The sequence below is a fragment of the Enterobacter sp. MGH 4 genome (genome assembly GCF_000534735.1).
In the GTDB taxonomy this organism is placed as follows: domain Bacteria; phylum Pseudomonadota; class Gammaproteobacteria; order Enterobacterales; family Enterobacteriaceae; genus Enterobacter; species Enterobacter intestinihominis.
Genome location: NZ_KI973289.1, coordinates 2184023 through 2240781, shown reverse-complemented (window position 1 = coordinate 2240781; position 56759 = coordinate 2184023). Strand labels below are relative to the sequence as shown.

Below are 56759 nucleotides of genomic sequence, written 5' to 3'. Positions count from 1 at the left end.
GGAAGGGGCGCTTCGACCGACCCAGCAAACGCTGCTGAACATCCAGCAGACGCTGCTGAACGCGGAGATTGAACAGCAGCGTAAGAGTCTGGAAGGAAACACGGTGTTGCAGGATGCGCTGCAAAAACAGCGTGACTACGTGAACGCGAATATCAACCGGCTCGAGCATCAGCTTCAGCTGTTGCAGGAGGCGGTGAACAGCAAGCGCCTGACGCTGACCGAAAAAACGGCGCAGGAAGCGGTCTCGCCAGACGAAACGGCGCGTATCCAGGCCAATCCGCTGGTGAAGCAGGAGCTGGAAATTAACCATCAGCTGAGCGAGCGCCTGATTCAGGCGACTGAAAGCGGCAGCGCGCTGGTGCAGCAGAATATTAAAGTCAAAAACTGGCTGGATCGCGCTTTGCAGGCTGAGCGCAATGTCAAAGAGCAGATTGCCGTCCTGAAGGGAAGCCTGCTGCTGTCGCGCATTCTTTACCAGCAGCAGCAGACGCTGCCGTCCGCCGACGAGCTGGAAGACATGACAAACCGCATTGCGGATTTGCGTCTTGAACAGTTTGACGTTAACCAGCAGCGCGATGCCCTGTTCCAGAGCGATACGTTTGTTGCCAAAGTGGAAGAAGGCCATTCAAGTGAAGTAAACGGTGAAGTTCACGACGCGCTGTTGCAGGTTGTGGATATGCGCCGCGAGCTGCTCGATCAGCTTAATAAGCAGCTGGGCAACCAGCTGATGATGGCGATTAACCTGCAAATCAACCAGCAGCAGCTGGTGAGCGTATCTAAAAGCCTCCAGGAGATCCTGACCCAGCAGATTTTCTGGGTGAACAGCAACAAACCCATGGACTGGGACTGGTTTAAATCTTTCCCTGAAACGCTGAAATCCCAGATCAAAAGCATGAAAATTACCGTGAACTGGGAGAAAGCCTGGCCTGCGGTAATGATTGCCTTCCTTGCGGGTCTGCCTTTGCTGCTCATCGCCGGAGTAATACGCTGGCGTTTGAAATGGCTGAAGCAGTACCAGGCGAAGCTGGCCTCGGAAGTGGGGCAACTGCGTAACGACAGCCAGCTGCACACCCCGAAAGCGATCCTGATCGATCTGATCCGTGCTCTGCCGATCTGCCTGCTGATCCTCGCCGTCGGCCTGATCCTGTTGACCATGCAGCTCAATATCAGCGACCTGCTGTGGGCGTTCAGCAAAAAGCTGGCGCTGTTCTGGCTGGTGTTTGGTCTGTGCTGGAAAGTGCTGGAAAAAGACGGCGTCGCGGTCCGACACTTCAACATGCCGGAAAAACTCACCAGCCACTGGCGTCGCCAGATTGTACGTATCAGCCTCGCGCTGTTGCCGCTGCACTTCTGGTCCGTTGTGGCCGAGCTTTCGCCGCTGCATCTGATGGATGACGTGCTGGGACAGCTGGTAATTATGCTGAACCTGCTGCTGATAGCCGTCCTGATGTGGCCGATGTGCCGCGACAGCTGGCGTGATAAAGAGTCCCACAATCTTCGTCTGGTTACCGTAACGGTGCTGGCGATCATTCCGCTGGCGCTGATGGTGCTGACGGCAACGGGTTACTTCTATACCACGCTTCGTCTGTCAGGCCGATGGATTGAAACCGTGTATCTGGTGATCCTGTGGAACCTGTTGTTCCAGACCGTGCTGCGCGGTTTGAGCGTGGCGGCGCGCCGCATTGCGTATCGTCGCGCTGTTGCCCGTCGACAGCATCAGGTTAAAGAGGGGGCTGAAGGGGCTGAGCCCCAGGAAGAGCCGACCATTGCCCTGGAGCAGGTAAACCAGCAAACGATGCGTATTACCATGCTGGTGATGATTGCGCTGTTTGCGGTGATGTTCTGGGCCATCTGGTCTGATTTAATTACCGTCTTCGCCTACCTCGACAGTATCACCCTCTGGCAATACAACGGTACCGAAGCGGGCGCTGCGGTAATGAAAAGCGTCACCATGGGCAGCCTGCTCTTTGCGCTGGTGTCGTCGGTGGTGGCCTGGGCGTTGATCCGCAACCTGCCTGGTCTGCTGGAAGTGCTGGTGCTCTCAAGGCTGAACCTGCGTCAGGGGGCGTCGTATGCCATTACCACCATCCTGAACTACGTCATTATTATTGTCGGGGCGATGACGGTATTCGGCTCGCTGGGCGTCTCGTGGGATAAACTCCAGTGGCTGGCGGCGGCGCTGTCGGTAGGTCTGGGCTTCGGCTTGCAGGAGATCTTCGGTAACTTTGTTTCTGGCCTGATAATCCTGTTCGAACGTCCGGTGCGTATCGGCGATACCGTCACCATCGGCACCTTCTCCGGGACCGTCAGCAAGATCCGTATTCGTGCGACCACCATCACTGACTTCGATCGTAAAGAGGTGATCATCCCGAACAAAGCCTTCGTGACCGAGCGACTGATCAACTGGTCGCTTTCGGATACTACGACGCGCGTGGTGGTCCGACTCGGGGTGGCCTATGGTTCAGATCTGGATAAAGTGAAAGAGGTCCTGCTGGAAGCCGCGAAATCACATCCTAAAGTGATGCACGATCCTGCGCCTGACGTGTTCTTCACCACCTTCGGGCCAAGCACGCTGGATCATGAGCTGCGCCTGTACGTACGCGAACTACGCGATCGCAGCTACACCGTCGATGAGCTGAACCGCACCATTGACCGTCTGTGCCGTGAAAACAACATTAATATCGCCTTCAACCAGCTTGAAGTTCACCTGCGTAACGAGAAAGGTGACGAACATACGGAAGTGAAGCGTAAGATTAAGGGTGACGAAAACTCCGCCCCTCACCCTGCCCTCTCCCCAGAGGGGAGAGGGTAAAAAGCGAATCAGGGCAGATCTTTCGAACCGCACCTAACGGTCCCCTCTCCCTCCAGGGAGAGGGCTAGGGTGAGGGTGAGGGCAACCGGCCTTCACCTTTCCCTCAAAATCCCGCCGCACAATCTCCAGCGCTTTCAGCACCGTCTCCGCCGGGATCTCGTGATTCTCCAGCAGCATAATTAAATCGACGGCCAGCTTGACCTCGTCGGGGGCATTTTCCAGTGACATTAGTGGCTCCTGTTAACGGGTCAGGCGTTCAATGACGCGTTCAATCTCATCCAGCGCCTGACGGCAGCGGACGATGCGGCCTTCCAGCGCGCTGATTTCACGCATTAATAACTGCTGCTCTTGCAGCGTTTCGCTGGTGGTCAGGCGGGCTTCGCGCTCACACTTCATCTCAAACAGACGCCGCTCAAACTCCTGGTTCTCCAGCCGCTTGCGCTGCCATTTTCCGAGCCCAGGCGAGGCGCTGTCCCACGCCCGTAGCGGCCAGGCGGCGATTTCGCGGTGCAGGGCGGTGATCTGCTCGGTAAGATGCTCCGCAAGCCACACCACCTGTTCCTGCTGTTCACTCTCAACCGCGTGGCGAAGCTCGTCGAGGTTGGTCTGCATTTCAGCAAGGTAATCCTGAATGACGGTACTGCGGGTGCGGAAGAGCTGCCGATCAAAGCGCGGTTTCAGCGTAGCATGTCCCATCAGCGGTGTGGCCTGCGCCCGCAGCGCGATCAGCTGATTTTGCAGCCTCTCAAGAAGCAGTGCTGTTTTCAATGCGCTCTCCAGTGGTAAAGTAGCCGTTCAGTTTGATAACGATTCGCATTATGCAGCGTACTATTTTAATCATCATTGGCTGGCTCGCGGTAGTGCTGGGTACGCTGGGCATCGTATTGCCCTTGCTGCCGACCACCCCGTTCATCCTGTTGGCCGCCTGGTGCTTCGCCCGCTCGTCGCCGCGTTTTCACCACTGGCTCCTGTACCGTTCGTGGTTTGGCGGCTACCTGCGGCACTGGCAAAAACACCGGGCCATGCCGCCCGGGGCCAAGCCGCGCGCCATTGCCTTCATCCTGATCACCTTCGCCGTCTCGTTATGGCTGGTGAAAATGATGTGGGTGCGCATTCTGCTGCTGGCGATCCTGGTCTGCCTGCTGATCTTCATGTGGCGGATCCCCGTGGTTGATGAAAAGCAACAAAAGCACTGAAGCCTCATCATGGCGGTTGCAATTATGGCGCACAGCCAGTAAATTCGACCGTTTTCGAGCACAGGTGCGCCTGGTCAAAGGTTAAACAACTGTTACTTTGACCGACTCGTCGCGCGCCGTGAGTAACACTGTTTCATTTAGGCACAAACCGATGACCGCAACTGCACAGCAGCTTGAATATCTGAAAAATAGCATCAAAAGTATCCAGGATTATCCAAAGCCTGGCATTCTTTTCCGTGATGTCACCAGCTTGCTGGAAGACCCGAAAGCGTACGCCCTCAGCATTGAACTGCTGGTTGAGCGTTATAAAAACGCCGGGATCACCAAAGTAGTAGGTACCGAAGCCCGTGGCTTCCTGTTCGGCGCACCGGTTGCGCTGGCGATGGGCGTGGGTTTTGTGCCGGTGCGTAAGCCGCGCAAACTGCCGCGTGAAACCATTGCTGAGAGCTATGAGCTGGAATACGGCACCGATCAGCTGGAAATTCACGTTGATGCCATCAAGCCAGGCGACAAAGTGCTGGTGGTGGACGATCTGCTGGCAACCGGCGGCACCATCGAAGCGACCGTGAAGTTGATCCGTCGTCTGGGCGGGGAAGTGACCGACGCGGCATTCATCATCAACCTGTTCGATCTCGGCGGCGAGCAGCGCCTGGAAAAACAGGGTATTACCAGCTACAGCCTGGTGCCTTTCCCGGGACATTAATCCCGTATCTCACAACCTCGCTCAATGGGTGAGGTTGTGATAGCATTCCCCTCCATTAATTCACCTTCCAGCGTTGCAGAGCCTGCCCATGAGTTATCAGGTGTTAGCCCGTAAATGGCGACCACAAACCTTTGCTGACGTTGTCGGTCAGGAACATGTGCTGACGGCCCTGGCGAACGGCTTGTCGCTAGGTCGCATCCATCACGCCTATCTTTTCTCCGGCACCCGCGGCGTCGGTAAAACCTCTATTGCCCGCCTGCTGGCAAAAGGTCTGAACTGCGAAACCGGGATCACCGCCACCCCGTGCGGCGTATGTGACAACTGCCGCGAGATCGAGCAGGGGCGTTTTGTCGATCTGATCGAGATCGACGCCGCCTCGCGCACCAAGGTGGAAGACACCCGCGATCTGCTCGACAACGTGCAGTACGCCCCGGCGCGCGGCCGCTTCAAGGTCTATCTGATCGATGAAGTGCACATGCTGTCGCGCCACAGCTTCAACGCCCTGCTGAAAACGCTGGAAGAGCCGCCTGCGCATGTAAAATTCCTGCTGGCGACCACCGATCCGCAAAAGCTGCCGGTCACGATCCTGTCGCGCTGCCTGCAATTCCATCTGAAGGCGCTGGACGTTGAGCAGATCCGCGCTCAGCTTGAACACATTCTTGATGAAGAAAAGATCGTTCACGAGCCGCGCGCCCTGCAGCTGCTGGCCCGCGCGGCGGACGGCAGCCTGCGTGATGCGCTGAGCCTGACTGACCAGGCAATTGCCAGCGGTGACGGTAAGCTTTCCACTGACGCGGTCAGCACCATGCTCGGCACGCTGGATGACGATCAGGCGCTGTCGCTTATCGAAGCGATGATCGCCGCCAACGGTGAGCGGGTAATGACCCTCGTCAACGATGCCGCCGCCCGTGGCATTGAATGGGAAGCGCTGCTGGTCGAGATGCTCAGCCTGCTGCATCGCGTGGCGATGCTGCAATTGTCTCCGTCGGCCATTGGCGCGGACATGGCGACCATTGAACAGCGGATGCGTGAACTTGCGCGCACCGTGCCGCCGGCTGATGTTCAGCTTTATTATCAAACCCTGCTGATTGGCCGCAAAGAGCTGCCGTTTGCACCGGATCGCCGGATGGGCGTTGAAATGACGCTGCTGCGCGCGCTGGCCTTCCATCCGCGCAAGCCATTGCCGGAGCCGGAAACCCCCCGGCAGTCCTTTGCGCCGGTTGCGCCGACCGCGGTAATGTCACCGCAGCAGGTGCCACCGCAACCGGCATCGCCGCCGCCGCAGAACGTGCCGCTGTCGGATGCCACCAGTTCGGTGCTTGCCGCGCGAAGCCAGTTGCAACGTGCGCAGGGAGCAACCAAACCAAAAAAGAGTGAACCGGCAGCGCCTGCAAGAGCGCGGCCGGTGAACAACGCCGCGCTTGAACGACTGGCCTCGGTAACGGAGCGCGTGCAGTCGCGTCCGGCACCGTCCGCGCTCGAGCAAAAAGCCCCGGCGAAAGAAGAGGCATACCGCTGGAAGGCGACTACCGTTGTTGAAACGGTCAAGGAAGTGGTCGCCACGCCAAAAGCGCTGAAAAAGGCGCTTGAGCATGAAAAAACGCCGGAGCTGTCCGCGAAGCTCGCGGAAGAGTCCATCGAGCGCGACGCCTGGGCCGCTGAGGTCAGCAAACTTCAGCTGCCGAAGCTGGTGGAGCAGGTCGCGCTGAATGCCTGGAAAGAGCAGGAAGGCAATCAGGTGCGTCTGCACCTGCGCCCTGGCCAGCGGCACCTCAACTCCCCAGGCGCGCAAAAGGCGCTGGCCGAGGCGCTTACCGCCTTACAGGGTGTGCCGGTTGAATTGACTATCATTGAAGATGATAATCCGGCGGTGAAAACGCCGCTCGAGTGGCGACAGGCGATTTATGAAGAGAAGCTCGCGCAGGCGCGCGAGTCGATTATCGCGGATAACAACATCCAGACCCTGCGCCGGTTCTTCGACGCCGATCTGGATGAAGAGAGTATTCGCCCCCTTTGATCGTGAGTCTGACTTACGGTTGTAATCCTTAACGTGAAAGAAGAGAGAAGCCTATGTTTGGTGGAAAAGGCGGTCTGGGTGGCCTGATGAAGCAGGCTCAGCAGATGCAGGAAAAAATGCAGAAGATGCAGGAAGAGATCGCTCAGCTGGAAGTCACGGGTGAATCCGGTGCCGGTCTGGTCAAGGTGACCATCAACGGTGCGCATAACTGCCGTCGCGTTGAAATCGACCCGAGCCTGCTCGAAGACGATAAAGAGATGCTGGAAGATCTGGTTGCAGCCGCGTTTAACGATGCCGCTCGCCGTATCGACGAAACCCAGAAAGAGAAAATGGCCTCTGTTTCCAGCGGTATGCAACTGCCGCCGGGCTTTAAGATGCCATTCTGATGCAAACCAGTCCGCTGCTCACGCAGTTAATGGAAGCACTGCGCTGCCTGCCGGGCGTTGGCCCGAAGTCGGCGCAGCGTATGGCGTTTACGCTATTGCAGCGCGACCGCAGCGGCGGGATGCGCCTGGCGCAGGCTCTGACCCGCGCCATGTCAGAAATTGGTCACTGTGCGGATTGCCGGACCTTTACCGAGCAGGACGTCTGTAACATCTGCACGAACCCGCGTCGTCAGGAAAACGGTCAGATTTGCGTGGTGGAGAGTCCGGCGGACATCTACGCCATCGAACAAACCGGGCAGTTTTCCGGCCGCTATTTCGTGCTGATGGGGCATCTCTCCCCGCTGGACGGCATCGGCCCGGATGATATCGGTCTCGATCGTCTTGAACAGCGTCTTGAGTCCGAGACGATCAAAGAGGTGATCCTCGCCACCAACCCGACGGTGGAAGGGGAGGCAACCGCCAACTACATCGCCGAGCTGTGCGCGCAGTACGGCGTTGACGCCAGCCGCATCGCCCACGGCGTGCCGGTCGGCGGTGAGCTGGAGATGGTCGACGGCACCACGCTGTCGCACTCGCTGGCCGGACGACACAAGATTATTTTCTGACCAAACGGAGGCTGCGTGCGCGGCCTCCGCTTGAAAATTCCCCCCCTTATCCCCATCTCTCACTCAACGTTTTACAACCCCATTAAATGGCATTGTTGAGGTCGACTTAGATGAAAGGACAAGAAACCCGTGGTTTCCAGTCAGAAGTAAAACAGCTTCTGCACCTGATGATCCATTCCCTGTATTCCAACAAAGAAATCTTCCTGCGTGAGCTGATTTCCAACGCCTCCGATGCGGCGGACAAGCTGCGCTTCCGCGCGCTGTCCAACCCGGATCTGTACGAAGGCGATGGCGAACTGCGCGTGCGCGTCTCTTTTAATAAAGAGAACCGCACCCTGACGATTGCCGATAATGGCATCGGGATGAACCGCGACGAGGTGATCGACCATCTCGGCACCATCGCTAAATCCGGCACCAAAGCGTTCCTCGAGTCCATGGGCTCTGACCAGGCGAAAGACAGCCAGCTGATCGGTCAGTTCGGCGTAGGCTTCTACTCGGCATTCATCGTGGCGGATAAAGTCACCGTGCGCACCCGCGCCGCGGGCGACAGCGCCGAAAACGGCGTGCTGTGGGAATCCAAAGGGGAAGGCGAATACACCGTTGATGATATCACCAAAGCGGATCGCGGCACCGAAATCACTCTGCACCTGCGCGAAGGCGAAGACGATTTCCTGAACGACTGGCGCGTACGCTCCATCATCAGCAAATATTCTGACCACATCGCGCTGCCGGTTGAGATTGAAAAACAGGAAGAGAAAGACGGCGAAACCGTGGTTTCCTGGGAGAAAATCAACAAGGCGCAGGCGCTGTGGACGCGCAACAAAGCTGAAATTAAAGACGACGAGTACAACGAGTTTTACAAGCACATCGCCCACGACTTTACCGACCCGCTGACCTGGAGCCACAACCGTGTGGAAGGGAAGCAGGAGTACACCAGCCTGCTGTACATTCCGGCGCAGGCGCCGTGGGACATGTGGAACCGCGATCACAAGCACGGCCTGAAGCTGTACGTGCAGCGCGTCTTCATCATGGACGACGCCGAGCAGTTCATGCCGAACTACCTGCGCTTTGTGCGTGGCCTGATAGATTCCAACGATCTGCCGCTGAACGTCTCCCGTGAAATTCTCCAGGACAGCACCGTCACCCGTAACCTGCGTAACGCCCTGACCAAGCGAGCGTTGCAGATGCTGGAAAAACTGGCGAAAGACGATGCGGAAAAATACCAGACCTTCTGGAAACAGTTCGGCCTGGTGCTGAAAGAAGGCCCGGCGGAAGACACCGCGAACGTGGAAGCTATCGCTAAACTGCTGCGCTTCGCCTCTACGCACAACGACTCCTCCGCCCAGACCGTGTCGCTGGAAGAGTACGTCTCCCGCATGAAAGAAGGGCAGGAGAAGATCTACTACATCACCGCCGACAGCTATGCGGCAGCGAAGAGCAGTCCGCATCTGGAGCTGCTGCGTAAGAAAGGCATCGAAGTGCTGCTGCTGTCTGACCGCATCGACGAGTGGATGATGAACTACCTGACCGAGTTCGACGGTAAATCCTTCCAGTCCGTTGCTAAAGCCGACGAGTCTATCGATAAGCTGGCGGATGAAGTGGACGACAGCGCGAAGGAAGCCGAGAAGGCGCTGGAGCCGTTCGTTGAGCGCGTGAAAACCCTGCTGGGCGACCGCGTGAAAGAGGTGCGCTTCACGCACCGTCTGACCGATACGCCAGCCATTGTCACCACCGATGCGGACGAAATGAGCACCCAGATGGCGAAACTGTTCGCTGCGGCGGGCCAGGCCGTGCCGGAAGTGAAATATATCTTTGAGCTTAATCCGGATCATCCGCTGGTGAAACGCGCGGCGGATACCCAGGACGACGCCCGCTTTGCGGAGTGGGTTGAACTGCTGCTGGATCAGTCCCTGCTGGCCGAGCGCGGCACCCTGGAAGATCCTAACCTGTTCATTAAACGTGTGAATGCGCTGCTGCTGGCGTAATACAAAACCTACCCCTCACCCTGGCCCTCTCCCCAAAGGGGAGAGGGTTTAATCGTCCCCTCTCCCCTTTGGGGAGAGGGTTAGGGTGAGGGGGCATTCTCGCACTAACCCAAATAATCTCCCCCCGTTAACCGTTTCAGCCTCCCCGCCTTCCTTGAGCGATACCCGTTCTGGTGGTATTGTTTAGCGCTTTTGAAAAATTGAATCGACATTTGAGGGGATTTTCGCAATGCGTATTATTCTGCTTGGCGCTCCGGGCGCGGGTAAGGGAACTCAGGCTCAGTTCATCATGGAGAAATACGGTATTCCGCAAATCTCTACTGGTGACATGCTGCGTGCCGCTGTTAAATCTGGCTCCGAGCTGGGCAAACAAGCTAAAGACATCATGGACGCAGGCAAGCTGGTGACCGACGAACTGGTTATCGCGCTGGTAAAAGAGCGCATTGCTCAGGAAGACTGCCGCAATGGTTTCCTGCTGGACGGCTTCCCACGCACCATTCCTCAGGCTGACGCCATGAAAGAAGCTGGCATCAACGTGGATTACGTGCTGGAGTTCGATGTACCGGACGAACTGATCGTTGACCGTATCGTTGGCCGTCGCGTGCACGCTGCCTCTGGCCGCGTTTACCACATCAAATTCAACCCGCCTAAGGTTGAAGGCAAAGACGACGTGACCGGCGAAGAGCTGACCACCCGTAAAGACGATCAGGAAGAAACCGTGCGTAAACGCCTGGTGGAATACCATCAGATGACCGCACCGCTGATCGGCTACTACTCCAAAGAGGCGCAGGCGGGTAACACCAAATACGCGAAAGTTGACGGCACCAAAGCCGTGGCTGACGTACGTGCAGAGCTGGAAAAAATCCTCGGCTAAGCGCACCTCTCTCACCCGGAGCCCCGGGTGAGAAAAATTCTCATCTTACCTATTACAGCAATGGGTTTCGTTTAAACGCATTTCCGCTACAATTGACAGCCTATCAAATGGTTAAGAGGCGTGAATGAGTCAGGCGAAAACCGGCATCCTGCTTGCCAATCTGGGCACCCCAGAAGCACCTACTCCAGCGGCGGTAAAACGCTACCTGCGACAATTTTTAAGCGACACGCGCGTCGTGGATACCCCAAGACTGCTGTGGTGGCCACTGCTGCGTGGTGTCATTCTGCCGATTCGTTCTCCGCGTGTAGCAAAGCTCTATCAGTCCGTGTGGATGGAAGAAGGCTCGCCGCTGATGGTCTACAGCCGTCGTCAGGAGAAGGCGCTGGCCGCCCGTCTGCCGGACATGCCCGTTGCGCTCGGTATGAGCTACGGTAAGCCATCCCTGGAAAGCGCCGTCGACTCTCTGCTGGCGCAGGGCGTTGAACACATTGTGGTGCTGGCCCTTTATCCGCAGTATTCGTGCTCCACGGTGGCTGCCGTCTGGGACGAACTGGCACGCATTCTGGCGACCCGCCGCCGTATACCGGGCATCACCTTTATCCGCGACTACGCCGATAACGAGCTGTACATTCAGGCGCTTGCCAGCAGCGCGCGCGCGTCGTTTGAAAAACACGGCGAGCCGGATCTGCTGCTGCTCTCCTATCACGGTATTCCGCAGCGTTTCGCGAACGAAGGGGACGATTACCCCCAGCGTTGCCGCGATACCACCCGCGAGCTGGTCTCCGCCCTCGGCCTGCCGCCTGAGAAGGTGATGATGACCTTCCAGTCGCGCTTCGGTCGTGAACCGTGGTTGACCCCGTATACTGATGAAACGCTAAAAATGCTGGGCGAGAAGGGCGTGAAGCACATTCAGGTTATGTCGCCGGGCTTCTCGGCGGATTGTCTGGAAACGCTGGAAGAGATTGCCGTCCAGAACAAAGAGTTCTTCATGGAGGCCGGCGGAACGAAATACGAATACATTCCTGCGCTTAACGACTCCCCTGAACACATCGATATGATGGTGTCACTGGTCACCACCCGCCGCTGATCGCGTTACGGGCCGGGTTTGTGCTACCATTCCCGGCCCGTATTCTTTGCACAGTTCAGACCATGAAATTTCCCGGTAAACGTAAGTCCAAACACTATTTCCCCGTCGATGCCCGCGATCCGCTGTTACAGCAAATTCAGCAGGAAAGCGAAACCAGCGCTGCCTGGGTGGTCGGTATCGATCAGACGCTGGTGGACATTGAAGCCAAAGTGGATGATGCGTTTGTCGCACGTTACGGTCTGAGCGCCGGGCACTCGCTGGTGATTGAGGATGACGTTGCCGAAGCGCTGTATCAGGAACTGATGCGCGAAAATCTTATCACCCACCAGTTTGCTGGCGGCACCATCGGTAACACCATGCACAACTACTCTGTTCTGGCAGACGACCGCTCGGTACTGCTTGGCGTGATGTGCAGCAATATCGAAATCGGTGGCTACGCCTACCGCTACCTGTGCAATACCTCCAGCCGCACCGATCTGAACTATTTGCAGGGCGTTGACGGGCCGATTGGTCGTTGCTTTACGCTGATAAGCGATTCCGGCGAGCGTACCTTTGCCATCAGCCCCGGCCATATGAACAAGCTACGCGCTGAAAGTATTCCGGAAGAGGTGATCGCGGGCGCGTCTGCGCTGGTGTTGACGTCTTATCTGGTGCGCTGCAAGCCGGGCGAACCAATGCCGGACGCAACCATGAAGGCAATTGAGTATGCGAAGAAATACAACGTGCCTGTGGTTCTGACGCTGGGCACCAAATTCGTGATTGCCGACAACCCGGAGTGGTGGCAGGCCTTCCTGAAAGAACACGTCTCGATTCTGGCGATGAATGAAGAAGAAGCCGAAGCGCTGACCGGAGAAAGCGATCCGCTGCTGGCGTCTGATAAGGCGCTGGACTGGGTGGATCTGGTGCTCTGCACCGCCGGGCCGGTCGGGCTGTACATGGCGGGCTTCACGGAAGAAGAGAGCAAGCGGAAAACCCAGCACCCGCTGCTGCCGGGCGCTATCGCCGAATTTAACCAGTACGAGTTCAGCCGCGCCATGCGTCATAAAGACTGCATCAACCCGCTGCGTATCTTCTCCCACATTGCACCGTATATGGGTGGCCCCGAGAAGATCATGAACACCAACGGCGCGGGCGACGGCGCGCTGGCCGCGCTGCTGCACGACATCACCGCTAACGCCTACCACAAAACCAATGTGCCGAATTCCAGCAAACACACCTTCAACTGGCTGACCTATTCCTCGCTGGCGCAGGTGTGCAAGTACGCGAACCGCGTGAGTTATCAGGTGCTGAACCAGCATTCACCGCGCTTAACGCGTGGGCTGCCGGAACGGGAAGACAGCCTCGAAGAGGCGTATTGGGACAGGTAAAAGAAGACCCCTCACCCTGGCCCTCTCCCCAAAGGGGAGAGGGAACTTGAACACCCTCTCCCCTTTGGGGAGAGGGCTGGGGTGAGGGGACCAGGCCGCACAAAATTTACCCCGTCACCGCCTCTTCAACCGGCGGCTTCGTCAGCATTGTCAGCATCGTATTCGCAATCTCACGCTCACCCATCACCACCTGATTCGCGCCGCGCTCGGTAATGTACTCCACTTCGTCATCATAATGGGCGCGGGCTATGATTTCGATATGCGGGCATTTTTCACGGGCTGTGGCGACAATCTCGCCAGCCTCGTAACCGTTCGGGATAGTGAGCAGCAGCCAGCGAGCACAGTCCAGATGCGCCAGATTCATAATCTCTTCGTTAGCAGCGTTGCCCAGCACCGCGCGGATGCCGCGCTCGCGAAGCTCGTCGACGCGAGTGCGTGACGTTTCAATCACTACAAGTGGAATGCCCTGAGCCATCAGTTTTTCACCCAGCAGGCTGCCGACGCGGCCAAAACCGACCAGCAGCGCGTGGTTGCAGATATCCACCGGGATCTGTTTCTCTTCTTCTGTCGCCTCTTCCAGCGTCAGCTCTTCGAGGGTTTCGGTCTTCTCGAGATATTTCTCCAGCAGGGCAAACAATACCGGGTTCAACATGATGGAGAGGATCGCCCCCGCCAGCACCAGATTTTGCCCAGCCTGTGGCAGCAGATTCAGGGCCATTCCCAGACCAGCCAGAATAAAGGCGAACTCGCCAATCTGCGCCAGGCTGGCGGCGATGGTCAGCGCCGTGCGCGGCGAGTGACCGAACATCCGCACCAGGAAGAAGGCGGCAACGGACTTACCAAAGATGATGATTGCCAGCGTACCCAGCACGGCCAGCGGCTGCTGGATGAGGATCATCGGGTCGAACAGCATCCCGACGGAGACAAAGAACAGCACCGCGAACGCATCACGTAGTGGCAGAGTATCGTGCGCGGCACGGTGGCTCAGCTCGGACTCGTTCAGCACCATCCCGGCGAAGAACGCGCCCAGCGCAAAGGAGACGTCAAACAGCTCGACAGCGCCAAAGGCAATGCCCAGCGCCAGCGCAAGGACCGAAAGCGTGAACAGTTCACGCGAGCCGGTGGCGGCGCTGCGGGACATGATCCACGGCACCAGACGGCGGCCCACCAGCATCATGATGGCAATAAACGCCACAACCTTACCGATGGTAATGCTCATATCCAGCGCCAGCGAAGCGAAGCCGATATTCTCTTTTTCCATCATCCCGGCGACGGCGGGCAGCAGTACCAGCGTCAACACCATCACCAGATCTTCAACTATCAGCCAGCCAATCGCGATTTGCCCGCGCTGGCTGTCTATCAGCTGCCTCTCTTCAAGCGCGCGCAGCAGCACCACGGTACTGGCGGTTGAAAGACACAGCCCAAATACGATACCGGTCATGATTGACCAGCCCAGCACCGCCGAAAGCGCCATGCCCAGCAGCGTCGCCACCCCTATCTGGGCGATCGCTCCCGGTATGGCGATCGACTTTACCGCCATCAGATCCTTCAGGGAAAAATGCAGTCCGACGCCAAACATCAGCAGGATAACGCCCAGTTCCGCCAGCTCCGGTGCAAGTTTGGTATCTGCGACAAAACCCGGCGTAAAGGGTCCTGCCAGCACGCCCGCTAACAAATAGCCTACCAGGGGCGAAATACGCAGTTTGTTGGCAATCATGCCGAGGATAAAAGCGAGCACAAGTCCACCAACAATGGTGGTGATAAGCGGTGTGGCGTGGTGCATTCCGTCTCCTTTCGCGATGGGTGATCCATTTTTGGTGCAAATACCAAAAAGCCGATTAATAGTTTATGACAATTTTTACGCTTATGTTTATGAATAATTGTTGAAATCACAATAAAAAGGCAATAAGCACGAAAAAAGGCAGATTTTGATAAATTTGCTGAGGGGAGGGAGAGGGAAGCCTTATGGCATCAGGTTATCCGGCTGCCAAAGTTTAACTTTGGCAGCCATGTAGTTACGCTTTATGACGGTTGTCAGGCAGGAATATGGTCAACATCCCCAGAAGTGGCAGGAAAGCGCAGATTTTATAGACCAGGAAGATGCTGGTGTGGTCTGCAACCATCCCTAACACGGCGGCGCCAAGGCCGCCCATGCCAAAGGCAAAACCGAAAAAGAGACCGGAAACCATACCGATACGTCCCGGCAGCAGCTCTTGCGCATAGACCAGAATGGCTGAAAACGCCGACGCGAGAATAAAACCAATTATCACTGTCAATATTCCGGTCCATTCCAGTGTTGCGTACGGTAAAACAAGCGTAAACGGCGCAACGCCGAGGATAGAGCCCCAAATCACATATTTACGTCCGATTTTATCTCCCACAGGGCCGCCAATCACCGTGCCTGCCGCCACCGCAAACAGGAAGGCAAAGAGATGGAACTGGGCGTTTTGTACCGATAATCCGAATTTTTGCATCAGATAGAAGGTGTAATAGCTGCTAATGCTCGCCATATAGAAATATTTCGAGAAAATCAGCACCAGCAGCACGCTGACGGCAAGGATCACCTTATTACGCGGAAGGGGATTAGTTATCTTTGCGACAGGTTTTCCCTTATTTACGCGATGCTGCGCGGCATACCAGCGGCTGATTTGCGCCAGGACGACAATCGCCAGCAGCGCGGCCAGCACAAACCACGCCACGTTGCCTTTGCCGTAAGGCGCGATAATTACCGCCGCCAGCAGAGGACCGAGGGAGCTACCAAAGTTCCCCCCCACCTGGAACAGAGACTGCGCCAGCCCGTGGCGTCCGCCGGAGGCCATACGCGCCACGCGGGACGATTCCGGATGGAACACCGATGAACCGGTTCCTACCAGCGCCGCGGCAACCAGTACCGCCTCAAAGCTGCCCGCCATGGCCAGCAGCACCAGCCCGCTCAGGGTGAAGCACATCCCAATGGGCAGCGACCATGGCATCGGGTATTTGTCCGTCCAGTAGCCCACCACCGGCTGTAGCAGCGAAGAGGCCAGCTGGAAGGTCAGGGTAATCATCCCGATCTGCACGAAGGTTAATGAGAACTCAGACTGCAACAGCGGGTAGATCGCCAGAATCAGCGACTGGATCATGTCGTTGAGCAGATGAGAGAGACTGATTGCGCCTAATACTTTGAAGGAAGTGCGCGATTTCGGCGGAGACGCCGGAACGCCCTGAACAGGCTGGGTTGATTCACTGATTGCCATAAATACCACGTCAATTTGTAATTAGAGATGCAGGGAGTAATTATTATCCGACTAACATACTCGTCCGTGACATTTGAAGAAAGTCGCAATTCTGAAAACTTATTTGTCTATTCTTGTGAGTCACTGTAATTTTTGCGTTTGTCTATGGGTCAGGGAGAGAGAAGATGAAGTTAATAAAGCGTGGCGTCGCGCTGGCGCTCATCGCCGCATGGGGGCTGACAAGCCTGCCCGCGCAGGCGTATGAAAAAGATAAAACCTATAAAATTACCATTCTGCATACTAACGATCATCACGGCCATTTCTGGCGCAGCGAATACGGTGAATATGGCCTGGCGGCGCAAAAAACGCTGGTGGACGGCATTCGTAAAGAGGTCTCGGCTCAGGGCGGCAGCGTGCTGTTGCTGTCGGGCGGGGATATTAATACCGGCGTACCGGAATCTGATTTGCAGGATGCCGAGCCTGATTTCCGCGGCATGAATTTAATTGGTTACGACGCGATGGCGGTCGGAAACCACGAGTTTGATAACCCGCTGAGCGTATTGCGCCAGCAGGAAAAGTGGTCCAAATTTCCGTTCCTTTCCGCCAATATTTATCAGAAAAGCACCGGCGAGCGCCTGTTTAAACCGTGGGCGCTGTTTAAGCGTCAGGATCTGAAGATCGCGGTCATCGGCTTAACCACCGACGATACGGCCAAAATTGGCAACCCTGAATTTTTCACCGACATCGAATTCCGTAAACCGGCGGACGAAGCGAAGCTGGTGATCCAGGAGTTGCAGCAGAATGAAAAACCGGATGTGATTATCGCTACCACCCACATGGGGCATTACGACAACGGTCAGCACGGCTCTAACGCGCCGGGCGACGTGGAGATGGCGCGCAGCCTTCCTGCGGGCTCGCTGGCGATGATTGTGGGCGGTCACTCACAGGATCCGGTCTGCATGGCTTCTGAGAATAAAAAGCAGGTAGATTATGTGCCCGGCACGCCGTGCGCGCCGGATCGTCAGAACGGGATCTGGATTGTACAGGCCCACGAGTGGGGTAAATACGTAGGCCGTGCGGATTTCGAATTCCGTAACGGCGAGATGAAGCTGGTGCACTATCAGCTCATCCCGGTCAACCTGAAGAAGAAAGTAACCTACCCGGACGGCAAAAGCGAGCGGGTACTCTACACGCCAGAGATCGCTGAAAACCAGCAGATGCTCTCCCTGCTGACGCCGTTCCAGAGCAAAGGGAAAGCGCAGTTGGACGTGAAGATAGGCACGCTTAACGGACGACTGGAAGGGGACCGCAGCAAAGTCCGCTTCGTACAAACCAACATGGGGCGTCTGGTGCTGGCCGCGCAGATGGCGCGCACGAATGCGGATTTCGGCGTGATGAGCGGCGGCGGTATTCGTGATTCCATCGATGGCGGAAACATCACCTATAAAGACGTGCTCAAAGTGCAGCCGTTTGGCAACGTGGTGGTGTATGCGGACATGAGCGGGAAAGAGGTGATTGACTACCTGACCGCCGTGGCGCAGATGAAGCCGGACTCCGGAGCGTATCCGCAGTTTGCTAACGTCAGCTTCGTCGCGAAGGACGGTAAGCTCAACGATCTCAAAATCAAAGGCGAACCTGTTGATCCGGCGAAAACCTACCGCCTGGCAACGTTAAGCTTTAACGCCACCGGCGGCGACGGCTATCCGCATATCGATAACAAACCGGGCTATGTAAATACCGGGTTTATTGATGCGGAAGTGTTGAAGCAGTTTATCCAGCAAAATTCACCGATTGACGTGAACGCGTATGAGCCGAAGGGCGAGGTGAGCTGGCAGTAGTGCGGGTGTGTTGTGCCGGGTGGCGGCTACGCCTTACCCGGCCTACATTCGAATCGGAGGCCCGGTAAGCGCAGCGCCACCGGGCAATTTTCTCAATCCCTGCGCGCAATATCCGCAAATTTCGCGTCCAGCATTTTCGCCAGATCGCCTGCGGCCAGTTCGATATCCAGCCCGCGTTTGCCGCCAGAAATATAGATCGTCTCAAATTCCTGCGAAGGCGCATCGATCAGGGTCGGCAGACGCTTTTTCTGGCCGAGCGGGCTGATCCCGCCGACCAGATAACCCGTAGTGCGTTGCGCAACCATCGGGTCTGCCATATCGACCTTTTTCGCTCCCAGCGCTTTGGCCACTTTCTTCAGATCAAGCTGTCCGGCGACGGGCGTCACTGCCACGGCGAGGTGCTTCATATCGCCATTCACCGCGACCAGCAGCGTTTTGTAAACCTGGTCCGCGTTCAGCCCCAGCTTGCGCACCACTTCATCACCAAAGTTGGTTTCGTTCGGATCGTGATCGTAGGTGTGGATCCGGAAAGAAATTTTGTTTTTTTCGAGTAATTTAACGGCGGGAGTCATGGCTATCCTTCTTACGACAGACGGTTCATGCCAGCAGCATACGCCTGACGTTTGTCTAAAAAATAGCACCATCTTGCGCAATAGTATTGGCAGTGATGGTTACTTTGAGCGACAATCGGCGTAGCCGAAGGTCACTTCGGTATAATAAAAACGATGAAATTCCTCTTTGACGGGCCAATAGAAATATTGGCCATTTTTTTATTTCAGCAGCGACGGCAAATTCCCTTCTCCGTACAAATGCAACGCGCCAACCGCGACAACATAACGACCGGCAGGCAGGGCATACAGCGTCTCCCGCCACGCCTGGTTGCGCGCGTTCATCAGCACATCATACAACGATTCACTGAACGTCGACGGTAATGCCAGCTTACCGTCTGCGGGCGGCGCATCCAGCCACCAGCCAATCATCGTTTGCAGCAGACGCGCGTTGGTGTGCCAGTGGGTCAGGGTATCATCCAGCAGCATCTTGCCGTCATCAGGAAGCTGGCGAAGAAGCGCAATCTGGCTGTCCGTGCCTTCCAGTTCAATGACGGACAGGTTGCACGCCCTTGCCGCATTCAGCAGTTGATAATCGATACCGTAATCGCCGCGCAGCCCCAGGCGCTGCGCCTGGGTTGCCTGTAGCACCATGGCAATTTGCCACAGGGGCAGGGTGTCGAGCATTGAGAGCGAGACGCCGGACTCATCCGCAAGACGGGTAAGCTCAGCCAGCTGCGTCTCGTTAAGACGTTCAGCCAGGGGGCGGTCGCTTTCCAGCCCGGCAAACGGCGATTCATGGCCGGAGATGTCGGCTTCGACGATCAGCGCGTCGGCGCGCTTCAGTAGTTTAATCAGGCCGGAGGGCAGGGGGGACATATCCTGCGTGCCCATATGAATGCTTCCCACCAGGTGCAGTTGCTGCCCACCCGGAAGCGAAATATCCATACCGGGCCAGGCATAACGGCGGGGAAAAAGGGCGCGAAACGATGTTTTTATACGATTAAACAGACCCATACGCGCTCCATAAACGGAAAGGTTCATGCTAGCGCGTGGGGAAGGGGGGCGCAATAGGCGAAAGCCGGGCGGCGCTGCGCTTACCCGGCCTGCTTCCGGGATTCTACGCTTTCGGTTTAAACCGCAGCAGACGGTTAGCGTTGCTCACCACGGTAATTGACGAGAGCGCCATCGCCGCACCCGCAACAACCGGGTTCAGCAGGGTGCCGGTCAGCGGCCACAAAATCCCGGCGGCAATCGGAATGCCGAGCGAGTTATAGACGAAGGCCCCCAGCAGGTTCTGCTTCATGTTGCGCAACGTGGCTTTCGAAATCGCCAGCGCATCCGCCACGCCCATCAGGCTGTGGCGCATCAGGGTGATTGCCGCGGTTTCAATGGCGACATCGCTCCCGCCGCCCATCGCAATACCTACGTCAGCCTGCGCCAGCGCCGGGGCGTCGTTGATGCCGTCGCCGACCATCGCCACCTGACGACCATCACGTTGCAATTTCCTGATGGCGTCCGCTTTGCCATCTGGCAGTACGCCGGCTATCACCTCATCAATCCCGGCTTCTCTGGCGATGGCGTTAGCGGTAGTCGGGTTATCACCGGTTAACATCACCAGGCGATAGCCCGCGTGGTGCAGGCGTTGCAAGGCATCCACGCTGTCCTGGCGTAACGGATCGCGCACGGCCAGCAGCGCCGCCACATGACCATCTTTCGCCAGCAGAACCGGCGTCGCGCCCTGAGAGGCCTGCGCGTTCAGCTCAGCGTCCAGCACGGACGTATCAACACCGTGTTCAGTTAGCAGTGCCTGGTTACCCAGCAGCAGCGTATGGCCTTCTGCTTCACCGCTGACCCCTAAACCGCGCAGGGTGCGGAAGTTGCTTACCTGCGGCAGACGGGCATCACCGGCTTTCTCAAGGATGGCGCGCGCCAGCGGGTGACTGGAGCCTTGTTCCAGCGCGGCGGCCAGGCGCAGGGCATCCGTCTCCGTACAGCCAATGGTATTAACGGCCACTACCTGCGGTTTGCCCTCGGTGAGCGTGCCGGTTTTGTCAAAGACGAGGGTGTCCAGCGTGCTTGCCCGTTGCAGGGCGTCAGCATCACGGACCAGTACGCCAAATTCGGCGGCGCGTCCGACGCCAGAGATAATCGACATCGGCGTGGCCAGACCAAGGGCACAAGGGCAGGCGATGATCAGTACCGTGGTGGCGATCACCAGGGTGTAGACAATCTGCGGCGCCGGGCCGAAGAAATACCAGATTGCCGCGCTCAGCAGGGCAATACCGACCACCACTGGCACAAAAATGGCGGAGATTTTATCGGCAAGCTGACCAATTTCCGGCTTACTGCTCTGCGCCTGGCGGACCATCCGAATGATGCGTGACAGTGTGGTATGGCTGCCAACGGCGCTGGCGCGGAACAGCACGCTGCCGTCCTGTACCACCGTACCCGCATGCACCGCATCGCCCTGAGATTTCTGCTGGGGGATCGGCTCACCGGTCAGCATGGCTTCATCAAGCCAGGCATCGCCCTGGGTGATTTCACCGTCGACGGGCACGCGGTCACCGGTGGTGAGACGAAGCGTCATACCGGGTTGTACCTCTGAGAGAGGAACGCTTTTTTCCCCATCGTCGGTGACCACGCGGGCCGTCGGCGGGGTTAAATCGAGTAATCTCTCCAGCGCTTTCGACGAGCGCTGACGCGCGCGGGCTTCGAGCATATGGCCTAAGTTAATCAGACCAATAATCATCGCGCTCGCTTCATAATAGAGATGGCGCGCCTCCATCGGGAACCACTGTGGCCAGACGTTAACGCTCATCGAATACAGCCACGCCGCGCCCGTCCCGAGCGCGACCAGCGTGTCCATCGTCGCGGTGCGGTTTTTCAGGCTCTTCCAGGCGCTGGTATAGAAATGTCCGCCTGCAAACACCATCACCGCAAGGGTAATCAGACCAATCACCAGCCACAGGGTGCGGTTGTCTGCGGTGACCATCATGTTGTCACCCATCATGCCCCACACCATCACCGGAATACCGACCAGCAGGGCGACAATCGCCTGCCAACGGAAGCGCTTCATGGTGGCGACAGCCGTTTCCTGCTGGCGCTCGCGGCGCTCGGCATCATCTTCGATGGCCTCCGCCCCGTAGCCCGCTTTCTCCACGGCCTGCACTAAATCTGCGGCGGAGGCACTGCCCATCACCAGCGCAGTACGCTCCGCCAGGTTTACCCGTGCCTGTGCGACGCCCGGTACCGCCTGTAAGGCGTTTTGTACCCGGGAGACACAGCTGGCGCAGCTCATGCCGTTGATCAGCAGCTGTTGGCTGTCATCAATATCATCAGCTACCGGAAGCTCAGGAGTGGCCGCTGTCAGTGCTTCCGACGGGGATGATGACTCTGCCAGCGGTTTAGCCTTTGGGTGGCTTAACTCCGCCCCGTAACCGGCCTGTTTAATGGTATCAATCAGCGCGTCGGCGCTGGCGCTGCCGGTCACGGCGGCATGATCGATAGTCACCTCAGCGCTTTCCACATCAGGACGCTGCTCCAGGCTTTCTTTAACACGTTTGACACAGTGGCCGCAGGAGAGGCCGTCCAGTGTCAGGTCAATAGTGTGAGACATAACAAAACTCCCGTATAATGTTCTGGTCAATTGTTGACCTTCACTCTGCTTTTCGCTAACTGTTATGAAGGTTAAACCTTCCATCAAGGGGAAGGTCAAGGGGGAAATGTGAATATCAGCGATGTTGCGAAAAAAACCGGCTTAACCAGCAAAGCGATTCGCTTTTATGAGGAAAAAGGGCTGGTGACGCCACCGTTGCGCAGTGAGAACGGCTACCGCAGCTATACGCAGCTGCATCTTGATGAACTGACGTTACTGCGCCAGGCAAGACAGGTAGGATTTAACCTTGAAGAGTGCGGCGAGCTGGTTAACCTGTTTAACGATCCGAAACGCCACAGTGCCGACGTGAAAAAACGTACGCTGGAAAAAGTGGCGGAGATCGAACGCCATATCATCGAATTACAGGCGATGCGTGAGCAACTGCTACAGCTGGCAGAATCCTGCCCGGGAGATGACAGCGCCGAGTGCCCGATTATCGACAATCTTTCCGGCTGCTGCCACCGTAAAACCCACGCCTAACAGGCTTTAACCCGCAGGGTAATGCCTTCTACCGCAATGACCTCAACCCGCGTGCCGGCGCTGAGGTCATCATCGGCCACCACCGGCCATGAACTGTCCCCCACACGCACATGACCGCGTCCGTTGATCAGCGCGTTATCAAGCGTAAAACGTTTACCCACGATCTGCTGCCCACGCTGATTGAGATGCGCGTCGACCGGCTTCTGCGCCTTCACCCGTTTGTTCAGCCAGCGCCACCACAGCCAGGCGGCCAGCAGCGTCAGCACGGCAAACAGCGCGCCCTGCCACTCCCAGCCGACAGGCAGCAGCCAGACGACCAGCCCGGTAATCACAGCGGCAACACCGCTCCACAGCAGATAACCGTTGCCGCCAAGCATCTCGGCGGCCAGCAGCAAGCCGCCAAGGCTTAGCCAGAACGCATGAGGATGTGCAACGATGAGCTCAATCATTTTTTACGCTCGTTTCCGCCGTCTTTGATCAACTCGGCAATTCCGGCGATAGATCCCATCAGACTGCTGGCATCCAGCGGCATCATCACCACTTTGCTGTTGTTCGCAGAGCCGATCTCCTTCAGCGCATCGGTATATTTTTGCGCGACGAAGTAGTTCACAGCCTGGATATCCCCGGCGGCAATCGCCTCGGAAACCATTTGCGTCGCGCGGGCTTCCGCTTCTGCCGAACGTTCACGCGCTTCTGCCTGGAGGAAGGCAGACTGACGGTCGCCCTCGGCTTTCAGGATCTGCGACTGTTTTTCCCCTTCCGCTTTCAGGATCTCGGCCTGACGCACCCCTTCGGCTTCAAGAATATAGGCGCGTTTGGTACGCTCGGCCTTCATCTGCGCATTCATGGAAGCAATCAGCTCTGCCGGTGGGCGCACGTCGCGGATCTCAATGCGGGTCACTTTGATCCCCCACGGATTGGTGGCTTCATCAACAATGTGCAGCAGGCGGGTATTAATGCTGTCGCGCTGTGAGAGCATTTCGTCCAGCTCCATCGAGCCAAGCACGGTACGGATGTTGGTCATCGTCAGGTTGACGATCGCCAGCTCCAGGTTGCTCACCTCATAGGCCGCTTTCGGCGCATCAATCACCTGAATAAAGCACACCGCATCGATGGTGACGTTGGCGTTATCCTTGGAGATGACTTCCTGGGAAGGAATATCCAGCACCTGCTCCATCATGTTGATTTTACGCCCAATTCTGTCCATGAAGGGGACGATCAGGCTTAAACCCGGCTGAAGGGTATTGGTGTAGCGACCGAAACGTTCGACGGTCCACTGGTAACCCTGCGGGACAATTTTGACGCCTGCGCCCACGATAACCAGCGCAACGAAAATAAGGACAGGAACAACGATGAGCATAAAAACCTCCTGTTTTGCATGCCGTAACGAGAAAAATTGCGTATTTGTTGAACGTAAGTATATCGGTTAACGGGCGGGATTTCGCCCCTGTAAAGAGGTGGGAACCGGACTGGTAAAATTAAAACGCCCCGCCAGGAGAGCGGGGCGCATAGCGTTACTCTTCAGACCAGGTATAGCTGAAGTCGGTGATAAACCCATCCCCGGCGTCAGCGATGGCTTTCGATAAGCCCTGATAGTATTTTTCCAGGCCGATGGCCTCTATCTGCTGGATCTGCTCGCGAACGGGAGCGCAGAACAGTACTGCATTGCCCGCTCCGACACGTTTGTTGTTCGGCGGCAGATCGCCGGTAATCCCCTTAAACCAGGTTCTGATCCCTTGCTTTAAGCTGTGCGGCGCTTTTGCAAGATCCTTCTGGCCTGTCAGCACCTGTAAGGTGGGGAACTCATTTGCATTGACGGCGGTTTTCATGCGTGCAAAGAACGCGGTAAAAAGCTCAAAAGAGCCGAGATCCGTGACGCGAGGCTTGGTGGTTTTTCCGTTTTTATTGCCCATTTTTCCGGCAGGGGCTGTAGGCGCCGGAACCACATTGACCTTATGCAGATCCAGACCAAACAGCAGATTGCAGTGCGCCCGGCGCTCTTTAAGCGGGTAGGACATTAGCACGTCAATAAACGCTGTCGCCTTCACATCGGCCAGGTCATGGTTAATCAGCCATTGCGAGCGGGCAAATTCCGCGGGGGAAACGAACCAGTCCGGCACCTCAGTAAAGCGTCTGGATTTACCCTTGCCGTCAAACTCGAGAAAGTAAGCCCCATCATCGAAAGCAAAATAGCAGTTTTTAAAGCTTCCGATCGTGGTGTTAACGATGAGCGCCTTCTTAACAAAATCGACCACCTCTGCACCCATGACAAAACGCGTGAGTTCAGAAGAATTGATGACTTCCATTAATGTTTCCACATCTGGAACACCAGGCTTCAGGGAAGAGAACTCATAAAAGATATGTGTCATGTTGCTGACTTCCTGTAGTTATAGAGGTGACAATTACCGAACAAAAAGTTTAACACTTGCGCTAGGTTAAGGCTATTCGCGCAGCGTAGCGGAAAGGATTATGCTAAAGGCTGTTCTTATCACAGCGGTTAACGGAATCGGAATGAATAATAAAAAAAATCTTCTGGATATCAGGGATGTTGGCTTTCGTGTGGGTGATAACACCATCCTTCAGCACGTCGATTTTTGTCTCTCTCCGGGCGAATTTAAACTCATAACCGGCCCCTCCGGCTGCGGCAAAAGCACCCTCCTGAAAATCGTGGCTTCGCTACTGAGTCCAACGGAGGGAACCATCCTGTTTGAAGGGAAAGATATCGCCACGCTTACACCGGAAAGCTATCGCCAGCAGGTGTCATACTGCGTGCAAACGCCGTCCCTGTTTGGCGACACGGTGTACGACAATCTGGTTTTCCCCTGGCACATCCGCAACCAAACGCCCGATCCGAAAAAGTTTGCGGACGATCTGACCCGTTTTGGGCTTCCGCCGGAGACGCTGACCAAATCGACTGCCGAACTGTCAGGCGGGGAAAAGCAGCGCGTCTCGCTGATCCGTAACCTGCAATTCCTGCCGAAGGTGCTTTTGCTGGATGAAATCACCAGCGCGCTGGATGACGCTAACAAGCGCAACGTCAATGAGATTATTCATCGCTACGTCCGTGAACAGGATATTGCCGTGCTGTGGGTGACGCACGATTCAAATGAAATTAGCCATGCGGATGATGTCATCACGCTCAGGCCGCAGGGCGGGAAAATGGAGGAGGCTCACCGTGGGTGAACATAACATAACCAACGAATCGCTGGCGTTGTCGATGGTGCTGGTGCTGGTGGCGATTGTGGTCAGCTACCGGGAGAAGCTGGGGCTGGAAAAAGATATTCTGTGGAGTATCGTTCGCGCGGTCATTCAGCTCATCATCGTCGGCTATGTGCTGAAATACATCTTCAACGTCAATCATGCCGTGCTGACCCTGATGATGGTGCTGTTTATCTGCTTTAACGCGGCATGGAACGCGCAGAAACGCAGTAAATACATCGATAAAGCGTTCCTCTCGTCGTTTATTGCCATCACTACCGGGACCGCGTTAACGCTGGCGGTACTGGTGCTCTCCGGCTCGATAGAGTTTACGCCAATGCAGGTGATCCCCATTTCCGGGATGATTGCGGGCAATGCGATGGTGGCGGTCGGGTTGTGCTACAACAATCTGGGGCAACGCTTCAGCAGTGAACAGCAACAGCTTCAGGAGAAGCTAAGCCTGGGCGCGACACCGAAGGTGGCCTCGGCGCGGTTGATCCGCGACAGCATTCGTTCTTCGCTGATCCCAACGGTGGATTCCGCCAAAACCGTGGGTCTGGTGAGCCTGCCGGGCATGATGTCGGGGCTGATTTTTGCCGGTATCGATCCGGTAAAAGCGATTAAATACCAGATTATGGTGACGTTTATGCTGCTCTCTACGGCGAGCCTGTCGACGATTATTGCCTGCTATCTGACCTATCGGAAGTTTTACAACGCGCGCCACCAGCTGGTGGTGACGCAGTTGAAAAAGACGGGGTAATATCGGCTTCTGTAGGCCCGGCAAGCGTTAGCGCCACCGGGCATTTTTGTTAGTAAAGCAATGCGTACAGCTGACGACGATACTTAGACGCTAGCGCGTCACCGGTGCCGAGCGCGGCCAGGATCTCCTGGAACATCTTTCGCGCCTGACCGTCTGCGGCGCCCAGGTCCTTCTGAAGGTGACTAAACAGCAGCTCCAGCGCCTCTTCATTACGCCCCACCTGGTGAAGCTGAAGCGCCAGCTGGCTTGCCAGCGCGGCATCCGCCGGGTTGTCCGCAACCTGCTGCTGAAGTTGCTGAATTTCAGGGGTATCCGCCGCCTGTTTCAGCAGGTCAATCTGCGCCACCAGGCCCTGATAGCGGGTGTCCTGATCCTGCATCGGCACCGTTTTCAGCACGGCTTCCGCGTCTTCGGGGCGGTGCAGCGCAATCTGGGTCTCTGCCAGCAGCAGACCAATCTGGCTGTTCTGGTTCGACAGCTGCCACGCGTCTTTTAACAGCGGCAGCGCCTCGTCGTACTTGCCTTCCTGCATCAGCGCCATGGCTTCCTGCGCTTTCAGCTCTTCTTCGCGCGGCAGGACTTTATCCAGCAGGGCGCGGATCGCCTCTTCCGGCTGCGGCCCCTGGAAGCCATCCACCGGCTGACCGTTCTGGAACAGGTAGACGGTTGGGATCGCACGCAGGCCAAACTGGGAAGCCACCATCGGTTCGGCGTCACAATCCAGCTTCGCCAGAATGAATTGACCGTTGTACTGCGCGGCAAGGCTTTCCAGGACCGGCGTCAGCTGCAGGCAGTGTTGGCTGCGTTCAGACCAGAAGTAGAACAGCACCGGTGTAGTCATTGACTGTTCGAGTGTCTGTTGCAGGTTAGCTTCAGTTATGTTGACGATATTCTGTACGGACATGCGGCATTCTCTTTTATCGGTTTACTCTTTACATGGGGGTAAGCGTCGTCGCTTCAACTCAACCCTGCAAAATTTTGTCCATCATCCGCCCCGGCAGCAGGCGTTTTAACCAGCCGACGGCATGGGTCACCAGCGTCACCGGATAGCGCATTTTAGGGGTATCGCTCTCAAATGCGTGGCGCACTTTGGCAACCACGGCTTCTGGCCCAAGCGTAAAACGCGCCGCGATACCGGGATTTTCGACCGGTTGGTCCGCCTGCGTCTGGTTAACGTTTTCCGTAAAGCGGGTGCGGATGGGGCCCGGTTCAATCAGGCTGACCTTAATGCCGCTGTGGCGCAGCTCCATGCGCAACGCATCGGACCAGGCTTCAAGCGCATATTTACTGGCAGCGTAAGCCCCGCGTCCCGGCGTGGAGATCAGGCCCATCACCGAGGAGGTCATGACAATCCGCCCTTCGCCGTGCGGCAGCATGGCGGGGAGAAGGCGCATGGTGAGCTGATGCGCCCCAAAAAAGTTTGCGGAGAACTGCTGCTCCAGCTGTTCCCGCGAGAGGGTCTGTAGCGGGCCGTACACGCCGTAGCCCGCATTGTTAAACAGACCGTAAAGACGGTTGCTGGTCAGGGCGATAACCTCATCGGCGGCCTGCTCCACGCTCTCTGGCGAATCGAGATCCAGCAGAATGCCGGTAAATCCCAGCCCTCGCATGCGTTCGACATCTTCGGGTTTGCGGCAGGCCGCCAGCACCCAAAACCCCTGACGTTTCAGTTCAAGGGCGCTCTCAAGGCCAATTCCGCTGGAACATCCTGTTATTAAGACCGATTTTTGCATAACTTTACCTGTCAGGTTCTCAGCTGTTTGACGAGTCATGTTTTACTAAAGGAGCCAGCCGGGTTGCCATCCAGTCGGCAATGAACGGCTGGGCATCGCGATTGGGGTGAATGCCATCATCCTGCATCCACTGGGGTTTCAGATAGACCTCTTCCATGAAAAATGGCAGCAGCGGAATATCAAACTCTTTGGCAAGCTTAGGATAGATCGCGCTAAACGCCTCATTATACCGACGGCCGTAGTTAGCGGGCAGGCGAATTTGCATCAGCAGCGGCTGGGCGTTAGCGGCCTTAATGGTCTGCAAAATAGTCCGCAGCGTTTGCTCCGTTTGCTGTGGCTGGAAGCCGCGCAAACCATCATTACCGCCCAGTTCGACCAGCACCCAACGCGGTTGATGCTGCTTAAGCAGGGCAGGCAGGCGCGATAAGCCTTGCTGCGACGTATCGCCGCTGATGCTGCCGTTAACGACAGACGCCCGGGACTGCCATTTATCATTGAGCAGGGCGGGCCAGGCCGCACTGGCCGCCATACGATAGCCCGCGCTCAGGCTATCGCCCAGAATCAATAACGTGTCCGCAGCCGCCGCGCGGAAGGTCATCAGCATCAAAAACAGGAAGGGCAAATGCCAGCGGAAAACATTGTTGAAGTTCATTGTCTTAAGAAGTCCGTCGGTCAGGGAGAACACGAGCTTTCCATCCTCACCGGAGTTGAACTCGTTGTCAAACGTGCCGAAACCATCGCCCTGATTGGCGAATCCGGTTCCGGTAAGTCCACGCTGCTGGCCATTCTCGCCGGGCTGGACGATGGCAGCAGCGGGGAAGTGAACCTGGTCGGCCAGCCCCTCCACGCGCTTGATGAAGAGGCGCGCGCCGCGCTGCGTGCCCGGCATATCGGGTTTGTCTTTCAGTCATTCATGCTGATTCCAACCCTCAACGCGCTGGAAAACGTTGAGCTGCCCGGCCTGCTGCGCGGTGAAAATACCCGCGAAAGCCGCGATCACGCCAAAGCGTTGCTGGAACAGCTGGGGCTGGGAAAACGTCTCGACCACCTTCCGGCGCAGCTTTCCGGCGGTGAGCAGCAGCGCGTGGCGCTGGCCCGGGCGTTTAACGGGCGCCCGGAAGTGCTGTTTGCCGATGAGCCCACGGGCAATCTCGACCGTAAAACCGGGGACAAAATTGCCGATCTGCTGTTTTCCCTCAACCGCGAGCATGGCACCACGCTGATTCTGGTTACCCACGACCCGCAGTTGGCCGCCCGCTGCGACCGCCGCCTGCGGCTGGTGAACGGTGTTCTTCAGGAGGAAGCATGATTGCCCGCTGGTTTTGGCGCGAATGGCGCTCGCCCTCGCTGCTGATTGTCTGGCTGGCGTTGAGCCTGGCGGTGGCCTGCGTGCTGGCGCTCGGCAGCGTCAGCGATCGTATGGAGAAAGGGCTTAGCCAGCAGAGTCGGGAATTTATGGCGGGGGACCGGGCTCTGCAAAGTTCTCGCCCCGTGCCGCCGGGCTGGATTGAGGAAGCGCGCAAAGAGGGGCTGAAGGTGGGAGAGCAAATCACCTTCCAGACCATGACCTTTGCGGGCGACACGCCACAGCTTGCCAGCGTAAAAGCCGTGGATGACATCTACCCGATGTATGGTGATTTACAAACCAGTCCGCCGGGGCTAAAACCGACGGCCGGTACGGTACTGCTGGCATCGCGTCTGATGGCGCTGCTGAACCTGAAACCCGGCGACAGTATCGACGTCGGCGACGCGACCCTCAAAATTGCCGGGGAAGTGGTGCAGGAACCCGACTCCGGATTTAATCCGTTCCAGCTCGCGCCGCGCCTGCTGATGAACACCGCTGATGTGGCGAAAACCAACGCCGTCCAGCCGGGTAGCCGCGTCACATGGCGCTATAAGTTTGGCGGGACGCCTGCTCAACTGGTGGCGTATGAAAAATGGCTCCTGCCTCAGCTCAAGCCGGAACATCGCTGGTACGGGCTGGAGCAGGATGACGGGGCGCTCGGCAAATCCCTCGAGCGTTCTCAGCAGTTTCTGTTGCTGTCGGCGCTGTTAACCCTGCTGCTGGCCATTGCGGCCGTTGCCGTGGCAATGGGGCACTACTGCCGCAGCCGTTACGATCTGGTGGCGATACTCAAAACCCTCGGCGCGGGCCGGGCACAGCTGCGCAAGCTGATTGTCGGCCAGTGGCTGATGGTGCTGGCGCTGTCGGCTCTGACCGGCGGGGCGATAGGGCTGCTGTTTGAAAAGCTACTGATGGTGCTGCTCAAACCGGTCCTGCCCGCTGCGCTGCCGCCTGCCAGCCTCTGGCCGTGGCTGTGGGCCATCGGCGCGATGACGACGATCTCCCTGCTGGTGGGGTTACGCCCCTACCGGCTGCTGCTCGCCACCCAGCCGCTGCGCGTGCTGCGCCGGGATGTGGTGGCCAGCGTCTGGCCGCTGAAGTTCTATCTGCCGGTGATTATTGCGGTGGCAGTCGGGCTGTTGGCCTGGCTGATGGGCGGCAGTACGCTGCTGTGGGCGGTGCTGGCGGGCGCGGTGGTGCTGGCGCTGCTGTGCGGCGTGGTGGGCTGGGTACTGCTTAATGTGCTGAGTAAGCTGACAGTTAAATCACTCCCCATACGGTTAGCGGTTAACCGACTGCTGCACCAGCCGTGGTCTACCCTCAGCCAGCTCTCGGCATTTTCGCTGTCGTTTATGCTGCTGGCGCTTCTGCTGGTGCTGCGCGGGGATCTGCTGGATCGCTGGCAGCAGCAGCTTCCGCCGGAAAGCCCGAACTATTTCCTGATCAACATTGCTCCCGAACAGGTGACGCCGCTGAAGGGTTTCCTGTCTGAGCATCACATTATTCCGGAATCGTTCTATCCGATCGTGCGCGCCCGCCTGACGCAGATCAACGGCCAGTCCACGGAGGGAAATAAGGATGAATCGCTCAACCGCGAGCTCAACCTGACCTGGCAGGCGAAACGTCCGGACCATAACCCGATCGTTGCCGGCACCTGGCCGCCGAAAGCGGGGGAAGTGTCGATGGAGGAGGGGCTGGCGACACGCCTGAACGTGAAGCTCGGCGATAGCGTGACCTTTACCGGTGATACCCAGGATTTCACCGCCAAAGTCACCAGCCTGCGCAAAGTGGACTGGGAAAGCCTGCGGCCAAATTTCTTCTTCATCTTCCCGTCGGGCGCGCTGGACGGACAGCCCCAGAGCTGGCTGACCAGCTTCCGCTGGGAAAACGGCAACGGCATGCTGACGCAACTGAACCGGGAATTTCCGACGGTGAGCCTGCTGGATATCGGCGCGATCCTCAAACAGGTCGGGCAGGTGCTGGAACAGGTGAGCCGCGCCCTGGAGGTGATGGTGGTGCTGGTGACCGTCTGCGGCCTATTGTTGCTGCTGGCGCAGGTACAGGTGGGCATGCGCCAGCGTCATCAGGAGCTGGTGGTCTACCGCACGCTGGGGGCCAGTAAACGGCTGCTGCGCGCCACGCTGTGGAGCGAATTTGCCCTGCTCGGGCTGGTGGCGGGCCTGGTGGCGGCCATCGGGGCGGAAACCGCACTGGCGGTGCTTCAGACGAAAGTCTTTGATTTTCCATGGGAGCCTGACTGGCGGCTGTGGCTCACGCTGCCTGTCTGCGGCGCGGTGCTGCTGTCCCTGTGCGGTGGCTGGCTCGGGACGCGGCTGTTGAAAGGTAAAGCGCTGTTCCGCCAGTTTGTCAGCTAGTTTACTTGCGTGATGATGACGCACCGGCATTTCTGCTGGTGTGTCATCACTTAATAGCACAAATCGTTAATGCCCATGCATTTAGTAGCACAAAACATTAAAAACCCGCCCACACAGCCCGAATCTTTCCGGTTAATATTCACCAGCTAAATATTTAGCAGCGTGTCTATCAAGGAAAAAGAATGACTATAAAAAAAACAGCGCTGGCGACAACGATCGGCGCAGCAGTGGCATTGGCTTCTTTCGCATCTCAGGCGGAAATCACCCTTCTGAAACAGGATCCGCAGGCGGGTAACCCGCTGAGCCGTCTGAACTTCACCGTTGGCGGCAGCATCCGTCCTCAGTTCCAGAACATGACCGGTGATGACGGCAAAAACGGCTACAAGCGTAACGGTTTTGACGGCGGAACCCGTTTCCGTTTCGCGGCAGACTACTACCTGTTCGATGACATCAGCTGGATCACCTACTACGAGCTGGGTGTGAACATTCCGGCGCAGTTTAACTGGGATAACCACTACGCCGACGGCGCGCACGACACCTCACGCCGTATGCTCTACACCGGTCTGAAGAGCGACACCTGGGGTACGCTGACCTTCGGCCAGCAGAACAGCGTGTACTATGACGTGGTGGGCGCGAAAACCGATATCTGGGACTACGACATGATTGGTCAGGCGTCGGGTAACGGGATCAACGGCGACTACGACGGCTCTTACCGTTCACGCCAGATGCTGAAGTACAAGAAAACCGTGGGCGATGCTGACATCTACGCCTCTTACTTGTTTGAAGACAGCGAATACCTGCCGGGCAACGGCCTGCGCTACAAGCGTAAAGGCGGCGGTTCACTGGGTATCGATTACCACCTGACCACCGATCTGACCTGGGGCGCAGCGTGGAACTACACCCGCGCGGACATGCGTAATCCGGACAACGGCGACAGCAAATCCTACGACCAGAACATTCTCGGCACCGCACTGAGCTGGACGCCGGATAACTGGACCTTCTCCGCAGGCGGCGGCTGGTATCAGAACTTCATGACCACCAAAAAAGTGTCCGTTAACGACTACTTCGCCGGTGATGCATGGGGTATTGAATACTTCGCAGGATACAAATTCCCGGTCGGTCAGTATGCGGTGAAATCCATTCAGCCGTACTTCATGGGCGACCGCATTGAGTACGTGAACGGCCGTAACTACCAGCGCATCGACAACGGCGTAGGTATCAGCGTCCAGCTGGACTACGGTTTCCGCGTGGATTACGAACACGTGTTCACCTCCAGCACCGACAACCTGGGCGACATGAACCTGGTGCGTCTGCGTTACGACTTCTGAGTTGTCATGTAGGGTGCGGCCTGATGCCTTCACCCTGACCCTCTCCCACGGGGAGAGGGAAAAAACATTAAAAACGGCAACCCAGGTTGCCGTTTTGCTTTTACCTCGCCACCCGGCTTTTTTCAGCGATCAAGCCACTCGGCAATTTCTTCGTACGTCCCGCGAAAAACAATCTTCTCCGCTTTCTTCTCCAGCTGATAGCCGTACATCGGGTCGTAATAGTCCTTCAGCAGCGGCACAAGCCAGCTGAAGTGCGCGTCAGTGCTTCCAGAGCGCTGTTGTTCCAGAAGCGCGGAATCCAATAGCGCGGTAAATTCCGCGAATCGTTGCAGCCCCAGACGACGGCGGATGGCGAACAGGCCGTGATGCAGGTATTCGCTGTAGGCTTTCCAGCCCGCTTCTTCACCGTAGGCGGCAGAAAAGTCGGCCCACATGTGGTCGAAATACTCTTCGCGCAGCCGCTCAAGACGGATCTCAAACGGATCTTCGACCACAACGACAGGCGCTTCCGCCATGCGGTCGCGCAGGCACTCCGGCAGGTGGTTAGAGCCAATCATCCGGCCCTCATCCTCCAGCACCCAGCGCGCGGCATCTTTTTTTAGCAGCTCGACGGCAAGGTGATTCTCGAAGCTCGCCTGAGAAAGTTGCGGGGTGAGCGTGCGGCCAAATGACGAGCCGCGATGGTGCGCCAGCCCTTCCAGATCGATGCCCTGCGCATGCTGCTTCACCAGCAGCGTTTTGCCGTTTCCGGTACAGCCACCGATAAGCACCATCGGTTTTTGTGACTGCTCAATCGTCACCTGAATTGCCGTCTGGCGCAGGGCCTTATAGCCGCCGCGGATCAGCGGATAATCGATTCCCGCCTCTTTAAGCCAGGCCTGGGAGATATGTGAGCGCTGGCCACCGCGCGCGCAGCAAAGGTAGCCCTTAGGATGGGCCAGGCTGGCTTCGCGCCAGGCGTTGATGCGCGCCTCTCGCGTCTCGCCGTTGACCAGGCTATGGCCGAGCGTCAGTGCGGCGTCCGGACCCTGGCGTTTATAGCAGGTGCCGACGGCGGCACGCTCGTCGTCGTTCATTAAGGGCAGGTTGAGTGCGGCGGGCATCGCACCCTGGACAAATTCGATCGGCGCGCGAACGTCGATTAAAGGGGTATCGGACGCGAGGATCGCGCGATAGTCCGTTCCATCGTTCATGGTGGTTCCAGAAGAAAGCTAAGCAGCAATGGGCGGGAATTGTACGCCGGGGAAGGGGAAGGTCAACTCCCCGGCGGGGGTTACTTACTTCAGTTTTGACTGCGCCCAGACAATCCCGCTCGCGTATTCTGGCGGTAGCAGGGGAACAATCGCTTCCAGCGTGGCGCTCAGGCGGTCCGTGTCGGTATCGTTCAGGTTCAGGTGGCCGACCTTACGACCCGGGCGCACCGCTTTGTCGTACCAGTGCAGGTGCACCAGCGGCAGCTTCAGCCAGTCGTAGTTCAGATCGGTGCCGATCAGGTTGATCATCACCGACGGGCTGGTCACCACCGGCTGCGGCAGCGGCAGGTCAGTGATGGCGCGCAGGTGCAGCTCGAACTGGCTGATGGAGGCACCGTTTTGCGTCCAGTGGCCGCTGTTGTGCACGCGCGGCGCAAGTTCGTTGATCAGCAGACCCGATGGCGTGACGAAACACTCCATCGCCATTACGCCCACATAGCCCAGCTCATGCATGATGGCAGAGAGCATCTCTTCCGCCTGCGCCTGCTGGTCAGCATTGGCCTGCGGGAAGGCGACGCTGGTGCGCAGAATCCCGTCCTGATGCAGGTTATGCGTTAGCGGGTAAAAAACGGTGTGCCCGTCATGCCCGCGCGCGCCCACCAGCGACACTTCACCGCTGAAGTTTATGCCCTGCTCAACGATGCACTCGCCGTAGCAGTCGTCCGGCAGCTCGGCGGTGTCGTTCGCGCGCAGGCGCCACTGCCCGCGACCGTCGTAGCCGCCGACACGACGCTTCACGATCGCCAGATCGCCCAGCATGGCGAAGACGTCATTCCACTCGCTTTTGTCGGACAACAGCTGCCACGGCGCGGTCGCAAGGCCGAGCTTGTCGAACAGCTGCTTTTGCGTCAGACGGTCGGCGATGATCGGGAAGACGTCGCGGTTCACAAAGGCGTTATGGCGCGCCAGCTCGCGGGTCAGGGCGGTTTCCGGCCAGCGTTCAATTTCGGCGGTGATCACGCTCTGATGGAACGGCACGGCTTCCGGCTCGGCGTCCAGCCCGACGGGCCAGACGGCAATACCCAGCGGCTCACCGGCCTGACGTAGCATCCGGCCAAGCTGACCATTACCAAGAACGCAAACCTGCTTCATGCTGCACCCCGCGGATCCGGGTTATCCAGCACCTCGTCGGTCTGGGCTTTACGCCACTCCGCCAGGCGTTGATGTAAGTCATTATCATGCGTCGCGAGGATCTGCGCGGCCAGCAGGGCGGCATTTGCGGCACCCGCCTTACCAATCGCCAGCGTACCGACAGGGATACCGCGCGGCATCTGGACGATAGAGTACAGGCTATCAACCCCGCTTAACGCGGCGCTCTGTACCGGCACGCCCAGTACCGGCACCAGGGTTTTGGCGGCAATCATGCCCGGCAGATGTGCTGCGCCGCCCGCACCGGCAATGATCACCTCGTAACCGTTCTCTTCGGCGCTTTCGGCGAAGCTGAACAGTTTATCCGGCGTACGGTGCGCGGAAACCACTTCGACGTGGTGCGGAACATTCAGGATTTCAAAGATTTCGGCGGCGAATTGCATGGTAGCCCAGTCGCTTTTGGACCCCATCACGATGGCGACACGCGCCGGATTATTGCGGGAAGACATGCGTCTTAAAACTCCTGTGGTGCGGAACACACTGCTTTCGAGGGCACAGAGAATAGCATGTAATACCGGCAAGGAAAACGGTTGCGTGGTCGGGAAATGAGCGAAAAAACGAGGAGGGTTAAAACGGGAAGGCGATCAGTTCCACACCTTCCGGCGTGACTTTGACCATCGATCCTTCGCTGTGCCAGGCGCCTAAAACCACGCGATGGGCGGGCTCGCCGTTGGCGATAAGGGAATGCACATCGGGACGATGGGTATGGCCGTGGATCAGCCACTGAACGCGATGCTTCTCCATCACGTTCACCACCGCCTGCGGGTTGACGTCCATGATGGTCATCGATTTGCTGCTGTTGGCGGCCTTGCTGCCCGCGCGCATTCTGGCGGCGATGCGGTTGCGGATAAACAGCGGCAGGGCGAGGAACACTTTCTGGATCCACGGGGTGTGAACTTTGGCGCGAAACGCCAGGTAGCCGGTATCGTCAGTGCAGAGCGTGTCGCCGTGCATGATCAGAATATTGCGGCCATAGAGGTCAAGCACCTGCTCTTCCGGGAGCAGCGTCATGCCGCTCTCGCGGGCGTAGCGCTGGCCGATCAGGAAATCACGGTTGCCGTGAATGAAATAGCAGGGGACGCCGGAATCCACCAGCGCTTTAATGGCCGCTGCCATCTCACGGTGCAGCGGGTTCGGATCGTCGTCGCCTATCCAGGCCTCAAACAGGTCACCCAGAATGTACAGCGCATCGGCGCTTTTCGCTTCACCGCGTAAAAAACGCAGAAAACCGGCGGTTATCGCCGGTTCTTCTGTTTGCAGATGCAGATCCGCAATAAAGAGTGTCGCCACGAATTACTCGCTGACGGTCACGCTTGTGATCACAACGTCTTCTTTAGGAACGTCCTGGTGCATACCGCTGCGGCCAGTAGAAACGGCTTTGATCTTGTCGACCACGTCCATGCCTTCAACCACTTCTGCGAATACGCAGTAGCCCCAGCCTTGCAGGCTTTCGCCAGAGAAGTTCAGGAAGTCGTTGTCCGCCACGTTAATGAAGAACTGTGCGGTAGCAGAGTGCGGGGCCTGAGTACGGGCCATTGCCAGCGTACCGCGGGTGTTTTTCAGGCCGTTGTTCGCTTCGTTTTTGATCGCTTCTTTCGTCTCTTTCTGGCGCATGCCAGGCTCGAAACCGCCGCCCTGGATCATAAAGCCGTTGATCACACGGTGGAAAATAGTGTTGTTGTAGAAACCTTCGCGGCAGTAGTCCAGGAAGTTTTTAACTGTTTCAGGCGCTTTGTCATCAAAGGTTTTGATTACGATATCGCCATGATTAGTGTGGAAAGTAACCATTTTTGCATCCTGTTCCGTTATTGTGGTGCGTCGACCCGTGCTCGGGTCACATATAGGGGCTTGTTATAGCATAACCACAGGACACGATCACCTTGCATTGTGTGCTGACCGTGCTCCGAATTATGGGTATTATAAGGAACAAACAATCCACACACGTGTTTACATGGAATCTTCGATGTTAAAAATCTTTAATACAATGACGCGCCAAAAAGAGGAATTTAAACCTATCCATGCCGGGGAAGTCGGCATGTACGTGTGTGGTATTACGGTTTACGATCTCTGTCATATCGGCCATGGCCGTACCTTTGTCGCGTTCGACGTGGTGTCCCGCTACCTGCGCTTCCTGGGCTATAACCTGAAGTATGTGCGCAACATCACCGACATCGACGACAAAATCATTAAACGTGCTAATGAAAATGGCGAAAGCTTTGTCGCGCTGGTGGATCGCATGATCGCCGAAATGCACAAGGATTTTGATGCCTTGAATATTCTGCGCCCGGATAGCGAGCCGCGTGCGACCCACCATATTCATGAAATCATTGAGATCACCCAAAAGCTGATCGAGCGCGGTCACGCCTATGTGGCGGACAACGGCGACGTGATGTTCTCGGTGCCGACGGACCCAACCTACGGTGCGCTTTCCCGCCAGGATCTGGACCAGCTCCAGGCCGGTGCACGCGTGGACGTGGTTGACGTGAAGCGTAATCCGATGGACTTCGTGCTGTGGAAGATGTCCAAAGCGGGCGAACCGAGCTGGCCATCCCCGTGGGGCGAAGGGCGTCCGGGCTGGCACATTGAATGTTCCGCGATGAACTGCAAACAGCTGGGCAACCATTTCGACATTCACGGCGGCGGTTCGGATCTGATGTTCCCGCACCACGAAAACGAAATCGCGCAGTCCACCTGTGCTCACGGCGGCGAGTACGTGAACTACTGGATGCACTCCGGGATGGTGATGGTTGACCGCGAGAAGATGTCGAAATCGCTGGGTAACTTTTTCACCGTGCGCGACGTGCTGAAGTATTACGACGCGGAAACCGTGCGCTACTTCCTGATGTCCGGCCACTATCGCAGCCAGCTGAACTACAGCGAAGAGAACCTGAAGCAGGCGCGCGCTGCGCTGGAGCGTCTGTATACCGCACTGCGCGGCACCGACAGGTCTGTTCCGGCCGCTGGCGGCGAGGCGTTCGAAGCCCGCTTCGTTGAGGTCATGAACGACGACTTCAACACCCCGGAAGCCTACTCCGTGCTGTTCGACATGGCGCGTGAGGTGAATCGCCTGAAGTCAGAAGATATGGCGGCGGCGAATGCGCTGGCGTCTCATCTGCGTAAGCTCTCTTCCGTGCTCGGCCTGCTGGAGCAGGAGCCGGACATGTTCCTGCAAAGCGGCGCGCAGGCGGACGACGGTGAAGTAGCGGAAATTGAAGCACTGATTAAAGCGCGTCTGGAAGCGCGTCAGGCGAAAGACTGGGCGGCGGCGGATGCGGCGCGTAACAGTCTGACCGAGATGGGTATTATTCTGGAAGATGGCCCGCAGGGCACCACCTGGCGTCGTAAGTAATTTTCCCCTCACCCTAACCCTCTCCCACAGGGAGAGGGGATGGTTAGGTTTTCTCCCTCTCCCTGTGGGAGAGGGCTGGGGTGAGGGCATCAGCGCGCACGTTTTCTCCACCATAACACTCCCATCAGCACCATCCCCGGCAGCCACACCCACAGCAGTTCCGAGATAATCACCTGATGCCCGTACGGCGTGGTATAGCGCGACAGTGCAAACGGCGCGACCTTAATCACCTGCCACGGCGCAAAGAAGCGCTCATCTGACCAGGGCCACAGCCAGCCGACGCCTTTCCCGCCGGTGGTAATCGAATCCAGCAGGCTGTGCGACAGCAGCGACACGGTTAAAAACAGCCAGCAGCGCGACAGGCTGGCCCGGAACCATCGACGCCCAGCCAGCACGCAAAGTATGGGCACTACAAAGGCAAACAGCAGCGAATGAGTGAAACCGCGGTGGCCGAAAATATTCCCGTAGGCGACACCGAATTTAAACGCCAGTACGTCAGCGTCAGGCAGCATGGCGAGGACGATCCCGGCAAACAGCAGGCGGGGTGGGATGACTTTGGTTCCGAGCCCTAAGCCCAGACACAGAGGTACGGCAGCGTGGGTGATAACGGTAGGCATTACATTTATCCATGGCAAATCATGGAAATATAGCAGTCATCTCGCGCTATAAGACCCATGCTAAATTCTGAATTTACGCCGATTCCCGCGCGATAAGCTGGCCGGAGAGGGTAATACGCTGCGTTTGCAGATCCGGCTCCTTCAGCCTGCGGATCATCAGCCCTGCCGCCTGGCGGCCGGTCTCTTCACTGGCAGACGAAACGTAAGTCAGTGACGGCGACGTGAGGTTTACGTGAAGCATATCTTCAAAGCCGATCAGCGCCACCTGCTGAGTCAGGAAAACATCTTTGCCCACCGTGCGCCCCACCTGGTGAATGCCGGAGATCGAACCGATCATCGCGTCCGGCGAATGGCAGAGCAGGGCGGTAATCGTGTTGTTCTTCTCCAGCAGCTGGCGAGTCGCCATGGCCGCCGCCTGCGTATCATCGGTGCAGGCGGGAGAATATTCCTCACGCCAGACCAGGCCGTTCTGCGTCACCGCGCTGCGAAAACCGAGCAGGCGCTGCTCGCGAATACGGCACCCGTCGCGCCCGCCAATGTAGGCGATGGTGCGGTGCCCGCGCTCGATAAGATAACGCGCGGCCAGGTTCGCCGCCTGGCGGTTATCGCGCATCACCAGGTTGCATTTCTCTTCCAGCAACGACTGCGAAACCGCCACAAGCGGCAGCGGGCATTGGCGAATGTGTTCCGGGAGAGAGGCGGCGCGGGTGTCCGACGCCAGATAGATGACGCCCGCCACGCCCTGCTGCTTAAATGAGAGCAGGGTACGCTCAAGATGTTCGTCGTCGTTTAGCGGCTGACCGAGAAAAACCATATAACCCTGTTTCTCCAGCTCCTGAACGATGCTCGCCATCACTTTGATGGAAAAGCTGTCGCTGAAGTCCCGCAGGATCAGGCCGATTAAATTGGAGGTGTTGGCGCGAAGGTTGGCAGCGGCGACGTTATGAACATAGCCCAGCGTTGTGATGGCGGCATTGACCTTCCCGATCGTCGCCTCTGAGATCTTCCCTTTCTGGCGCAGCACCAGCGACACGGTAGAAACCGACACGCCCGCATGCTTTGCAACATCAATAATGCTGACTTTCTTCAAAACCGCTCCCTGAAATTTACCGATTATCAGCCAGATAAGAGGCGTACCCCAGCGTACAGGAGACGCCTCCTTCAGGCATCTTATTATTTGCCAATCATCGTGGACATGGTCTGGGCGATAAACTGTGCTCTGGCCCCGAAAATCACCTGTATCCCGTTGTCGCCAACAAACACCACGCCGCGCGCGCCCAGCCCGTTCAGCCCGTCCCGGTCCACCGCTTCGCTCTTCGCCACTTCCAGACGCAGACGCGTGATGCAGGAGCCGACGGAATCAATGTTCTGCGCACCGCCCAGCAGGCCGATGATTTCGGTTGCAAGTTCGGAATCGGACTTGTCATTCGCGCTGGCGGTCACTTCGGTGCGGCCCGGCGTTTTCACGTCGAAACGGCGGATCACGAAGCGGAAGGTGAAATAGTAAATCAGGGCCATAGGGATACCGATGATAATGGCGCTCAGGAAGTTGGTCTGATAGCCGTTAAACGACGGCAGGATCCCGAACGACAGGTAGTCGATAAAGCCCGCCGAGAACGACTTGGCGATGTGCGCATGCAGCAGGTACATGGTCATGTACGCCAGGCCCGCCATGATGGCGTTGAAGACGTAAAGGATTGGCGCCACGAAGATAAAGGTGAACTCTACCGGCTCGGTGATGCCCGTCAGGAAGCAGGTGAGGGCGGCGGAGAAGAGAATACCGGCCGCAATTTTCTTATTCTTCGTATGCGCTTCATGGTACATCGCAAGGCACGCCGCAGGCAGCGCGAACAGCATCAGCGGGAACTCGCCCTGCATGAATTTCCCGGCGTTCTGGTAGGTATCGCTGCTGAAGGATTTCACCCCTTCTTCGAGCATCTTGAACCAGATGGTCTGGTCGCCGTGGATCACCTGACCCGCCTGGGTGGTGTAATCCCCGAACGAATACCAGAAGGAGGGATACCAGATGTGGTGCAGGCCGAGCGGGATCAACGCGCGCTCCACCAGCCCGAAGATAAAGGTCGAGGCCGCCTGGTTATCGCCGTTCACCACCACGGACAGGGCGTCGATCCCGGACTGAATATGCTGCCACACGTACGGCAGCAGCAGGCCGAGCAGGAACGACAGAAATGCCGTCGCAATCGCCACAAAACGCTTCCCGGAGAAGAAGCCGAGGAATTCCGGCAGCTGCATGGTGTGGAAGCGGTTGTAGCACCAGGCCGCGAGAATACCGCAGATCAGGCCGCCAAAGACGCCCATCTGCAACGTTGGAATGCCGACGACCATGGCGTATTTCCCGCCCTGGGAGGCCATTTCCGGCGTAATGCTCAGCACGGTGCTGATGGTGATGTTGGTGACAAACACCGAGACCGCCGCAGAGAGTGCCGCAATGCCGGATTCCGAAGCCAGACCGACGGCAGAGCCGATGGCGAACAGCATCGGCAGGTTATCAAAGATAACCCCGCCGGCGTTCATCATCAGCGGCAGGTGGAACTTATCGCCGAAGGCCAGCAGCAGGCCCGCAGCGGGAAGCAGTGAAATTGGCAGCATTAAGGCGCGACCAATCATCGATAACTTAGACAGCGATTTAACAAACCCTGATATCAGACTCATGCTGATTTCCCCCGAGTAGCGCTTTTTCGCGCTGTTATTGTAAGTAGAACGTTTTAGTAGAACGTTCTACTTATCGTGGGGAAAGTCTGAAAATCGCGCAACATAATTTTCACGTTTCGCCAGAGGGAATAGTGATTATTTGAAGTTGATCGATAATTAACCGTGATGGGTGTGAGGGGATTGTGAGAGAAATTGCCGGGTGGCGGCTTCGCCTTACCCGGCCTACAAACGGAGACAGTACGTAGGCCCGGTAAGCGCAGCGCCACCGGGCATCAGACAGCTCAGGCCGTCACGGTCACGCTCTGACCTGCAAAGCTCACGGTCTGGCCCGCGACAATTTTGCAGCGCTTGCGGGTTTCCACCGTGCCGTCTACTTTTACCTGCCCGTCGGCGATGACGATTTTCGCCTGCGCACCGCTTTCGCTCCAGCCTTCCAGCTTCAGCAGATCGCACAGCTCAACGTGCGGATGTTTACCTAAAGAAAAAGTTGCCATGATTACGCGTCCTCTACGTCGTGATACTCCTCGCACGCCTGCAAGGTATTCTGAATCAGTGTTGCGACCGTCATCGGGCCTACGCCGCCCGGGACCGGAGTAATATAGGATGCGCGCGCTGCGGCATCTTCATACACCACGTCGCCAACCACTTTGCCGTTTTCCAGACGGTTAATACCCACGTCCACGACGATTGCGCCCTCTTTGATCCACTCGCCCGGAATAAAGCCCGGCTTGCCGACCGCAACGATCAGCAGATCGGCGTTTTCGACGTGATGACGCAGGTTTTTGGTGAAGCGGTGGGTGACGGTGGTGGTGCAGCCCGCCAGCAGCAGCTCCATGCTCATCGGGCGGCCCACGATGTTGGAGGCGCCAATCACCACGGCGTTCAGGCCATAGGTGTCGATGTTATAACGCTCCAGCAGCGTCACGATGCCGCGCGGGGTGCACGGACGCAGGCGCGGCGCGCGCTGGCACAGGCGGCCCACGTTATACGGATGGAAACCGTCAACGTCTTTGTCCGGCGCGATACGCTCCAGCACCTTCACGTTGTCGATGCCCGCAGGCAGCGGCAGTTGAACCAGAATGCCGTCGATCTCTTTATCGGCATTCAGGGTGTCAATCAGTTCCAGCAGTTCTGCTTCGCTGGTGGTTTCCGGCAGATCGTAAGAGCGGGAGACGAACCCCACCTCTTCACACGCTTTGCGTTTGCTGCCGACATAAATTTGCGAAGCCGGGTTGCTGCCAACCAGCACTACGGCCAGCCCTGGGGCGCGTTTTCCGGCAGCTTTACGCGCCTTCACTTTTTCCGCAACCTCAGAGCGCACCTGCTGCGCAATCGTTTTACCGTCAATAATCTTTGCTGCCATCAGAGAGAAGATTCCGTCTGTAACGTTAGAAAGGGGGGGATTACCTGTATTTTGTCAGAAGCGAGCGCCGCTGTCAGTCACCCTTTACGAGATTTCATCGATGGCCCGCAAAACCCCTTCTCAGGGCATGGTCAATTTCTTAGAGGCGAATAGGATGTGACCTGGCAAAATGGCAGCGTTTTGACATATTACAAAATAGATTCCTGAGCTACTTTGTCCTCTCCGAAATAAGCCTTCAATTTTTTAATTGAACGTATTTCTTATTCCCGAATATGCGCGGGAAGGGTTATTTACATTTTAAAGGAATAGACATGAAACTCAGCAACATTGCTTCTACTGTTATTGCAACTCTGGCCCTGGTCGCGGGTGCCGCTCACGCAGAAGATCCGGTAGCACCTGTATCTGTAAACGGTGGTACGGTGCATTTTAAAGGTGAATTAGTGAATGCCGCGTGTTCAGTGAATACTGACTCTTCAGAGCAGACGGTTAATCTCGGCCAGTACCGTACCGCGAAATTCACTAAAGTGGGTGACACCACCTCCAATATTCCCTTCACCATCGAACTGAACGACTGCGATCCTGCGGTAGCGAAAACCGCTGCTGTCGCGTTTACCGGCCAAATCGACGCCACCGACAAAACGCTGCTGGCGGTAAGCTCCGGTAACAACGACAACTCCGCGAAGGGCGTAGGCATTGAGATCCTCGACAGCAAATCCTCCACGCTGACCCCGGACGGTGCAACCTTCTCTGCGGCGCAGAACCTGATTGAAGGGACTAACACCCTGAACTTCACCGCGCGCTATAAAGCCACGGCGGCGACCACCGCGCCAGGCCAGGCAAACGCGGACGCAACATTCGTAATGAAATACGAGTAATGCCTGAGTACAGGGATGTGGCTGGCCTCAGGGAAGAGGTCTTTTGATCGCCTATACCGGGAGCGAAGGATGACAAGGACTGGGATACTGCTGTGTGCCCTTGCGATTGCCTCAGCGGTAAACGCACATACCGTTGTCATAGACGGCGGCAAAGTACACCTCAGGGGAGAGCTGGTTAACGGCGGCTGCGCCGTGGCCCCGGACAGCCAGAATATGCGCGTGGATATGGGGCAATACCGCACAAACGCCTTTTCCGGCGTCGGCAGCTTTTCCACGGTTAATGTGCCTTTCACCGTACGTCTGCTGGATTGCAGCGTGGACGTCTCCCGCACCGTGGGGATCCAGTTCCAGGGAGTGACACCGGCAGAAGACCCGCAGGTTTTCCTGGCGACATCGCGGCCGGGGGAAAATGCGGTCAGCAGCGGTGTCGGACTGGCGCTTTTTGACGAACAGCAACGTCAGATCATCCCGAACGCGACGGCAGTGAGCTGGTTACCCATTAACACCCGCGAGCTGGTATTTCATTTCAGCGCCCGCTACCGGGCTATTTCCGAACACCTTGTACCAGGCACTATTCAGTCGAATGTCTGGTTTACGTTGATTTATCCCTGACGCCTGCGAACTAATTATTAAAGGTACGGTTGTGATGAACACCCTGATTAAACCTGGACTGTTTTTAACTTTTATTTTGATGATGGTTTCTGCCAGCGCGAATGCATCCGGCGGAATTGCGCTAGGCGCGACGCGCGTTATTTATCCGGCCGATGCAAAACAAACGTCGCTGGCGATCACCAACAGCAATAAACAAGAGCGCTATTTAATTAACGCGTGGATAGAAAATGCCAACGGGCAAAAGGAAAAAACCTTTGCCGTCACGCCGCCGCTGTTTGTCAGCGAGCCGGCCAGCGAAAACACCCTGCGCATTATCTACGCAGGCCCGGCGCTGCCTGCCGATCGCGAATCACTCTTTTACATGAACGTCAAAGCGATTCCCTCCGTCAGCAAAAAACATCAGGACGGCAACAACGTCCTGCAACTGGCCATTCTGTCACGCATCAAGCTGTTTGTTCGCCCGGCTAACCTGGCGATGCCGCCGGAAGAGGCGCTCTCACAGCTGCGTTTTGAGCGCGTCGGCAACCATCTTAAGGTGAGCAATGCCTCGCCGTATTACGTCACGCTGGTCAATCTGAAGCTCGGCGGTCAGACGCTGGAGAACCTGATGGTTGCTCCTAAAAGCTCGGCGCAGCAGGTGCTGCCTGCCGCAGCGAGCGGCACGCTCTCCTGGCAGAGTGTGAATGACTACGGTGCCATTACGCCGGCGCGTAGCGTCAGCCTGTGAGCAGAGACAGGGCGATGAACACTCAATGGCGTTACTGCCCGGTTGCGCTGGCACTGATGGCAACGCTCTGGCCACACGCTGGCTGGGGTGAAAGCTACTTTAACCCAGCGTTTCTCTCCGATGACGCGGCGAACGTGGCGGATTTGTCGCGTTTTGAGAAAGGCCACCAGCAGGCACCGGGCGTCTATCGCGTCGATATCTGGCGTAACGATGAGTTTATCGGCACCCAGGACGTGCGGTTTGAGCAAGCCGACAACACGCCGCCGGTCGCGGGCGGTTTGTCGCCGTGCATTACGCGCGCGATGCTCGATCGCTTTGGCGTCAATATCGCCGCCTTCCCGGAACTGAGCAACGTGCAGGGCGAGACCTGCGTTCCGCTCACCACGGCTATTCCGGGCAGCGAAACGGCGTTCAACTTCGCCTCGTTGCGCCTTAACGTCAGTCTGCCTCAGGTGGCGATGCAAAACAGCGCCCGCGGGTATATTCCGCCTGAACAGTGGGATGAAGGCATCCCCGCCGCGCTGCTGAACTACAGCTTCACCGGCAACCGGGGCAGCGACGACGACAGCTACTATCTGAACCTGCAAAGCGGGTTGAACTATGGCGCCTGGCGATTACGCAATAACGGCGCGTGGCGTTATACCGAAAGCAACGGCCAGCGGCACAGCAGCTGGCAAAATATTGGCACCTGGGCGCAGCGTACGGTCATTCCGCTAAAAAGCGAGCTGGTGCTCGGCGACAGCAACACCGGTAACGATGTCTTCGACAGCGTCGGTTTTCGCGGTGGTCGGCTCTATTCGTCCGACAGCATGTATCCGGACAGCCTGCAAGGCTACGCGCCTACCGTACGCGGAATCGCCCGCACCCCTGCCAAAGTGGTGATCCGCCAGAACGGATACGTGATTTACCAAAGCTATGTGCAGCCGGGGGCTTTTGCGATAACTGACCTTAACCCGACCTCCTCAAGCGGTGACCTGGAGGTGACGGTGGAAGAGAAGGACGGCAGCCAGCAGCGCTACACCGTCCCGTATTCCACCGTTCCGTTGCTTCAGCGTGAAGGACGCTGGAAATACGATCTGGTGGCAGGGGACTATCGCAGCGGCAACAGCGAGCAGGACACGCCGTTCTTTACTCAGGGTACGATGATTGCGGGTCTTGCCGACGGCTACACGCTGTACGGCGGAACGCAGCTGGCCTCGCGCTATACCGCCATCGCCATTGGCGCGGGAAAAAACCTCGGTGACTGGGGGGCGGTGTCACTTGACCTCACCCATGCCCGCAGCCAGCTTGCCGATGACAGCCGCCATGAAGGGCAGTCCCTGCGGTTCCTGTACGCAAAATCCCTTAACGGATTCGGCACCAACTTCCAGCTGCTGGGCTATCGCTACTCGACCAAAGGCTTCTACACCCTCGACGATGTGGCCTGGCGCACAATGGAAGGCTACCAGTATGGCGACGATCAGGACGATGACGGCGTGCAGGACGTGCAGAGCTATCACAACCTGACGCTGAATAAAAAAGGACGTTTCCAGCTCAATATCTCCCAGTCTCTTGGCGATTACGGCTCGGTGTACGTGTCGGGCAGCCAGCAAAGTTACTGGGGCACCAGCGAGTCCAACGTCTGGTATCAGCTCGGCTACGCAGGCGGGGTGAAAGGGGTCAGCTACGCCTTATCCTGGTCATGGAACAAGGCCGTCGGCATTGAAGGAACTGACCGGATCGCCTCGTTTAACGTCTCCGTCCCGTTCAGCCTGTTCACCCGTCACGGCTACCGTCGCGATAACGCGATCGACCGGGCCTATGCCACGGCCTCAGCCAGCCGCAACAGCGACGGTGATACCAGCTGGCAGACCGGGATCAGCGGAACGCTGCTCCAGGATCGTAACCTGAACTACAGCGTCACGCAGGGTCACACCAGCAATAACGGTGCCAGCGGCAGCGCCAGCGCCAACTGGCAGGCAACGTACGGTACGCTGGGTGTGGGCTACAACTACACGCGGGATCAGCACGACCTCAACTGGCAGCTCTCCGGCGGCGTGGTAGGGCATTCAGACGGCATCACATTCAGTCAGCCGCTGGGCGATACCAACGTCTTGATCAAAGCGCCGGGCGCGTCAGGCGTGAGCGTCGAAAACCAGACCGGCGTCAAAACAGACTGGCGTGGCTATGCGGTGATGCCGTACGCCACGGTGTACCGTTACAACCGCGTGGCGCTCGACACTAACACCATGAGCAACAACACCGACATTGAAAATAACGTTTCCAGCGTCGTGCCGACGAACGGTGCGCTGGTGCGCGCCAGTTTTGACACCCGCATCGGCGTGCGTGCGTTGCTCACCGTTAAGCGTGATAACCAGCCTGTGCCGTTTGGGGCGGTGGTGCGTGAGACGCAGAGCGGCGTAACCAGCATGGTGGGCGATGACGGGCAGATTTACCTGAGCGGGCTGCCGCTGAGCGGGGAACTGCTGATTCAGTGGGGAGACGGGAAGCAGTCCCAGTGTCGTGCGCCCTACAGCCTGCCAGAACAGAGCCTGCAACAGGCGATCACACTTAAGGGGATCCGCTGTGAATAAAATCCATTATCTGGGGCTATCCCTTCTGGCATTTTTGCCGCTATCTGAGGCGTTCGCCACCGTCTGCGTCAATGAAAATGGCGTGCCGACGGAGGTGTATTACGACCTGACGGATAAATTCAACAGCTCCAATAACCAGGTGGGGCAGATTGTTACACTCAGCGAGAAGTCCCAGTGGGTGGGCGTCAACGCCGTCTGCCCTAAGGGAACGTCCGGGAACACCACCAAGCGTAGCTATGTGACCGAATTCCCGGTCACAGGCACCAGCGATGGCTACCAGTATCTGAAGCTAAACGACTATCTGGACGGGGCGATGAAAATCACCGACAGCTACGCTGGCACGTTCTATCCACCCAGAAAGTACATTCAGATGGGGAGCCATCCGAACGTGTCTAAAAACAAACCGTTTGGAGTACAGGATTCCAGCCTCGTCTTTCGGCTTAAGGTGACCCGACGCTTTATCAATATGGTGGTGATCCCCCGGGCAATCATGTTCCGGGTTTACGTCACCACGACCTCCACGGATCCGCTCACCACGCCGGTTTATACCATCAGCTACAGCGGGACCATTCAGGTGCCTCAGAGCTGTGAGATTAATGCCGGAAATGTGGTGGAGTTCGATTTCGGAGACATCGGCGCCTCTCTGTTCAGTAAAGCGGGCATCGGAAATAAGCCGGAGGGGATCTCAGCGCAAAGCAAAACCATCGGCATAAAATGCACCAACGTCGAGGCGAACGCCATGCTCACAATGCGTGTTGAAGCGGAGAAGGTTTCAGGCAGTACGCTGGTCTCTGATAACGCGGATGTGGGTTTTGTGATTGCCAACAGTAATGGTGTACCGCTGACGCCGAACAACCTGACCAGCAAAATCCCGTTCCGTCTGGACGATAGCGCACAGGCACAGGTGGGGATCCGCGCGTGGCCCGTCAGCGTGACCGGTAAAAAACCTGCCGAGGGGCGTTTTACCTCTCGCGGCTATTTACGCGTCGACTATGACTAAGGAGCAGGTATGCGAAACGGAATGCGGTATTTAGCCGTCGCGCTCTTTGCGCTTTGCTCCCCTGCGCACGCAGAGACGGCGCTTGGGGAAATTAACATTCAGCTCTATGGCAATATCGTGGATTTTACCTGCGTGGCGGAGGGGGACGACAGCAATAAAACCGTCACGCTCGGCACCTGGCCCACGAAACAGCTCCGCACAACGGGAAGCCGGACGCAGCCTGTACCGTTCACCCTGAAGCTGACCGGATGCCCGCCGGGGGCGGCTTCGATCACATTTACGGGGAAGATGGACGGGCATGATAACAGCCTGCTGGCGCTGAATGATGCCAGCGCGGCCAGTAACGTGGCCGTGGAGATCCTCGACCGGGATAAAACGCGCCTCGCGTTGCAGCAGGCCAGCCAGACGGTGTCCGTGGATGCGCAGGGAAATGCCGAACTGTCGTTTTATGCCAATTATATCGCCACGGCGGATAACCCGCAGCCGGGCCGGGCTGATGCCGATGCAACTTTCATGATTAATTATAATTAATCGTATCCCCTCTCCCTGTAACGGTTATATGTTGCAGGGAGAGGGAAGGATTACAGTAATTCGTGCGCTTTCGCGTAATCAATTAATTCAACGATACTTTGTACGCCCAGCTTGGAAAAGATATTAGACTTATGAGCGCTAATTGTTTTGTTGCTAAGTAATAATTGATCCGCAATCTCCTTATTAGATAATCCGTTCGCCAGATATCGCAGAACCGTCACTTCACGATTCGATAATGGCATATCCACAGCGGCGCCTGTCCGGGAGCCTATATGGTTTATAAAACTCAATGTTTCTGACGGGAAAAAAGAATAGCCCGTCAGTATCATTTCCACCGCGTTATAAATTTCCCCCAGATCTTTCCGCTTACTGACAAAACCATTTGCCCCGGCGCGGATGGCGCGCCCTGCGTAGAAGGCTTCAGATTTCGAAGAGAGGAAGAGAATCTTAATATCTTTATTTAAGTTTCTGATTCTTTTCAATAATACGAAGCCGTCCGTGCCTGTCATTTCGATATCGAGAATGACCAGGTCGATGGGGTGGTTGCGTATACAGTCAAGCACTTCGTGGCTGTCGCCTGACTTCAGTTTGACCTGGATGTTTTTATTTTTCTGTAGCAGGACTTCTATCGACATTCTGACGATAGGGTGTTCGTCCATAATGATAACGGATGCCGGTTTCATTTTTTATGCCTCAGATTGTTAAAAGCGTTATGCTGAGTTTTGTTAAAACTCTCGAAAAGCCGGAAGGATAATTACGCAGATCCTTGTACGGTAGATCCCTGGGAAGAGCGAAAGCATCCTTGTTTACGTAGTGGTGATATCAATGCCTGAGCGCAGTTATCTCATAAGGCTGTTATGGCAAAATGATTTTTCTTATTCGCGTGTCAAACACGTCTTATTATACCGTTTAAGTATTGTCCGAAAAGCCTGTAAATTAATGTCCATATATTGATGATTATTATCTTCTGTATCTGAATCGCTAACTTTTTAAAATTAGGGAAGGTGCGAACAAGTTCCTGATATGAGATCATCATATTCATCCGGAGCGCATCCCAGAGGGACATCATGAGTCATCAACTCACCTTCGCCGATAGTGAATTCAGCACTAAGCGCCGTCAGACCCGAAAAGAGATTTTCCTCTCCCGCATGGAGCAGATTCTGCCATGGCAGAATATGACCGTTGTCATCAAGCCGTTTTATCCCAAGGCGGGCAATGGCCGACGGCCCTATCCGCTGGAGACCATGCTGCGTATTCACTGCATGCAGCATTGGTACAACCTGAGCGACGGTGCCATGGAAGATGCCCTGTACGAAATCGCCTCCATGCGTCTGTTTGCCCGGTTATCCCTGGATAGCGCCTTGCCGGACCGCACCACCATCATGAATTTCCGCCACCTGCTGGAGCAGCATCAACTGGCCCGCCAATTGTTCAAGACCATCAATCGCTGGCTGGCCGAAGCAGGCGTCATGATGACTCAAGGCACCTTGGTCGATGCCACCATCATTGAGGCACCCAGCTCGACCAAGAACAAAGAGCAGCAACGCGATCCGGAGATGCATCAGACCAAGAAAGGCAATCAGTGGCACTTTGGCATGAAGGCCCACATTGGTGTCGATGCCAAGAGTGGCCTGACCCACAGCCTAGTCACCACCGCGGCCAACGAGCATGACCTCAATCAGCTGGGTAATCTGCTGCATGGAGAGGAGCAATTTGTCTCAGCCGATGCCGGCTACCAAGGGGCGCCACAGCGCGAGGAGCTGGCCGAGGTGGATGTGGACTGGCTGATCGCCGAGCGCCCCGGCAAGGTAAGAACCTTGAAACAGCATCCACGCAAGAACAAAACGGCCATCAACATCGAATACATGAAAGCCAGCATCCGGGCCAAGGTGGAGCACCCATTTCGCATCATCAAGCGACAGTTCGGCTTCGTGAAAGCCAGATACAAGGGGTTGCTGAAAAACGATAACCAACTGGCGATGTTATTCACGCTGGCCAACCTGTTTCGGGCGGACCAAATGATACGTCAGTGGGAGAGATCTCACTAAAAACTGGGGATAACGCCTTAAATGGCGAAGAAACGGTCTAAATAGGCTGATTCAAGGCATTTACGGGAGAAAAAATCGGCTCAAACATGAAGAAATGAAATGACTGAGTCAGCCGAGAAGAATTTCCCCGCTTATTCGCACCTTCCTTAGCAAAAATGTCCTGATATTGCATTTACCACACAGTTTCATCTTTATGTAATAACAAAAAATAAACGATCTTACTGTATGTTGATCAAATGTTAACAATACGCAGGTCGTGACAAAGTGTTTTCCGCCTGTCCGCTACCTCTGATGTCCGCTCTTTAGCGCGTCATCGCCTCATTTCTAACACCTCAGGCCAGGAGGATGATCCCTTCGTCAAAACAGCACTATCTGCTGATTTCTTCACCTCTCATCGCTTTTATTTACAGATAAATCGCTTGTTTTTACACCATTATCATCCTGTTAACGGAAACGTCAGAAACTTAACGCATGGATAAAACGACTCTCGTTTAGCGTACAGGCAGCATTTCGCATGGTTTAAGATGAAGAATTAGGAATAGTTATAAAATCGAAAGTTTTGTTAAAAAACACAAAAAATTAACATATATCCTAAGTATTTTCTTAAAGGTCTTTAGGAATTAAGGGGTTACTGAATACGTTAATACGTGAAATCTGAAAGGTTGTTGAGAAGATGTAGCAACTCATGACGATGATTCAGCCCAAGTTTCGCCAGGATGCAGCTGAGACGGTAAATAATGCGGCTATAGGGGCGGTTCTGTAACTGAGCAATCTGTCGCAGGGTGCTACCCTGCGATAGCGCCTGCAGGATCGGCCATTCATCACGTGAAAACCACTCTTTCCGGTGGCCGGCGGGTGACGGCGTTTCCAGCAAGGTTTGTTGCAACGCCCGCGGCGTAAGTTGCCGTTCAATCACATGAAAAGGGCCAGCCGCTTTGCAAAACAGGCGTGTATCGTAATCATCGGCGCGGATGAGCAGGTAGGGTGTCAGGTAGGGGGCGAACAGGCTGTGGCGTCGTAATCGGTCCAGCAGGTCAATAAGCGGCGAGGCGCGGCTTTCTACATCTACCACCAGACGTGATGAAGGCCACTGATTCAGATCGCTGAGGGCGGCTTCCAGGGTGGAATAGTCACAGCAATTGCTCAGGGGAGAGTGCCCGCTCAGAAAACCGGAACGGAAAAAGTTATCCTGTGTGACCAGAACGATAAAGGGAGCATCGGTTTTGCGGGTCTGGTTGATTGACTGGCTCAAATATTCGAGACGATCAAAAAATGGGAGAGCAAAAGGCGAGTGCGTTGAACCCGGTGAATCACTTCCTGTCCGACGACGCCGGTAACGGCGTACTGTCATTCGCATAGCTTCCCTCTTGGCGATGACCGTTCAGTCCTCCTGCCATCTCCAGGATGGCCAATAATATCCCTGACCGAAGCGCGCGCCAGCCTGAAGCGCAAACTTACGATCCGTTTCTGTTTCAATGCCTTCTATGAGTACATTTTCAGCAATTTTTGAACAAAGCGTGACCAGGTTTGCCAGCGCTGGCGTTGCACGTAAACGCCAGAAAGCGATCTTATCGATTTTTATTCCGCTTAACGGCATGCGGCAGGATAAAAACGCGCGCCCTGACGCTTCATCAATGTCATCCAACCAGATCCGATGTCCTTGCGCCGTCAACTGCTGAAGCGCACAACTCACCCTCAGATGTGCCGGGTCTGAGAGAGAAAAGAAGGAAGCAGGCTCCACGAGTTCAATGTTCAGCGGTGGGCTGTTAAGTTGCAGTAAACGCTGGAACATTTCCGGTATGGTCAGAACGGTTATCGGCAAATTTATGAAAAGGTTGTCGCAGGGAAAGGGTTTTTTTAACGCAGCGATCTGTGCTTCCAGCAGCATAAGCGCCCGGGCGGCGGACCAGTCGTGAAAAAAGCCTTCGCTTTGCTGATGCGGTGACAGCACGCTGAGCACTTCAGCCCCTACCGTGCGCGAAGAGGAGAGGGCGACAATGGGTTCAAGCTTGATGCCTGTAATGTCGTGTGAGATGTGCTGCACGCACGAGGGGAAACCTGTATGGTCTGGCGCTGTCACTCCGTCGTCCTGTTCATTTCCAGCCTCCAGGCGGCCGGGATACCGCAGGACAGTGTGAAGGGGAAGTAAACAGGAAAACAGCAGGCGTTACTTAAAAGCGGCTAAGCCTTTTCGCAGCCCGTAAAAGAGGGATAAATGTTGAAAAAACAGCCGTATTTACAATCAGCTAGTCATTAACGGCAGAGAAGGTGGAAAAGGCATTGACTCACTACGCATTGACCGTATAATTCCAGGCGTTTCACCACCGCGAAGTACACTCTTCTCCGTGCGCCCTTAGCTCAGTTGGATAGAGCAACGGCCTTCTAAGCCGTAGGTCGTAGGTTCGAATCCTACAGGGCGTGCCATTAAATATCATGCACATACGCTAGTCTCAAACTGGCCTGATTTTCTCCATGCGTCGTATTTGTGTCATGATTGCCAAAAATGGCATCAATTTTCCGTGCGTGTTCGCTTAAGTGTTTCGGTGCCAGGTGAGCATATCGACGAACCATTTCGATACTTTCCCCGCCGCCCATTTCCTGAAGAACAGATAACGGGACGCCAGACTGAATTAACCAGCTCGCCCATGTATGTCTCAGGTCGTGGAATCGGAAATCTTCGATACCTGCACGACGACATGCTGCATTCCATGCGCTCTGGTCATCAACCCGCATTTTCCTCACTGATGGAGTTCTGCGAGTTGTATCGAGAATGACGCGTTAATTATCGATTCAAGCATGGCGCGCCTGAAACAGAAAAGGCCGGATGAGTACGGTCTTCTTTTTGACCATTATGTCAAAAATATCTCTAAGCGTGTGCTTGGGCGAAAGTTACGTCTGTCAGAGGGAATGATTCGCATTAAATTTCAGATGGCGGAAGCTTTTATTGATGGCTGCCCGGCGATGCTGGATATTCGGCTGGAGATGGATTATTGAACACCTTCAAGGGCCGGAAAAGGCCCTTATCTTTCCTCTTCAAGGTAACGGGTGGCCTGTGCGGAGATCATGGTTAAAAACTGCTTAGCTGTGATCCCCCATAACTCAGGGTGAAAGTCGAACTTATACAGTTCAAGAAACTCCATTTCTAAGTCTTTGCTTGTATTGATGAAATTTATGCAATCTGTGACTACGCCTCGGGCATACTCAGGCCCCTCGCATTTAAGGTATTCATCCATCACCTCCTCAATGGTTTCTCCGAAGAGGTCATAATCCTGATTGAAGTAGGTCGCTATAAGGTGATCCAGGTATCTATAAATCATCATTATCTCAGTATCGGGAAGGCGGTCAGAACGTAATATGGTTTATCGTTGTACATTTGAAGCTCAAGTACGACACGCATTTTATGAGACTTGATCACAGAGCCAGTGGCAGACTCAATTCCAAAACCGACCTCTTTTCCTGCAAAAAAGTCGATATTCAGTTTCGCTCCCGGTCTCGTTGTTTTGGCCCAATTGGTGATATAAGACGAATTGAACCTCAACGCCTGGGAAATTGCCTCCTCTGCTACGCGCCGATTATAGAAAGTGCTGCTACCGGATAACGTTGGTCGGTTAGCCAGACGGGTTCGCAGCTCCGCTTCACTTAGCCCCACATGGCGAGATAGTGTATGTCCCCCAGGTTTATATCCGGTCGCTGATTCATGTTCCATCAGTTTAATCCGACCAACACGAACAGAGGCAATACGTACAGCCCCCAAAGCAAGGCCAAAGGCTACGGGAACAGCAATATCGACAGTCAGGCCAATATTAAGCGCAGTCTTTTCATCAGCTCCAAGACGGCGAGCTGTATCAGTAGCTAACTGATACGCTGCTGTCCGTGTATCTCGACCCGTCAGAGTCTGGTCAATAGCAGCATTGAGGCTGTCGAGTCCATGCGCACCAACAACAATGCAGGCCGCTTTAGTCAGCGTCGTTGGGTCTGGCGCTGCGCACAAAATTGTCGCACCGGCCAGTTCAACGGTACTCATTGCTACACCGAGTCCGCCCAGCAACCGATTCTGCAGTGTCTCTGCTTCAGTTACTGTTTTATCAGACATTACGGCGGCCAGTTGTACCGGCGACATTACGACCTGTAATCCATCGCTCATATTGATACTCCGATTATCTTTCCGCCAATCATAAAAAATGTTAGTGCGTTACGCAAAAAGACTGGGCCAGCTTATTGTGGCTCAGGGGCAGCGGGGAGAGGAATATAACGAAAATCTCGGTCGCTATGTGGCCGCCGCGTTTATTGCAATGGAACGCCTTGATAGCGCCCCTGGCGTCAGAGTTGATGATGGACGTAGCGGGAATGGGATAACCGGTGACGGCGACCAAAGCTAACTTCTTGATTAAATGCCATGAGCGATCTGCAGCCTGAGAGACCAGCACCCGAGGGTTATCCTTTATCGTCCCGGCGATGGCTACAACTTCGTCTCGAACT

The 56759-nt window shown here is 56.4% G+C and carries 55 protein-coding genes, 1 tRNA gene, 1 pseudogene and 1 other annotated feature (2 of these 58 running past the window's edge); of the genes and pseudogenes, 27 read left to right on the top strand and 30 right to left on the bottom strand.

The window, feature by feature from the left end; translation table 11 throughout:
* Window positions 1–2812: the 3' portion of a mechanosensitive channel MscK gene (mscK, locus tag L350_RS11810; RefSeq protein WP_032624731.1), read on the top strand. The gene continues 566 nt to the left of window position 1, outside the view; the window shows 2812 of its 3378 coding nt (coding positions 567–3378); the start codon falls outside the window, past its left edge; it ends in the stop codon at window positions 2810–2812.
* Window positions 2813–2845: 33 nt separating this feature from the next.
* Here mscK and rsmS read toward each other — a convergent pair whose 3' ends face one another.
* Window positions 2846–3040, bottom strand: coding sequence for a pleiotropic regulatory protein RsmS (gene rsmS, locus L350_RS11815; protein ID WP_022647275.1), 195 nt, complete (start codon window positions 3038–3040; stop codon window positions 2846–2848).
* A 12-nt stretch (window positions 3041–3052) separates the two neighbouring features.
* On the bottom strand, window positions 3053–3580 hold the full coding sequence (gene priC, locus L350_RS11820; protein ID WP_022647276.1) for a primosomal replication protein N'': 528 nt from the start codon (window positions 3578–3580) through the stop codon (window positions 3053–3055).
* 50 nt (window positions 3581–3630) lie between these two features.
* Here priC and L350_RS11825 point away from each other — a divergent pair, with 50 nt between their 5' ends.
* The 9 genes from L350_RS11825 to L350_RS11865 all read left to right on the top strand — a co-directional run bounded on the left by L350_RS11825 (window position 3631) and on the right by L350_RS11865 (window position 13032).
* On the top strand, window positions 3631–4008 hold the full coding sequence (locus L350_RS11825; RefSeq protein WP_023299466.1) for a DUF454 family protein: 378 nt from the start codon (window positions 3631–3633) through the stop codon (window positions 4006–4008).
* A 151-nt stretch (window positions 4009–4159) separates the two neighbouring features.
* On the top strand, window positions 4160–4711 hold the full coding sequence (apt, locus tag L350_RS11830) for an adenine phosphoribosyltransferase (RefSeq protein WP_000127359.1): 552 nt from the start codon (window positions 4160–4162) through the stop codon (window positions 4709–4711).
* An 88-nt stretch (window positions 4712–4799) separates the two neighbouring features.
* Window positions 4800–6728 (top strand): DNA polymerase III subunit gamma/tau, encoded by a 1929-nt coding sequence (dnaX, locus tag L350_RS11835; protein ID WP_023299467.1) that lies wholly within the window; start codon window positions 4800–4802, stop codon window positions 6726–6728.
* Window positions 6058–6122, top strand: a sequence feature (DnaX frameshifting element). (Overlaps the previous gene by 65 nt.)
* Window positions 6729–6781: 53 nt before the next feature.
* Complete coding sequence (locus tag L350_RS11840) at window positions 6782–7114, top strand: YbaB/EbfC family nucleoid-associated protein (protein WP_003858972.1); 333 nt, start codon at window positions 6782–6784, stop codon at window positions 7112–7114.
* On the top strand, window positions 7114–7719 hold the full coding sequence (gene recR / locus L350_RS11845) for a recombination mediator RecR (protein ID WP_006809843.1): 606 nt from the start codon (window positions 7114–7116) through the stop codon (window positions 7717–7719). The genes L350_RS11840 and recR overlap by 1 nt, the downstream gene beginning before the upstream one ends.
* 110 nt (window positions 7720–7829) lie before the next feature.
* Window positions 7830–9704 carry a molecular chaperone HtpG gene (gene htpG, locus L350_RS11850; RefSeq protein WP_015571245.1) on the top strand — a complete coding sequence of 625 codons (1875 nt, stop codon included), beginning with the start codon at window positions 7830–7832 and terminating at the stop codon, window positions 9702–9704.
* 229 nt (window positions 9705–9933) lie between these two features.
* A complete protein-coding gene (gene adk, locus L350_RS11855; RefSeq protein WP_022647279.1) occupies window positions 9934–10578 on the top strand; it encodes an adenylate kinase in 645 nt (214 codons plus the stop codon).
* A gap of 124 nt (window positions 10579–10702) precedes the next feature.
* Window positions 10703–11665, top strand: a complete 963-nt coding sequence (hemH, locus tag L350_RS11860; RefSeq protein ID WP_017383216.1) for a ferrochelatase — start codon at window positions 10703–10705, stop codon at window positions 11663–11665.
* Window positions 11666–11727: 62 nt separating this feature from the next.
* Entirely contained in the window at window positions 11728–13032 is a 1305-nt protein-coding gene (locus L350_RS11865) for an inosine/guanosine kinase (RefSeq protein ID WP_022647280.1), read from the top strand.
* 106 nt (window positions 13033–13138) lie between these two features.
* On the opposite strand, the gene ybaL is transcribed toward L350_RS11865, so the two are convergent.
* Together ybaL and L350_RS11875 are read right to left on the bottom strand one after the other, a co-directional pair.
* Complete coding sequence (gene ybaL, locus L350_RS11870; RefSeq protein WP_022647281.1) at window positions 13139–14815, bottom strand: YbaL family putative K(+) efflux transporter; 1677 nt, start codon at window positions 14813–14815, stop codon at window positions 13139–13141.
* 232 nt (window positions 14816–15047) lie between these two features.
* Complete coding sequence (locus L350_RS11875) at window positions 15048–16268, bottom strand: MFS transporter (RefSeq protein WP_022647282.1); 1221 nt, start codon at window positions 16266–16268, stop codon at window positions 15048–15050.
* Window positions 16269–16432: 164 nt separating this feature from the next.
* Here L350_RS11875 and ushA point away from each other — a divergent pair, with 164 nt between their 5' ends.
* Window positions 16433–18085: a bifunctional UDP-sugar hydrolase/5'-nucleotidase UshA gene (ushA, locus tag L350_RS11880; protein WP_022647283.1), complete on the top strand. Its 1653-nt coding sequence runs from the start codon at window positions 16433–16435 to the stop codon at window positions 18083–18085.
* 92 nt (window positions 18086–18177) lie between these two features.
* Here the strand turns inward: ushA and ybaK are convergent, their stop codons facing one another.
* The 3 genes from ybaK to copA form a co-directional block, all read right to left on the bottom strand.
* The gene (ybaK, locus tag L350_RS11885) at window positions 18178–18657 is read right to left on the bottom strand and encodes a Cys-tRNA(Pro)/Cys-tRNA(Cys) deacylase YbaK (RefSeq protein ID WP_010428207.1); all 480 of its coding nucleotides are present in this window, start codon (window positions 18655–18657) and stop codon (window positions 18178–18180) included.
* Between the two features lie 198 nt (window positions 18658–18855).
* Entirely contained in the window at window positions 18856–19650 is a 795-nt protein-coding gene (locus L350_RS11890) for a TraB/GumN family protein (RefSeq protein ID WP_023299471.1), read from the bottom strand.
* Window positions 19651–19753: 103 nt separating this feature from the next.
* On the bottom strand, window positions 19754–22252 hold the full coding sequence (gene copA / locus L350_RS11895) for a copper-exporting P-type ATPase CopA (protein ID WP_032624730.1): 2499 nt from the start codon (window positions 22250–22252) through the stop codon (window positions 19754–19756).
* Between the two features lie 108 nt (window positions 22253–22360).
* On the opposite strand from copA, the gene cueR reads away from it, so the two are divergent.
* Complete coding sequence (cueR, locus tag L350_RS11900; protein ID WP_017383222.1) at window positions 22361–22771, top strand: Cu(I)-responsive transcriptional regulator; 411 nt, start codon at window positions 22361–22363, stop codon at window positions 22769–22771.
* On the opposite strand, the gene L350_RS11905 is transcribed toward cueR, so the two are convergent.
* The 3 genes from L350_RS11905 to L350_RS11915 all read right to left on the bottom strand — a co-directional run bounded on the left by L350_RS11905 (window position 22768) and on the right by L350_RS11915 (window position 25140).
* Window positions 22768–23220, bottom strand: coding sequence for an NfeD family protein (locus L350_RS11905; RefSeq protein ID WP_032624729.1), 453 nt, complete (start codon window positions 23218–23220; stop codon window positions 22768–22770). The two genes, cueR and L350_RS11905, sit on opposite strands and share 4 nt — an antisense overlap.
* The gene (locus L350_RS11910; RefSeq protein ID WP_003858941.1) at window positions 23217–24131 is read right to left on the bottom strand and encodes an SPFH domain-containing protein; all 915 of its coding nucleotides are present in this window, start codon (window positions 24129–24131) and stop codon (window positions 23217–23219) included. Before L350_RS11910 ends, L350_RS11905 begins: the two co-directional genes overlap by 4 nt.
* 154 nt (window positions 24132–24285) lie before the next feature.
* A complete protein-coding gene (locus tag L350_RS11915; protein WP_022647288.1) occupies window positions 24286–25140 on the bottom strand; it encodes a hypothetical protein in 855 nt (284 codons plus the stop codon).
* Between the two features lie 142 nt (window positions 25141–25282).
* Here L350_RS11915 and fetA point away from each other — a divergent pair, with 142 nt between their 5' ends.
* Window positions 25283–25954: an iron efflux ABC transporter ATP-binding subunit FetA gene (fetA, locus tag L350_RS11920; protein WP_023305606.1), complete on the top strand. Its 672-nt coding sequence runs from the start codon at window positions 25283–25285 to the stop codon at window positions 25952–25954.
* Entirely contained in the window at window positions 25947–26729 is a 783-nt protein-coding gene (gene fetB, locus L350_RS11925) for an iron efflux ABC transporter permease subunit FetB (protein WP_023299475.1), read from the top strand. Before fetA ends, fetB begins: the two co-directional genes overlap by 8 nt.
* A 49-nt stretch (window positions 26730–26778) precedes the next feature.
* Here fetB and L350_RS11930 read toward each other — a convergent pair whose 3' ends face one another.
* The 3 genes from L350_RS11930 to tesA are packed head-to-tail and all read right to left on the bottom strand — an operon-like array spanning window position 26779 to window position 29114.
* Window positions 26779–27633: a co-chaperone YbbN gene (locus tag L350_RS11930; protein ID WP_022647291.1), complete on the bottom strand. Its 855-nt coding sequence runs from the start codon at window positions 27631–27633 to the stop codon at window positions 26779–26781.
* 58 nt (window positions 27634–27691) lie between these two features.
* Window positions 27692–28501 carry an SDR family oxidoreductase gene (locus tag L350_RS11935; protein ID WP_096216772.1) on the bottom strand — a complete coding sequence of 270 codons (810 nt, stop codon included), beginning with the start codon at window positions 28499–28501 and terminating at the stop codon, window positions 27692–27694.
* Window positions 28482–29114 (bottom strand): multifunctional acyl-CoA thioesterase I/protease I/lysophospholipase L1, encoded by a 633-nt coding sequence (tesA, locus tag L350_RS11940; RefSeq protein WP_003858933.1) that lies wholly within the window; start codon window positions 29112–29114, stop codon window positions 28482–28484. Before tesA ends, L350_RS11935 begins: the two co-directional genes overlap by 20 nt.
* Here tesA and ybbA point away from each other — a divergent pair.
* The 3 genes from ybbA to L350_RS11955 all read left to right on the top strand — a co-directional run bounded on the left by ybbA (window position 29085) and on the right by L350_RS11955 (window position 33510).
* Window positions 29085–29771, top strand: a complete 687-nt coding sequence (gene ybbA / locus L350_RS11945) for a putative ABC transporter ATP-binding protein YbbA (RefSeq protein WP_023299477.1) — start codon at window positions 29085–29087, stop codon at window positions 29769–29771. The two genes, tesA and ybbA, sit on opposite strands and share 30 nt — an antisense overlap.
* Window positions 29768–32182: a putative ABC transporter permease subunit YbbP gene (gene ybbP, locus L350_RS11950; protein WP_032624726.1), complete on the top strand. Its 2415-nt coding sequence runs from the start codon at window positions 29768–29770 to the stop codon at window positions 32180–32182. Before ybbA ends, ybbP begins: the two co-directional genes overlap by 4 nt.
* 182 nt (window positions 32183–32364) lie before the next feature.
* Entirely contained in the window at window positions 32365–33510 is a 1146-nt protein-coding gene (locus tag L350_RS11955; RefSeq protein ID WP_032624725.1) for a porin, read from the top strand.
* A gap of 122 nt (window positions 33511–33632) precedes the next feature.
* On the opposite strand, the gene mnmH is transcribed toward L350_RS11955, so the two are convergent.
* The 5 genes from mnmH to ppiB form a co-directional block, all read right to left on the bottom strand.
* Window positions 33633–34703, bottom strand: a complete 1071-nt coding sequence (mnmH, locus tag L350_RS11960) for a tRNA 2-selenouridine(34) synthase MnmH (protein ID WP_032624724.1) — start codon at window positions 34701–34703, stop codon at window positions 33633–33635.
* An 84-nt stretch (window positions 34704–34787) separates the two neighbouring features.
* Complete coding sequence (gene purK / locus L350_RS11965) at window positions 34788–35855, bottom strand: 5-(carboxyamino)imidazole ribonucleotide synthase (protein ID WP_023299480.1); 1068 nt, start codon at window positions 35853–35855, stop codon at window positions 34788–34790.
* The gene (gene purE, locus L350_RS11970) at window positions 35852–36361 is read right to left on the bottom strand and encodes a 5-(carboxyamino)imidazole ribonucleotide mutase (RefSeq protein WP_023299481.1); all 510 of its coding nucleotides are present in this window, start codon (window positions 36359–36361) and stop codon (window positions 35852–35854) included. Before purE ends, purK begins: the two co-directional genes overlap by 4 nt.
* Before the next feature lie 118 nt (window positions 36362–36479).
* Entirely contained in the window at window positions 36480–37202 is a 723-nt protein-coding gene (gene lpxH, locus L350_RS11975) for a UDP-2,3-diacylglucosamine diphosphatase (protein ID WP_022647299.1), read from the bottom strand.
* A gap of 3 nt (window positions 37203–37205) precedes the next feature.
* Entirely contained in the window at window positions 37206–37700 is a 495-nt protein-coding gene (gene ppiB / locus L350_RS11980; RefSeq protein ID WP_000256009.1) for a peptidylprolyl isomerase B, read from the bottom strand.
* A gap of 175 nt (window positions 37701–37875) precedes the next feature.
* On the opposite strand from ppiB, the gene cysS reads away from it, so the two are divergent.
* Window positions 37876–39261, top strand: coding sequence for a cysteine--tRNA ligase (gene cysS, locus L350_RS11985; protein WP_032624723.1), 1386 nt, complete (start codon window positions 37876–37878; stop codon window positions 39259–39261).
* Window positions 39262–39350: 89 nt separating this feature from the next.
* Here the strand turns inward: cysS and L350_RS11990 are convergent, their stop codons facing one another.
* The 5 genes from L350_RS11990 to folD form a co-directional block, all read right to left on the bottom strand.
* Entirely contained in the window at window positions 39351–39878 is a 528-nt protein-coding gene (locus tag L350_RS11990; protein WP_032624722.1) for a metal-dependent hydrolase, read from the bottom strand.
* A gap of 73 nt (window positions 39879–39951) precedes the next feature.
* On the bottom strand, window positions 39952–40968 hold the full coding sequence (malI, locus tag L350_RS11995) for a Mal regulon transcriptional regulator MalI (RefSeq protein WP_032624721.1): 1017 nt from the start codon (window positions 40966–40968) through the stop codon (window positions 39952–39954).
* An 83-nt stretch (window positions 40969–41051) separates the two neighbouring features.
* On the bottom strand, window positions 41052–42551 hold the full coding sequence (locus L350_RS12000; protein ID WP_003858916.1) for a PTS transporter subunit EIIC: 1500 nt from the start codon (window positions 42549–42551) through the stop codon (window positions 41052–41054).
* Between the two features lie 281 nt (window positions 42552–42832).
* Window positions 42833–43045, bottom strand: coding sequence for a ribosome-associated protein YbcJ (gene ybcJ / locus L350_RS12005; protein ID WP_022647303.1), 213 nt, complete (start codon window positions 43043–43045; stop codon window positions 42833–42835).
* 2 nt (window positions 43046–43047) lie between these two features.
* Window positions 43048–43914: a bifunctional methylenetetrahydrofolate dehydrogenase/methenyltetrahydrofolate cyclohydrolase FolD gene (gene folD, locus L350_RS12010; protein ID WP_008499332.1), complete on the bottom strand. Its 867-nt coding sequence runs from the start codon at window positions 43912–43914 to the stop codon at window positions 43048–43050.
* A 311-nt stretch (window positions 43915–44225) separates the two neighbouring features.
* Here folD and fimA point away from each other — a divergent pair, with 311 nt between their 5' ends.
* From fimA to sfmF, 6 genes are all read left to right on the top strand, one after another.
* Window positions 44226–44789 carry a type 1 fimbrial major subunit FimA gene (gene fimA, locus L350_RS12015; RefSeq protein WP_022647305.1) on the top strand — a complete coding sequence of 188 codons (564 nt, stop codon included), beginning with the start codon at window positions 44226–44228 and terminating at the stop codon, window positions 44787–44789.
* A gap of 69 nt (window positions 44790–44858) precedes the next feature.
* Window positions 44859–45401: a type 1 fimbrial protein subunit FimI gene (gene fimI, locus L350_RS12020; RefSeq protein WP_023305613.1), complete on the top strand. Its 543-nt coding sequence runs from the start codon at window positions 44859–44861 to the stop codon at window positions 45399–45401.
* A 34-nt stretch (window positions 45402–45435) separates the two neighbouring features.
* Window positions 45436–46128, top strand: coding sequence for a type 1 fimbria chaperone FimC (gene fimC, locus L350_RS12025; RefSeq protein WP_022647307.1), 693 nt, complete (start codon window positions 45436–45438; stop codon window positions 46126–46128).
* Between the two features lie 14 nt (window positions 46129–46142).
* Window positions 46143–48701 (top strand): fimbrial biogenesis usher protein, encoded by a 2559-nt coding sequence (locus L350_RS12030; RefSeq protein ID WP_032624720.1) that lies wholly within the window; start codon window positions 46143–46145, stop codon window positions 48699–48701.
* On the top strand, window positions 48694–49701 hold the full coding sequence (gene fimH / locus L350_RS12035) for a type 1 fimbria D-mannose specific adhesin FimH (protein WP_022647309.1): 1008 nt from the start codon (window positions 48694–48696) through the stop codon (window positions 49699–49701). Before L350_RS12030 ends, fimH begins: the two co-directional genes overlap by 8 nt.
* Before the next feature lie 9 nt (window positions 49702–49710).
* Window positions 49711–50232, top strand: a complete 522-nt coding sequence (gene sfmF, locus L350_RS12040; protein ID WP_023299488.1) for a fimbria assembly protein — start codon at window positions 49711–49713, stop codon at window positions 50230–50232.
* A 50-nt stretch (window positions 50233–50282) separates the two neighbouring features.
* Here the strand turns inward: sfmF and fimZ are convergent, their stop codons facing one another.
* Window positions 50283–50915 (bottom strand): fimbria biosynthesis transcriptional regulator FimZ, encoded by a 633-nt coding sequence (gene fimZ, locus L350_RS12045; RefSeq protein ID WP_022647311.1) that lies wholly within the window; start codon window positions 50913–50915, stop codon window positions 50283–50285.
* A gap of 384 nt (window positions 50916–51299) precedes the next feature.
* Between fimZ and L350_RS12050 the strand changes: the two genes are divergently transcribed.
* Window positions 51300–52280, top strand: a complete 981-nt coding sequence (locus tag L350_RS12050; protein ID WP_032624718.1) for an IS5-like element IS5 family transposase — start codon at window positions 51300–51302, stop codon at window positions 52278–52280.
* A gap of 640 nt (window positions 52281–52920) precedes the next feature.
* On the opposite strand, the gene L350_RS12055 is transcribed toward L350_RS12050, so the two are convergent.
* A complete protein-coding gene (locus L350_RS12055) occupies window positions 52921–53637 on the bottom strand; it encodes a helix-turn-helix domain-containing protein (protein ID WP_023305615.1) in 717 nt (238 codons plus the stop codon).
* A 24-nt stretch (window positions 53638–53661) separates the two neighbouring features.
* Entirely contained in the window at window positions 53662–54324 is a 663-nt protein-coding gene (locus L350_RS12060; protein WP_032624717.1) for an EAL domain-containing protein, read from the bottom strand.
* A gap of 303 nt (window positions 54325–54627) precedes the next feature.
* Here L350_RS12060 and L350_RS12065 point away from each other — a divergent pair.
* Window positions 54628–54704, top strand: a tRNA-Arg gene (locus tag L350_RS12065).
* On the opposite strand, the pseudogene L350_RS23235 reads toward L350_RS12065, so the two are convergent.
* Window positions 54705–55031 (bottom strand): annotated as a pseudogene (locus tag L350_RS23235) (site-specific integrase); the annotation flags it as partial.
* Window positions 55032–55043: 12 nt separating this feature from the next.
* On the opposite strand from L350_RS23235, the gene L350_RS12070 reads away from it, so the two are divergent.
* Window positions 55044–55274 (top strand): antiterminator Q family protein, encoded by a 231-nt coding sequence (locus L350_RS12070; RefSeq protein WP_370967635.1) that lies wholly within the window; start codon window positions 55044–55046, stop codon window positions 55272–55274.
* A 26-nt stretch (window positions 55275–55300) separates the two neighbouring features.
* Here the strand turns inward: L350_RS12070 and L350_RS12075 are convergent, their stop codons facing one another.
* The 3 genes in view from L350_RS12075 to L350_RS24445 are tightly spaced (at most 40 nt apart) and all read right to left on the bottom strand, a layout consistent with a single transcriptional unit that may run on beyond the window.
* Entirely contained in the window at window positions 55301–55600 is a 300-nt protein-coding gene (locus tag L350_RS12075) for a contact-dependent growth inhibition system immunity protein (protein WP_032624716.1), read from the bottom strand.
* Window positions 55600–56424: an RNase A-like domain-containing protein gene (locus L350_RS12080; protein ID WP_032624715.1), complete on the bottom strand. Its 825-nt coding sequence runs from the start codon at window positions 56422–56424 to the stop codon at window positions 55600–55602. The genes L350_RS12075 and L350_RS12080 overlap by 1 nt, the downstream gene beginning before the upstream one ends.
* Window positions 56425–56464: 40 nt before the next feature.
* Window positions 56465–56759 carry the 3' portion of a hypothetical protein gene (locus tag L350_RS24445; protein WP_050595067.1) on the bottom strand. It continues 194 nt past the right edge of the window, so 295 of the gene's 489 nt are visible here — the last part of the coding sequence; its start codon lies off the right edge, out of view; its stop codon occupies window positions 56465–56467.

Excerpts from the sequence above, each read along its gene's own strand:
- rsmS (WP_022647275.1), bottom strand. The coding sequence starts at position 3,040 with ATGTCACTGGAAAATGCCCCCGACGAGGTCAAGCTGGCCGTCGATTTA.
- L350_RS11825 (WP_023299466.1), top strand. The coding sequence starts at position 3,631 with ATGCAGCGTACTATTTTAATCATCATTGGCTGGCTCGCGGTAGTGCTG.
- apt (WP_000127359.1), top strand. The coding sequence starts at position 4,160 with ATGACCGCAACTGCACAGCAGCTTGAATATCTGAAAAATAGCATCAAA.
- dnaX (WP_023299467.1), top strand. The coding sequence starts at position 4,800 with ATGAGTTATCAGGTGTTAGCCCGTAAATGGCGACCACAAACCTTTGCT.
- L350_RS11840 (WP_003858972.1), top strand. The coding sequence starts at position 6,782 with ATGTTTGGTGGAAAAGGCGGTCTGGGTGGCCTGATGAAGCAGGCTCAG.
- recR (WP_006809843.1), top strand. The coding sequence starts at position 7,114 with ATGCAAACCAGTCCGCTGCTCACGCAGTTAATGGAAGCACTGCGCTGC.
- htpG (WP_015571245.1), top strand. The coding sequence starts at position 7,830 with ATGAAAGGACAAGAAACCCGTGGTTTCCAGTCAGAAGTAAAACAGCTT.
- adk (WP_022647279.1), top strand. The coding sequence starts at position 9,934 with ATGCGTATTATTCTGCTTGGCGCTCCGGGCGCGGGTAAGGGAACTCAG.
- hemH (WP_017383216.1), top strand. The coding sequence starts at position 10,703 with ATGAGTCAGGCGAAAACCGGCATCCTGCTTGCCAATCTGGGCACCCCA.
- L350_RS11865 (WP_022647280.1), top strand. The coding sequence starts at position 11,728 with ATGAAATTTCCCGGTAAACGTAAGTCCAAACACTATTTCCCCGTCGAT.
- ybaL (WP_022647281.1), bottom strand. The coding sequence starts at position 14,815 with ATGCACCACGCCACACCGCTTATCACCACCATTGTTGGTGGACTTGTG.
- L350_RS11875 (WP_022647282.1), bottom strand. The coding sequence starts at position 16,268 with ATGGCAATCAGTGAATCAACCCAGCCTGTTCAGGGCGTTCCGGCGTCT.
- ushA (WP_022647283.1), top strand. The coding sequence starts at position 16,433 with ATGAAGTTAATAAAGCGTGGCGTCGCGCTGGCGCTCATCGCCGCATGG.
- ybaK (WP_010428207.1), bottom strand. The coding sequence starts at position 18,657 with ATGACTCCCGCCGTTAAATTACTCGAAAAAAACAAAATTTCTTTCCGG.
- L350_RS11890 (WP_023299471.1), bottom strand. The coding sequence starts at position 19,650 with ATGGGTCTGTTTAATCGTATAAAAACATCGTTTCGCGCCCTTTTTCCC.
- copA (WP_032624730.1), bottom strand. The coding sequence starts at position 22,252 with ATGTCTCACACTATTGACCTGACACTGGACGGCCTCTCCTGCGGCCAC.
- L350_RS11905 (WP_032624729.1), bottom strand. The coding sequence starts at position 23,220 with ATGATTGAGCTCATCGTTGCACATCCTCATGCGTTCTGGCTAAGCCTT.
- L350_RS11910 (WP_003858941.1), bottom strand. The coding sequence starts at position 24,131 with ATGCTCATCGTTGTTCCTGTCCTTATTTTCGTTGCGCTGGTTATCGTG.
- L350_RS11915 (WP_022647288.1), bottom strand. The coding sequence starts at position 25,140 with ATGACACATATCTTTTATGAGTTCTCTTCCCTGAAGCCTGGTGTTCCA.
- fetA (WP_023305606.1), top strand. The coding sequence starts at position 25,283 with ATGAATAATAAAAAAAATCTTCTGGATATCAGGGATGTTGGCTTTCGT.
- L350_RS11930 (WP_022647291.1), bottom strand. The coding sequence starts at position 27,633 with ATGTCCGTACAGAATATCGTCAACATAACTGAAGCTAACCTGCAACAG.
- L350_RS11935 (WP_096216772.1), bottom strand. The coding sequence starts at position 28,501 with ATGACTCGTCAAACAGCTGAGAACCTGACAGGTAAAGTTATGCAAAAA.
- ybbA (WP_023299477.1), top strand. The coding sequence starts at position 29,085 with ATGCCAGCGGAAAACATTGTTGAAGTTCATTGTCTTAAGAAGTCCGTC.
- tesA (WP_003858933.1), bottom strand. The coding sequence starts at position 29,114 with ATGAACTTCAACAATGTTTTCCGCTGGCATTTGCCCTTCCTGTTTTTG.
- ybbP (WP_032624726.1), top strand. The coding sequence starts at position 29,768 with ATGATTGCCCGCTGGTTTTGGCGCGAATGGCGCTCGCCCTCGCTGCTG.
- L350_RS11955 (WP_032624725.1), top strand. The coding sequence starts at position 32,365 with ATGACTATAAAAAAAACAGCGCTGGCGACAACGATCGGCGCAGCAGTG.
- mnmH (WP_032624724.1), bottom strand. The coding sequence starts at position 34,703 with ATGAACGATGGAACGGACTATCGCGCGATCCTCGCGTCCGATACCCCT.
- purK (WP_023299480.1), bottom strand. The coding sequence starts at position 35,855 with ATGAAGCAGGTTTGCGTTCTTGGTAATGGTCAGCTTGGCCGGATGCTA.
- purE (WP_023299481.1), bottom strand. The coding sequence starts at position 36,361 with ATGTCTTCCCGCAATAATCCGGCGCGTGTCGCCATCGTGATGGGGTCC.
- ppiB (WP_000256009.1), bottom strand. The coding sequence starts at position 37,700 with ATGGTTACTTTCCACACTAATCATGGCGATATCGTAATCAAAACCTTT.
- cysS (WP_032624723.1), top strand. The coding sequence starts at position 37,876 with ATGTTAAAAATCTTTAATACAATGACGCGCCAAAAAGAGGAATTTAAA.
- L350_RS11990 (WP_032624722.1), bottom strand. The coding sequence starts at position 39,878 with ATGCCTACCGTTATCACCCACGCTGCCGTACCTCTGTGTCTGGGCTTA.
- L350_RS12000 (WP_003858916.1), bottom strand. The coding sequence starts at position 42,551 with ATGAGTCTGATATCAGGGTTTGTTAAATCGCTGTCTAAGTTATCGATG.
- ybcJ (WP_022647303.1), bottom strand. The coding sequence starts at position 43,045 with ATGGCAACTTTTTCTTTAGGTAAACATCCGCACGTTGAGCTGTGCGAT.
- folD (WP_008499332.1), bottom strand. The coding sequence starts at position 43,914 with ATGGCAGCAAAGATTATTGACGGTAAAACGATTGCGCAGCAGGTGCGC.
- fimA (WP_022647305.1), top strand. The coding sequence starts at position 44,226 with ATGAAACTCAGCAACATTGCTTCTACTGTTATTGCAACTCTGGCCCTG.
- fimI (WP_023305613.1), top strand. The coding sequence starts at position 44,859 with ATGACAAGGACTGGGATACTGCTGTGTGCCCTTGCGATTGCCTCAGCG.
- fimC (WP_022647307.1), top strand. The coding sequence starts at position 45,436 with ATGAACACCCTGATTAAACCTGGACTGTTTTTAACTTTTATTTTGATG.
- L350_RS12030 (WP_032624720.1), top strand. The coding sequence starts at position 46,143 with ATGAACACTCAATGGCGTTACTGCCCGGTTGCGCTGGCACTGATGGCA.
- sfmF (WP_023299488.1), top strand. The coding sequence starts at position 49,711 with ATGCGAAACGGAATGCGGTATTTAGCCGTCGCGCTCTTTGCGCTTTGC.
- fimZ (WP_022647311.1), bottom strand. The coding sequence starts at position 50,915 with ATGAAACCGGCATCCGTTATCATTATGGACGAACACCCTATCGTCAGA.
- L350_RS12050 (WP_032624718.1), top strand. The coding sequence starts at position 51,300 with ATGAGTCATCAACTCACCTTCGCCGATAGTGAATTCAGCACTAAGCGC.
- L350_RS12055 (WP_023305615.1), bottom strand. The coding sequence starts at position 53,637 with ATGCGAATGACAGTACGCCGTTACCGGCGTCGTCGGACAGGAAGTGAT.
- L350_RS12075 (WP_032624716.1), bottom strand. The coding sequence starts at position 55,600 with ATGATGATTTATAGATACCTGGATCACCTTATAGCGACCTACTTCAAT.
- L350_RS12080 (WP_032624715.1), bottom strand. The coding sequence starts at position 56,424 with ATGAGCGATGGATTACAGGTCGTAATGTCGCCGGTACAACTGGCCGCC.